This is a genomic window from Opitutaceae bacterium TAV5, from assembly GCA_000242935.3.
Taxonomy (GTDB): Bacteria; Verrucomicrobiota; Verrucomicrobiia; order Opitutales; family Opitutaceae; genus Geminisphaera.
The window spans coordinates 6476680-6534350 of the sequence record CP007053.1 but is presented as its reverse complement, the minus strand read 5'-3'; the positions used below and the strand labels follow the sequence as shown (position 1 = coordinate 6534350).

Annotated in this window: 47 protein-coding genes and 1 pseudogene (2 of these 48 only partly in view); 27 read left to right on the top strand and 21 right to left on the bottom strand. The window is 63.6% G+C overall.

All coding sequences use genetic code 11. The features are described from left to right. Positions 1-1984: the 3' portion of a heparinase gene (locus tag OPIT5_27565; protein ID AHF93408.1), read on the top strand. The gene continues 164 nt to the left of window position 1, outside the view; 1984 of the gene's 2148 nt are visible here — the last part of the coding sequence; its start codon lies beyond the left edge, outside the window; the stop codon is at positions 1982-1984. Positions 1985-2038: 54 nt separating this feature from the next. After that, a complete protein-coding gene (locus OPIT5_27560; GenBank protein ID AHF93407.1) occupies positions 2039-2956 on the top strand; it encodes an AraC family transcriptional regulator in 918 nt (305 codons plus the stop codon). 101 nt (positions 2957-3057) lie between these two features. Here OPIT5_27560 and OPIT5_27555 read toward each other — a convergent pair whose 3' ends face one another. The 6 genes from OPIT5_27555 to OPIT5_27530 form a co-directional block, all read right to left on the bottom strand. Continuing rightward, complete coding sequence (locus tag OPIT5_27555) at positions 3058-3384, bottom strand: thioredoxin (GenBank protein ID AHF93406.1); 327 nt, start codon at positions 3382-3384, stop codon at positions 3058-3060. Positions 3385-3395: 11 nt separating this feature from the next. Next, the gene (locus OPIT5_27550) at positions 3396-3941 is read right to left on the bottom strand and encodes a hypothetical protein (GenBank protein ID AHF93405.1); all 546 of its coding nucleotides are present in this window, start codon (positions 3939-3941) and stop codon (positions 3396-3398) included. 70 nt (positions 3942-4011) lie between these two features. Next, positions 4012-4284 (bottom strand): hypothetical protein, encoded by a 273-nt coding sequence (locus OPIT5_27545; protein AHF93404.1) that lies wholly within the window; start codon positions 4282-4284, stop codon positions 4012-4014. Beyond that, positions 4281-5126, bottom strand: coding sequence for a chromosome segregation and condensation protein ScpA (locus OPIT5_27540; GenBank protein AHF93403.1), 846 nt, complete (start codon positions 5124-5126; stop codon positions 4281-4283). The genes OPIT5_27545 and OPIT5_27540 overlap by 4 nt, the downstream gene beginning before the upstream one ends. Positions 5127-5320: 194 nt before the next feature. After that, the gene (locus OPIT5_27535) at positions 5321-6064 is read right to left on the bottom strand and encodes a ubiquinone biosynthesis protein (GenBank protein ID AHF93402.1); all 744 of its coding nucleotides are present in this window, start codon (positions 6062-6064) and stop codon (positions 5321-5323) included. A 107-nt stretch (positions 6065-6171) separates the two neighbouring features. After that, a complete protein-coding gene (locus OPIT5_27530) occupies positions 6172-7761 on the bottom strand; it encodes an ATPase AAA (protein ID AHF93401.1) in 1590 nt (529 codons plus the stop codon). Between the two features lie 143 nt (positions 7762-7904). Between OPIT5_27530 and OPIT5_27525 the strand changes: the two genes are divergently transcribed. The 5 genes from OPIT5_27525 to OPIT5_27505 all read left to right on the top strand — a co-directional run bounded on the left by OPIT5_27525 (position 7905) and on the right by OPIT5_27505 (position 12754). After that, positions 7905-8213: a DNA-binding protein gene (locus OPIT5_27525; protein AHF93400.1), complete on the top strand. Its 309-nt coding sequence runs from the start codon at positions 7905-7907 to the stop codon at positions 8211-8213. A 221-nt stretch (positions 8214-8434) separates the two neighbouring features. Then, the gene (trpA, locus tag OPIT5_27520; GenBank protein AHF93399.1) at positions 8435-9241 is read left to right on the top strand and encodes a tryptophan synthase subunit alpha; all 807 of its coding nucleotides are present in this window, start codon (positions 8435-8437) and stop codon (positions 9239-9241) included. A 195-nt stretch (positions 9242-9436) separates the two neighbouring features. Further along, the gene (locus tag OPIT5_27515) at positions 9437-10957 is read left to right on the top strand and encodes a D-xylulokinase (GenBank protein AHF93398.1); all 1521 of its coding nucleotides are present in this window, start codon (positions 9437-9439) and stop codon (positions 10955-10957) included. A 164-nt stretch (positions 10958-11121) separates the two neighbouring features. Next, entirely contained in the window at positions 11122-12384 is a 1263-nt protein-coding gene (locus OPIT5_27510; GenBank protein ID AHF93397.1) for a tryptophan synthase subunit alpha, read from the top strand. A gap of 166 nt (positions 12385-12550) precedes the next feature. Beyond that, a complete protein-coding gene (locus OPIT5_27505; protein AHF94814.1) occupies positions 12551-12754 on the top strand; it encodes a hypothetical protein in 204 nt (67 codons plus the stop codon). A 217-nt stretch (positions 12755-12971) separates the two neighbouring features. On the opposite strand, the gene OPIT5_27500 is transcribed toward OPIT5_27505, so the two are convergent. After that, complete coding sequence (locus tag OPIT5_27500) at positions 12972-13331, bottom strand: 7-cyano-7-deazaguanine reductase (protein ID AHF93396.1); 360 nt, start codon at positions 13329-13331, stop codon at positions 12972-12974. 10 nt (positions 13332-13341) lie between these two features. Here OPIT5_27500 and OPIT5_27495 point away from each other — a divergent pair, with 10 nt between their 5' ends. Beyond that, positions 13342-13464 carry a hypothetical protein gene (locus OPIT5_27495; protein ID AHF94813.1) on the top strand — a complete coding sequence of 41 codons (123 nt, stop codon included), beginning with the start codon at positions 13342-13344 and terminating at the stop codon, positions 13462-13464. A 169-nt stretch (positions 13465-13633) separates the two neighbouring features. Here the strand turns inward: OPIT5_27495 and OPIT5_27490 are convergent, their stop codons facing one another. The 7 genes from OPIT5_27490 to OPIT5_27460 form a co-directional block, all read right to left on the bottom strand. Then, positions 13634-14326, bottom strand: a complete 693-nt coding sequence (locus OPIT5_27490; GenBank protein AHF93395.1) for a 7-carboxy-7-deazaguanine synthase — start codon at positions 14324-14326, stop codon at positions 13634-13636. Between the two features lie 36 nt (positions 14327-14362). Then, positions 14363-14836, bottom strand: coding sequence for a 6-pyruvoyl tetrahydropterin synthase (locus tag OPIT5_27485; GenBank protein AHF93394.1), 474 nt, complete (start codon positions 14834-14836; stop codon positions 14363-14365). Continuing rightward, a complete protein-coding gene (locus OPIT5_27480) occupies positions 14833-15552 on the bottom strand; it encodes a 7-cyano-7-deazaguanine synthase (GenBank protein ID AHF93393.1) in 720 nt (239 codons plus the stop codon). Before OPIT5_27480 ends, OPIT5_27485 begins: the two co-directional genes overlap by 4 nt. A gap of 90 nt (positions 15553-15642) precedes the next feature. Beyond that, complete coding sequence (locus OPIT5_27475; GenBank protein AHF94812.1) at positions 15643-15993, bottom strand: hypothetical protein; 351 nt, start codon at positions 15991-15993, stop codon at positions 15643-15645. Positions 15994-16016: 23 nt separating this feature from the next. After that, positions 16017-16475, bottom strand: coding sequence for a hypothetical protein (locus OPIT5_27470; GenBank protein ID AHF93392.1), 459 nt, complete (start codon positions 16473-16475; stop codon positions 16017-16019). Positions 16476-16581: 106 nt separating this feature from the next. Next, positions 16582-16932 (bottom strand): hypothetical protein, encoded by a 351-nt coding sequence (locus OPIT5_27465; protein ID AHF93391.1) that lies wholly within the window; start codon positions 16930-16932, stop codon positions 16582-16584. Between the two features lie 26 nt (positions 16933-16958). After that, positions 16959-17258 carry a hypothetical protein gene (locus OPIT5_27460; protein ID AHF93390.1) on the bottom strand — a complete coding sequence of 100 codons (300 nt, stop codon included), beginning with the start codon at positions 17256-17258 and terminating at the stop codon, positions 16959-16961. A gap of 166 nt (positions 17259-17424) precedes the next feature. On the opposite strand from OPIT5_27460, the gene OPIT5_27455 reads away from it, so the two are divergent. Next, entirely contained in the window at positions 17425-17874 is a 450-nt protein-coding gene (locus OPIT5_27455; GenBank protein AHF93389.1) for an activator of HSP90 ATPase, read from the top strand. Positions 17875-18055: 181 nt separating this feature from the next. Here OPIT5_27455 and OPIT5_27450 read toward each other — a convergent pair whose 3' ends face one another. The 4 genes from OPIT5_27450 to OPIT5_27435 form a co-directional block, all read right to left on the bottom strand. Further along, positions 18056-19180: an anti-FecI sigma factor FecR gene (locus OPIT5_27450; protein ID AHF93388.1), complete on the bottom strand. Its 1125-nt coding sequence runs from the start codon at positions 19178-19180 to the stop codon at positions 18056-18058. 110 nt (positions 19181-19290) lie between these two features. Next, positions 19291-19866 (bottom strand): RNA polymerase subunit sigma-24, encoded by a 576-nt coding sequence (locus tag OPIT5_27445; GenBank protein ID AHF93387.1) that lies wholly within the window; start codon positions 19864-19866, stop codon positions 19291-19293. 55 nt (positions 19867-19921) lie between these two features. Then, positions 19922-20434: a hypothetical protein gene (locus tag OPIT5_27440; GenBank protein ID AHF93386.1), complete on the bottom strand. Its 513-nt coding sequence runs from the start codon at positions 20432-20434 to the stop codon at positions 19922-19924. A 643-nt stretch (positions 20435-21077) separates the two neighbouring features. Further along, positions 21078-21173, bottom strand: a complete 96-nt coding sequence (locus OPIT5_27435; GenBank protein ID AHF94811.1) for a hypothetical protein — start codon at positions 21171-21173, stop codon at positions 21078-21080. A gap of 511 nt (positions 21174-21684) precedes the next feature. Here OPIT5_27435 and OPIT5_27430 point away from each other — a divergent pair. The 17 genes from OPIT5_27430 to OPIT5_27350 all read left to right on the top strand — a co-directional run bounded on the left by OPIT5_27430 (position 21685) and on the right by OPIT5_27350 (position 54363). Next, positions 21685-22353: a hypothetical protein gene (locus tag OPIT5_27430; GenBank protein ID AHF94810.1), complete on the top strand. Its 669-nt coding sequence runs from the start codon at positions 21685-21687 to the stop codon at positions 22351-22353. Between the two features lie 35 nt (positions 22354-22388). Then, complete coding sequence (locus OPIT5_27425) at positions 22389-22481, top strand: hypothetical protein (protein ID AHF94809.1); 93 nt, start codon at positions 22389-22391, stop codon at positions 22479-22481. A 760-nt stretch (positions 22482-23241) separates the two neighbouring features. Further along, the gene (locus OPIT5_27420) at positions 23242-23415 is read left to right on the top strand and encodes a hypothetical protein (protein AHF94808.1); all 174 of its coding nucleotides are present in this window, start codon (positions 23242-23244) and stop codon (positions 23413-23415) included. Positions 23416-23615: 200 nt separating this feature from the next. Continuing rightward, positions 23616-25220 carry a hemin-binding protein gene (locus tag OPIT5_27415; GenBank protein ID AHF93385.1) on the top strand — a complete coding sequence of 535 codons (1605 nt, stop codon included), beginning with the start codon at positions 23616-23618 and terminating at the stop codon, positions 25218-25220. A gap of 227 nt (positions 25221-25447) precedes the next feature. After that, positions 25448-27328 carry a biopolymer transporter ExbB gene (locus OPIT5_27410; protein AHF93384.1) on the top strand — a complete coding sequence of 627 codons (1881 nt, stop codon included), beginning with the start codon at positions 25448-25450 and terminating at the stop codon, positions 27326-27328. A 247-nt stretch (positions 27329-27575) separates the two neighbouring features. After that, on the top strand, positions 27576-27980 hold the full coding sequence (locus OPIT5_27405) for a transporter (protein ID AHF93383.1): 405 nt from the start codon (positions 27576-27578) through the stop codon (positions 27978-27980). Positions 27981-28010: 30 nt separating this feature from the next. Further along, positions 28011-28790, top strand: a complete 780-nt coding sequence (locus OPIT5_27400) for a hypothetical protein (GenBank protein ID AHF93382.1) — start codon at positions 28011-28013, stop codon at positions 28788-28790. Positions 28791-29028: 238 nt separating this feature from the next. After that, positions 29029-30843 (top strand): hypothetical protein, encoded by a 1815-nt coding sequence (locus OPIT5_27395; protein AHF93381.1) that lies wholly within the window; start codon positions 29029-29031, stop codon positions 30841-30843. A gap of 66 nt (positions 30844-30909) precedes the next feature. Further along, positions 30910-31659, top strand: a complete 750-nt coding sequence (locus OPIT5_27390; protein AHF93380.1) for a hypothetical protein — start codon at positions 30910-30912, stop codon at positions 31657-31659. Between the two features lie 301 nt (positions 31660-31960). Next, complete coding sequence (locus tag OPIT5_27385) at positions 31961-32797, top strand: peptidyl-prolyl cis-trans isomerase (protein AHF93379.1); 837 nt, start codon at positions 31961-31963, stop codon at positions 32795-32797. Between the two features lie 420 nt (positions 32798-33217). Continuing rightward, a complete protein-coding gene (locus OPIT5_27380) occupies positions 33218-43729 on the top strand; it encodes a filamentous hemagglutinin (GenBank protein AHF93378.1) in 10512 nt (3503 codons plus the stop codon). Positions 43730-44301: 572 nt separating this feature from the next. After that, entirely contained in the window at positions 44302-50253 is a 5952-nt protein-coding gene (locus OPIT5_27375) for a hypothetical protein (GenBank protein AHF94807.1), read from the top strand. Between the two features lie 161 nt (positions 50254-50414). After that, a complete protein-coding gene (locus OPIT5_27370; GenBank protein ID AHF93377.1) occupies positions 50415-52229 on the top strand; it encodes a peptidase S24 in 1815 nt (604 codons plus the stop codon). 31 nt (positions 52230-52260) lie between these two features. Then, positions 52261-52968, top strand: coding sequence for a hypothetical protein (locus tag OPIT5_27365; GenBank protein AHF94806.1), 708 nt, complete (start codon positions 52261-52263; stop codon positions 52966-52968). Further along, positions 52965-53144, top strand: coding sequence for a hypothetical protein (locus OPIT5_27360; protein ID AHF94805.1), 180 nt, complete (start codon positions 52965-52967; stop codon positions 53142-53144). The genes OPIT5_27365 and OPIT5_27360 overlap by 4 nt, the downstream gene beginning before the upstream one ends. Next, the gene (locus tag OPIT5_27355; GenBank protein ID AHF93376.1) at positions 53141-53626 is read left to right on the top strand and encodes a response regulator receiver; all 486 of its coding nucleotides are present in this window, start codon (positions 53141-53143) and stop codon (positions 53624-53626) included. Before OPIT5_27360 ends, OPIT5_27355 begins: the two co-directional genes overlap by 4 nt. Next, on the top strand, positions 53623-54363 hold the full coding sequence (locus tag OPIT5_27350) for a hypothetical protein (protein ID AHF94804.1): 741 nt from the start codon (positions 53623-53625) through the stop codon (positions 54361-54363). Before OPIT5_27355 ends, OPIT5_27350 begins: the two co-directional genes overlap by 4 nt. 303 nt (positions 54364-54666) lie before the next feature. On the opposite strand, the gene OPIT5_27345 is transcribed toward OPIT5_27350, so the two are convergent. The 3 genes from OPIT5_27345 to OPIT5_27335 all read right to left on the bottom strand — a co-directional run bounded on the left by OPIT5_27345 (position 54667) and on the right by OPIT5_27335 (position 57029). Continuing rightward, a complete protein-coding gene (locus tag OPIT5_27345; protein AHF94803.1) occupies positions 54667-54999 on the bottom strand; it encodes a hypothetical protein in 333 nt (110 codons plus the stop codon). Positions 55000-55110: 111 nt separating this feature from the next. Beyond that, positions 55111-55290, bottom strand: coding sequence for a hypothetical protein (locus tag OPIT5_27340; GenBank protein AHF94802.1), 180 nt, complete (start codon positions 55288-55290; stop codon positions 55111-55113). Beyond that, complete coding sequence (locus OPIT5_27335) at positions 55290-57029, bottom strand: ABC transporter ATP-binding protein (GenBank protein ID AHF93375.1); 1740 nt, start codon at positions 57027-57029, stop codon at positions 55290-55292. The genes OPIT5_27340 and OPIT5_27335 overlap by 1 nt, the downstream gene beginning before the upstream one ends. A gap of 250 nt (positions 57030-57279) precedes the next feature. On the opposite strand from OPIT5_27335, the pseudogene OPIT5_27330 reads away from it, so the two are divergent. Continuing rightward, positions 57280-57671: pseudogene (locus OPIT5_27330) on the top strand (DNA-directed DNA polymerase); it runs 909 nt beyond the window's last position.

Sequence of the window (57671 nt, the reverse complement as noted above, 5' to 3'; positions counted from 1 at the left end):
GGGCGCCCGCCAGCGTGTCGCCGACGATCCGGAATGGGCGAAGTGGATCGCCGAAAAACGCGCAACGGTGGACGCGTGGATGGCGCGTCACCGGGATCGCCGCGAATGGGTGGGCGGCCGGGGTCACGATTTTGTCAGTCCGCGCGACGGATCGTTTCTCGTCTGGACGCCGGACATCCCCGGCGAGGAGGCGCCGAAACTCAGGAGCCGCACCGGCCACGATGTCGAAATCACGCCGAAAATCATGGGAGGGTGGGTGGACAAGTTCCGCAAGCAGCACATGGAAATGATCGCCGAGGCGGCCCGTTTTTACCGGCTCACGGACGATGTCCGCTACGCGGCCTGGGTGGCCTCCCAGCTCGATTTCTATGCGGACGGTTTTGCGGCCGGTGCGTGGCCGGTGGCGAAGGGGCACACCGGCAGGCTGGGCGTAATGCCGTTCAACGACGGCGTGATGCTCACGCGCCTCACGGAAGCGGCGCGGCTGGTTTTCGACTCACCCGAAGCGCCCGCGGCGCGTCGCCAGGCGTGGCTGAAAAAACTCTTCCTCCCCGAGTTCGAATTCCTCGATGAGGCCTCCCGCGGTTTTCACAATCACACCCTCTGGGAGCGCGTCGCCCAGGCGCAGGTTGCGATGTTGTATCGCGACGATTCGCTGCTTTCCCGCGCTCTCGATGGCGAATACGGCCTGCACAGGCTTTTCGAACATGGCGTCACCGGCGAGTGGTTCTGGTTCGAGCAGTCGATGCCCTACCACGATTTTGTCATGATGGGCATGCAGCCGCTGCTGGTGTTCGCCGGGCTCACCGGGCAGGCCGACCGCATCCGCCATGAAGCGGCCATCGTGCAAAACATGATGCTCGCCACGTTGCAGATCCGGTTTCCCGACAACACGGTGCCCAACCCCGCGGATAGCGCCGGCACGCAGCGCGCGCCGTCCGGCCGTCTCGGTTCGAATTACCGCACGTTGCCGACGACCCTCGGCCTGGCGATGGCGATGGCGGGCAAGCCGTCGTGGGACAAGCTGCTCGACCCGCCGGAGGATGTGGCGCGGGTTTTTTCTGATACAAACCGTCCGTCTCCGGAAGCGGGCGATTGGCAGAAAAAGCCTGCGGCACGCGGAGAGGCAACGCTCACGGGCAAGGATGCCCGTGCCACATCGGAAGCGGGCGGGACGCCCGCGCCACTTGAAGACCTGCCTCCGGTGGTCTCTCGTCATTTCGAAACCACCCGGTTCGCCCAGCTCCGGCGCGGTCCTTGGCAGGTTTTTTTCCATTACGGTCAGGCGGGGCGTCCGCATGCCCAGGGCGAGGCGCTCAACTGGTCGGCGTATTTCGGGAAAACGCGCATCACGGCCGATCCCGGCAACGTCGGCTACGGCTCCAGACTCTGGAGCGACTACTACACGCGCGGACTCAACCACAATGTGCCGCTCGCAGACGGCGAGGGGCAAAACCCCTGGCATCCCGGAAAACTGCTCCGGTTCGATGCCGACGCCGGCGTGATGTCCGCCGCGCAACCGGATTATCGCGAAGGCGTGTCCGCAACCCGCACGCTGCGGATCGACGGCGATGCCCTGATCGACGAAGCCACGGTGACGCTGGCCGGTTCCGGCGCGAGGGAAACGCGCCTCGGCCTCGCCTTGCACCTGTACGGTACGCCGCGTCCCGACACCGCGTTTGTCGCGGTGCCGGACAAGGAGTTTTCGCGAAACCGTCCGGCGGCGTTTCGTTACTGGAAACAGGTGCGTTCGGCACCGTTTCGGGATCGCGCCGCGATCGACGTGGAGTTCCCCGGCGGGCCGGTACTGCGTGTGACATTTTCCGTGCAGGGTGGCGGCGACTTCACGCTTTATCAGGGTTCGTCGCCTGATCTGCCTCCCCGGCGTCGCGCCGGTTTTTATCTCGAACTGCCGGCCGGTCGCGCGGAGGCGACGGTGACGACGCGCCTGGAACCGGCGGACACGGGAGCAGGATCACCGTAAAAACCGGCATGCCCGGACTCGCCACCGCCGGAATTTTCCCCCGATAGTCAGCGAATGCCCGACCACCCGGCTTCCCCGTTTCCCGTCGCTCCGTCAGGACAAGCGCTCACGACCCGTTACCAGGACTGGATGGCGCTCAAGACCAACCTGCTCTGGATCTATGAGGGCGACATCCCGCTCGATGGCGGCGGCGGATCGCTGTTTCCCGAGTCGAGCGTCGCGTGGCTGGTGCTCTCCGGTGCGCTGACCGTTTCCTATGCCGGCCAGACGATCCGCGCGGGAGCGGACGAGTGGGTCATCCCGCGCCCGGGCATCCGCCGGCAGGATTTCGCCCCCGGCACGCACCTGCTCTCGATCCGCTTCCAGGCGCAGTGGCCCGACGGGAGGCCGCTGTTCGACGAAGGGCTTGGCGTGAGTTTTCCGCGCCACCGGTTTCCCGATCTGGAAGTCCGCGCCCGGGCGTTGCTGGGGGCTGCCCGCGATCACACGCCGGCGGACGATCCGACGCTGCTCGGCATCCGCCATTTTTCGATGGGAGCGTTCATCGGCATCAAGACGCGGCTCCTGGAATTTATCGGGGCGTTTTCCGGAGCGCTGATCGCATGCGGACTCAAACCAACGCGCCTGGGCACGCGTGACGAACGCGTGTTGCATGCGCTCTCGCGCCTCGACAACCAGCCGCTCTCGCACAAGTTCCGCGAACGCGATCTGGCGGTGGAAGTGGGGCTCGGGCTCAGCCAGTTCGTGCGGCTTTTCAGCGCGGAGATGAGCCTCACTCCGAAAAAATACCTCGACCTGCGCCGTCGCGAGACGTGCAAGCGGATGCTGATCAACAGCCCCATCCCGCTCAAGCAGATCGCGCACGACCTCGGCTTCGCGCACGCGTCGGATTTTTCCGCGTGGTTCAAAAAAAACCACGGCATCGCTCCCAAGGAATTTCGCGACCGGTTTCCGCAGGGGAGCAATCTGTGAAACGCGGACAGGTTTCGTCGCGGCCCCTCCCGAAAAAACATAACCCGGCGCGAAGGCCGGGTTACGGGAGAAACGGGGGGGAGACGTTGTCGGAAAAAAACTCAGGCGGCTTGCGCGAGAATCTTCTGCTTCAGCGTTTCCTTGGATTGCAGGCCGACAATGGTCTCGGCGATCTCGCCATTCTTGAAAAGAAGAAGGGTGGGAATGGCACGGACGCCGTACTTCGCGGCGAGTTCGCCGTTGTCGTCGACGTTGACCTTGCCGATCGTCACCTTGTCGCCGAGCTCGGTGGAGAGCTGGTCGAGGATCGGGGCGATGGCCTTGCAAGGACCGCACCACGGAGCCCAGAAGTCCACAAGGACAAGGCTGGAGCTGCTGATGGTGCTCTGGAATGAATCGTTATTCAGTTGGGTGATGGTGGCGGACATGTTTTTTCAGTTCAGGATGCGTCTTTGAAATAGAGAAGAACGGCGCTGGTGATCGCGCCGGCGGCGGCGATGAAGGCAATGACGGCCTGCCAGGCGGGCGTGCCGGCTTCTTCCTCTTCAAAGTCCTCCTCGGCGGGAGCAGAGGAGAAGGAGGATGCGGCGGCGGCGGTTCCATAACCGGGGGGTTTGGCGAAGCCGGGACCCGGCGGCTTGCTGGCGGCCGGAGGCGGTTTGGGGGCGCCGGCGAGAGGAACACCTCCGAGCCGGACGGGCGGTTTGGGCGCGATGCCGCCGGGAGTGGAGGCGACCGGCGAAGGGGGCGCAAAGGCGGCCGGCGCAGGAGCCGGGGTCGGGGCGGGCGCGGCAAAACCGAGCGGCGCAGGAGAAGGGGCGGGAGTCGGCGTCACGGCAGCCGGAGCGGCGGCAGGCGCGGGCGCGGGAGATGCCGGTCCGGAAGCGGGCGGCGGAGTGGCGGCGGGCTTGTTTTGGGCCGGAAGCTTCAGGGAAAGCTTCGGAGCGGAGGGAGTCGCGGGTTGCTCGGGGGATGTGTCGCTCATGTGGATGACAGAAATGTGAGGGTTCCGGGAATGCAGAAAAGAGAAACGTGGAACGAAAGGAGGCGATTGTCTAGCGCGGGGTGGATTTGTCGATGATCTCGGCCAGTTCGCGCGGTTCGACGGTTTCGAGGTGTTTGTCGCGGCGCTTGAGCTCCTCGAACGTCTTGACGACGGTTTCGGTCATGCGGCCGTGGGTTTCCTCGGAGCCGCCGACGAGCACGAATTTTTCGCCCCGGGTGATGCGTTTGTGCCCGTCGTCATTATCGAGGCCGACTCCAAGGAGCCCGGCTTTGCGGGGAGCTTTTTTCGGGGCGTCGGTCTTTTTTCGAGGGCGTTTGCTCACGGGGTGACGGTGTGAGGTTCCTCCGGTGTTTCAAGAGGGTTTTGCACTTCATTGCTTTCCGGAGCAGCCGTTTCGACCGCGGCGGCGGGGGTGGGCGGCGGGTCCTCGTCCTCGACGGCGGTGCAGAGGATGTCGGTGTACGCTTCGGTCTGGCTGATGCGGAGCTTGCGCAGGCGGGTGAGCTCGAGCACGGCGATGAAGGTGGCAACGAGCACGCGGACGGTGACGGGGCCGGTGAAAAGGTCGGTAAAAATGAATGATTTTTGAGTGCGGGTGAGGGCGAGCAATTCTTCCATCTTGTCGGAGACGGTGACCTGCTCGTCCTGGATTTCGCCGATGACGAGTTTTTCGGCGAGGCGGCGCAGGACGATGTTGAAGACGTTCCAGAGTTCGATCTTGTCGGCGGGCCTGAGCGGGCGTTCGGCTTCGGTGGCGGTTTCCTGGATGACGACGCGGGGGAGCATGTCGCGCTGGAAGATCGAGAGTTCGTCGAGCTTGCCGGCGGCTTCCTTGAACTTGCGGTACTGGAGGAGCTGATGGACGAGTTCCCAGCGGGGATCGAGGGCGTCGTCGTCCTCCGCCGGGCCGGTGGCGGCCTGGCCACGGGGAAGGAGCATGCGGCTCTTGATTTCCATGAGCGAGGCGGCCATGACGAAAAACTCGCCGGCGATTTCCAGGTCCAGTTCCTGCATCGAGTGGAGGACGTCGATGTACTGGCGTGTGACCGACTCGATGGGGATATCGTAGATGTCGATCTCGTTTTTCCGGATGAGGAAGAGGAGAAGATCGAGCGGGCCCTCGAAGACGGGCAGTTTGATGCGATAATCGGCGTCGGGAACCACAGGGAGGAAAAAGCTGAAAAGCTGAAATCTGAAAAGCTGAAATCTGGAATAGCTGGCAGAGGGGGAACCGCTAAAGGACGCTAAGGGACGCTAAACAAAGGCATTCCGGTTTCGTCTCCGACCTGTTTTCATTTAGCGGTTTTTAGCGAATTTTAGCGGTTCCAGCTTCTGGATCAGGGTGAGCCGGCGGTGTTTCAGTTTTCTGCTTTCAGCTTTTTCCCGATGTGGAGGGCGACGATGCCGGCGGTCATGCGGATGACCTCGATCTGGCGGAAGCCGGCGAGGCGGAGTTCGTTGCTCATGGCGCTGTGGGTCGGGTACGTCTCGATCGAGCCGCAGAGGTAGTCGTAGGCGCTTTTGTCGCCGGTGACGATGCCGGCGATGCGCGGGAGGATGCGCCGGAGGTAAAAAAAGTAGAGCAGCCGGAACCAGCGCCAGGGCTGGGAAAACTCCAGCACGTGCACGCGGCCGCCGGGGCGGAGCACGCGGTGCATCTCGCGGAGAGCTTGCAGGCGGCTGGCCATGTTGCGCAGGCCGAAGGAAATGGTGACGGCGTCCATGCACTCGTCGTCGAGCGCCAGGGCCATGCCGTCGCCTTGCCGGAAGACGATGCGGGCGGCGGAGGTGTCGCTGCCGAGGGCGCGCTGTTTGGCGGAGGCCTCGTCGAGCATGGGCTGGCAGAAATCCATGCCGGTGATGCGCGCGGCGGGCGGGAGAGCGCGGGCGAGGGCGAAGGCCACGTCACCGCTGCCGGTGGCGAGGTCGAGCACATCGGCGGGCCGGGCGGCGGGAGCGGAGGCGAGGAGACCGCGACGGACGCGGCGGACGAGACGCCAGCGCCACCACACGTCGGCGCCGCCGCTGAGAAGCCGGTTGGCGAGGTCGTAGCGACGGGCAATGCGGCCAAACATGGTGTTGACGGCGACAGGATCGGGCATGGCAGGAGAGAAAAAGCTGAAATGCTGAAAGGCTGAAAGCTGAAATACCGGTTGCCGCCACGGGCCGGTTGCCGGTTTTCGGGAGGCCGGTATTTCAGCGTTTCCGGTCAGCGGAAGCGGGCGACGACCCACTCGGAGATGGCCTTGTCCGGGTTTTCCACCACGTGGCGGTCGATGGTGGTGACGGACGGTTCGCCGTCGCGGGCGAGGAGCTTGAGGCCGTGGTGAAAGTTGCGGAATTTGTCCTCGCAGAGCGCGCGGATGGTTTTGTCGGTCGCGAGGCTCTGCTCGATGAGGGTGTCGATGGCGTCGTCGGTGAAGATGAGCTGGAAGGTGTGTTCTTCCTGGAAACGTTGCGAGAAGGCGAGGACATCGGCCTTGAGCACATCGTGCTGGCGATGCGCGGATTCGCGCAGGAGGGCGCGGAGCGTCTCGCGCGGCGCGGCCACGGTGGCGGCGTCGATGCGGAAGGCCTTGATCGCGGTCGAGGGAAGCTCGAACTTGAAGTCGCGCAGCACGCGTTCGAGCACGGTCATGAGGCCGCGCGCGCCGGTGCTCTCGCGGTGGGCGAGGCGGGCGACTTCGGTGATGGCCTCGGGCGTGATTTCGAAATCGATGCCGTAGCCGCCGAAGTCGGCGCGGTATTGTTGCAGGATGCTGCCTTCGGAGGTGTTGAGGATTTTTTCGAGATCGGAGGCGGTGAGGTGCTGGCAGGCCACGCGCACAGGGAGGCGGCCGACAAATTCCGGCTCCATGCCGTAGTCGATAAAATCGCGGGATTCGGCGAAGCGCAGGTAATCGGTCGGCACGTCGGGGCGCGGCGGCGCGATGTCCTCGGTGGCGACGCCGGTCGCGCCGGCGCCGGCTGCGGCCGCGGTGCCGTCGGGGAGGGGAAGGGAGGCGGCGAAGCCGATGCGGTTTTTCTCGATGCGGCGGCGGATATTTTCGGCGAGCTTGTCGAAGGCGCCGCTGACGATGAAGAGGATGTGGCGGGTGTTGATGGTGCGTTTGCGGGTTTTTCCCGTGCGCTGCATCTCCATCATGGCCTGCATCTGCGAGGCGAGGTCGGTCTGGCTCTGGAGGTTGACGTCGGTGTCCTCCATGAGCTTGAGGAGGTTGATCTGCACGCCGCGGCCGGAGACGTCGCGCCCGCCGCCGCCCGAAGCGGAGCCGGTGGCGGAGGCGATCTTGTCGATCTCGTCGATGTAGACGATGCCGTACTGGGCGAGCTCGACGTCGCCGTCGGCCGCCTTGACGAGGTCGCGCACGATGTCGTCCACATCGCCGCCGACGTAGCCGGTTTCGGAAAATTTTGTCGCATCGGCCTTCACGAAGGGCACGCCGATGAGGCGCGCGATGTTGCGCATGAGGTAGGTCTTGCCCACGCCGGTGGGGCCGAGTACGAGGATGTTTTGCTTGGCGTAGTCGCGCTCGCGCAGGTCGGGGTTTTCGAGGCACTGCCGGACGTGGTTGTAATGGTCGCAGATGGCGACGGAGAGGACCTTTTTCGCCTCGGCCTGCTGGATGACGAAGCGGTCGAGGTGGTCGCGGATTTCACGCGGCTTGAGGCTGAAGGCGCGGATGCGCGCGAGCGTCTCGTCGCGCGTCTCGGCGGCCGGCGGCGTTTCCGAAGTACCGGCGCTCTGGCTGGTTGGAGAGGGCGCGGAAAATCCGGACATGCCCGCTTTCCGGAGCATTTCCCTGATGTTTGCAGGTAGTTGGTTAAAAGGATCTTGTGTATCCATGTCAGTAAAAAATCAAAAGGTGGTTTGACGTAATCGATGAAGAGCACGTAGGTTACGGAACGACCGATAACCTGATCTAATAAAGGAATCCAACCATGCCTGCTAATCTGACCAAACGCGAGATCGTCCTCGAAATTTACGAAAAGACCGGGTTTCCCCAGAAGGAAATCGTGGCTTCGGTCCAGATGACTCTGGACATTATCATGCGAGCCTTGTCCGAGGGCCGGAACGTAGAGCTTCGCAACTTCGGCGTGCTCGAGGTCCAGCGTCGCAAGTCGCGCATCGGCCGCAACCCGAACAAGCCCGACGCCGAGGTCGTGATCCCCGAGCGCGCCGTGGTGAAGTTCAAGTCCGGCAAAATCCTCAAGCAACTGCTCAAGAAGATCGACATCAAGACACTTTGACCGGACCCGGGCCGCGGGGGGGGAGTTTCTCCGTCCGTGGCCTGCCCGTTGTTTTCGAAACCGGATCGCGCCGCGCAAGGCCGTCCGGTTTTTTTGCGGGCGATTGGGGAAGGGGAGGGGGGCGCGAAGGCCGGAGGAGCCGGGAGGGAGGCTTGCGATGATCGACAAAGTGCATCGCGGATGTTGCCAGACGGGCGGTTTTTTGCGCGCATGACATCTCCATGGACCGCATCGCCGAGACGTTTCAACGCTGCCAGCAGGAAAATCGCGCCGCCTTTGTCGCCTATTTGTGCGCCGGGGACCCGGATTTCGACACATCGCTCGAAGCCTGTCGGGCGGTATTGCGCAACGGGGTGGATATTCTGGAGCTTGGCGTGCCGTTCTCCGATCCGCTCGCCGACGGCTTGACGAACCAGCTCGCCGCCCAGCGCGCGCTGGAAAGCGGCATGACGGCGGCCCGCGTCTTCGAGCTCACCCGGAAACTGCGCGAGGAGTTTCCTCAGGTGCCGCTGGTTTACTACACCTACTACAATCTCGTGTTCTCCAACGGCGTCGACGCCTGGGTGCAGCAGGCGAAGCAGGCCGGTATCGATGCCATTCTCACGCTCGATCTGCCGCCGGAAGAAGCGTCGGACGTCGCCGGCGCCTGTGCGCACCACGGCGTGAAAACGGTTTTTATTGTCGCACCGACCACGCCCGATGAACGCATCGCCGTGATCGCGAAGGCTGCGACGGGTTTTATCTACTACGTGTCGCGCGAGGGCGTGACCGGCGTGCAGGATGCCGTCGCGGCGGGCGTCGGTCCTGCCCTCGCGCGGATCAAGGCCCGGACGACGCTGCCGGTGGTGGTCGGTTTTGGCATCGGCAAGCGGGCGCATGTCACCGAAGTGGCGCGCCATGCCGATGGCGTGGTCGTCGGGAGCGCGCTGGTGAATGTCATCCGCGATCATCTCGACAACCGCAGCGCCATTGCCGGCGCCATCGGCGCAAAGGCCGCGGATCTCTCGGCCGGCACGGCGAGGGAGTGAGCGGCGCAGGCGAGACCGCCCGCACCCGTCGCACGCATTTCCCGTAGCTGCGGGTTCGCCGTCTGCTGTTCCGCGGGCGTCCCGACCGTGCCGGACGGCCTTGGTCCGATGCTCCTCTTTTTTGCTGCGACGACACCGGTTTTTTGTGTCCATCGGACCGCATTTGTGCCCACCTGTTGAGCAAATTTATCCCTCATGAATCTCTACATTGGCATCGATTCCGGTACCCAGTCGACCAAGGCCGTTGTCCTCGATCCCGAAGCGGGCAAGGTCATCGCGGAGGCCCGCGCTCCGCACCAGTTGATCTCCGGCTTGCCGGTCGGTCACATGGAGCAGCATCCGCAGGACTGGACGGCGGCGCTCGACACCGTCATTGGCGGCGTGCTCGCAAAAATCGGTCCGCGTCGCGCCCGCTCCGTGCGCGGCATCGGGGTCTCCGGGCAGCAGCACGGTTTCGTGCCGCTCGATGCCAGGGGCGCGGTCATCCGCCCGGCCAAGCTCTGGTGCGATACCTCGACGGCGAAAGAGTGCGAGTTGCTGACGAAAAAATTCGGCACGGTGAAATCCGTTATCCGCAAGACGGGTGTGCCCTTCCTGCCCGGCTACACCGCGCCGAAAATCCTCTGGCTGAAGCGCAACGAACCCGCCCGGTACAAGCGCCTCCGCCACGTGCTGCTGCCGCACGACTACCTGAATTTTTATCTGACCGGCAACTACTTCATGGAGCACGGCGACGCCTCGGGCACCGCGCTCATGGACGTACGCCGCCGCGTGTGGTCGCGCGATGCGATCGAGGCGATCGACAAAAACCTCGCCGACTGGCTTCCGCCGCCCGGCGAGTCGAGCGCCGTTGCCGGCACGGTGCGTCCCGAACTCGCGCGACGTTACGGGCTCGGCGACGACGTGATCGTCTCGGCCGGCGGCGGCGACAACATGATGGGCGCGATCGGCACGGGCAACGTGAGCGCGGGCGTGGTGACGGCGAGCTTCGGCACGAGCGGCACGATCTACGCGTACTCCGACCGTCCGGTGGTCGATCCCGATGGCGAGATCGCGGCGTTCTGCTCCTCGAGCGGCGGTTGGCTCCCGCTCCTTTGCACGATGAACGTCACCACCGTCACCGAGCAGATGCGCGCGCTTTTCAGTTTCGATTACCGCCAGCTCGATAAAGCCGTGGCCGGCGCCCCCGCCGGTTCCGGCGGCCTCGTGCTGTTGCCTTACCTCGCGGGCGAGCGCACGCCGAATGTGCCGGCCGGCTCCGGCGTGTTTCTCGGGCTCAACAGCAAAACCGGCAACGCCTCGCATATGGCGCGCGCGGCCATGGAAGGAGCGACGATGGGCATGAATTACGGTTTGCTCCGCCTGGCTTCGCTCGGTGTGAAGGCGAAGGAAATCCGCGTCACCGGCGGCGGCGGCAAATCGCCGGTATGGCGTCAGATCATGGCGGACATTTTCGGCGTCCCGGTGGTCGGCATGGTCGAGGACGAAGGCGCGGCCCTGGGCGGCGCGTTGCAGGCCGTGTGGGCGCGCGACCTGCGCGAAGGCGGAAAAACGAAACTCTCCGACTACACGGGCCGGATCGTTGCCGTGAACGAGTCCACCCGCTGCGTTCCCGACCGGAAAAACGTGGGCCGTTACCGGAAACTCCAGGCCTTGCAGGACCGCCTCAGCCTCGCCCTGCGCGAGGTCTTCGTGGAGCAGCGGGCTCTGGCCTGAAGGATTTTCGATTCCCGATTCCCGAGTGGATCCTGCCACTCCGGGGAAACGCTCCGGCCGCGCCAGCGCCTGATTTCTGCAATCGAAAATCGGGAATCGAAAATCCCGAAATCCATCCGGTCTGGCGGAAATCCCGTTTGCCAGACGCGGCGTGTGGCCTTCGCATGGTGTACATGGCCTCTTCTTCCGGCTCCGCCGCCACTTCATCCGCCGCTCCTGTTTCGCCCGATTCGCTGCCCGATGCGCATGGCCGCTTCGGCGCCTACGGCGGCGCCTACGTTCCCGAGACGCTCTTCACTGCGCTCAAGGAGCTGGGCGACGCCTACGAAGTCGCCCGCAACGATCCGGCGTTTGTCGAGGAGCTGCGCTGGCACCTGAAGGAGTTCGCCGGGCGTCCCACCGGGCTTTATTACGCCGGCCGGCTCACGGAACATTGCGGCGGCGCGAAGATTTATTTCAAGCGCGAGGACCTGCTCCACACCGGCGCGCACAAGATCAACAACGCCATCGGCCAGGCCCTTCTCGCCCGTCGCATGGGCAAGAAGCGCATCATCGCGGAAACCGGAGCCGGCCAGCACGGTGTGGCCACGGCGGCGGTCTGCGCGAAATTCGGGCTCGAGTGTGTCGTGTACATGGGCTCGGTCGACATGGAGCGCCAGGCGCTCAATGTTTTTCGTATGCGTCTGATGGGCGCGGAAGTGCGCGGGGTGGAGGCCGGCCAGAAAACGCTCAAGGATGCCGTCAACGAAGCCATGCGCGACTGGGTGACCAACGTCCGCAGCACGCACTACATCCTCGGCTCCGCGCTCGGTTCGCACCCGTATCCGATGATGGTGCGCGACTTTCATCGCGTGATCGGGCAAGAGGCGCGCGAGCAGATCATGGCGCGGGAAGGCCGCCTGCCGGACGAGATCATTGCGTGCGTGGGCGGCGGCTCCAATGCGATCGGCGTGTTTTTCGAATTTTTGCCGTTTGAGGACGTGCGCCTGATCGGCGTCGAGGCGGGTGGCCGCGGCATCCGTCGCGGCGAGCACGCGGCGCGGTTCGAGGGTGGCAAACTCGGCGTGCTGCAGGGTGCAAAAACCTGGATCCTGCAAAACCCGGACGGGCAGATCGAGCTGACGCATTCCGTCAGCGCCGGCCTCGACTACGCGGCGATCGGCCCCGAACACGCCTGGTACCGTGACCGCGGACGGATCGATTACGCCTATGCGTGCGACGACGAGGTGCTGGAAACCTTCCAGCTCGTATCGCGACTCGAGGGCATCATCCCGGCGCTGGAATCGACCCACGCGGTCGTCGAGGGCATCAAGCGCGCCAGGGCGCTCGGCAAGGGCAAGATCGTTCTCGTCAACCTCAGCGGCCGCGGCGACAAGGACGTGAACCAGGTCGCGCGCATTCTGGGCGAGCAGGTCAACGGGGTGTGACGGGGCCGGATTCGTTGCCATCCATGTCCGTCCGGGCGGAGCCGTTTCACCGGATTTGACCCGCATATCGTCGGATTTGCCAACCGCCTGTCGCGATGCTGGCACCGGTCCTGCTGTGCAGTGTGTCTCCGGAGCGGCGCGTTGCCGCGAGGACAAATCCGATCCCATGAAGCAAGACGAGGAAGCGCCGAACCAACAAAGAACCGTCAGCCATCACCTCGTGGCCATAGATTTTGAACAGACGCCGCACCGCGATGAAACCGAAGATCTCCTGGGTGCGATGCTGGATGTTTTTCACCCGGCGGCAGACAACACAGCCGGCGACCCGTGTCATGGCGGACTGGCCGGCGACGGTGCCCTGGCCTGGTGACGGGAGGCTTTCCGGATATTTTTCTTGCCAGGTCGGGCTGCAAGGCCCGGAAGCAGGGATGCCTTGTTGGCCGCGCCGGTGCTTCGTCCGGCGCAATTCTTCGGGTCAGTGTGATGTCCGCCAATGATCCGGTTCCCGGCCGGGGTTTGTTGTTGTTCCCCGGCCGGGAACGAATGGAGGGGCTGAAGCTGGACGTCGGTATTCCGGATTCCGCAGATCAGCCGGCGGCCGATGGCTGCCAGTCGGCGGTGATGACGGACGTGATACCGCCGCGGCCTTTCCAGTTGGCGATGATGGTGAGCGAGCGGGGCCGGAGCGACTGGCCGAGGTCGTCGCAGATCTTGTTGGTGACCGCCTCGAAAAAAATGCCTTCGTTGCGGAAGGCGTGGAAGTAGAGCTTGAGCGACTTGAGCTCCACACACACCTGGTGGGCGACATAACGCACGGTAATCGCGGCGAAATCGGGATGACCGGTGATGGGGCATACCGAGGTAAATTCGTGGTGCGTGTGCTCGATGACGTAATCGCGATGCGGAGCGGGATTGGGAAAGGTTTCGAGAATCTTCGGGTCAGCCATCCGGCGATCCATGCAAAAGGCGGCAGGGACTGAAAGGACGAAGTTGCGAAGCGGCCAAAGCGGCCAAGGGGGGGAAAAGGAACCGCTAATGGATTTCGCCAATGGCGAAATCTTCAGGCACCCCTCCGGCTGATCGCCTCCGGAACACACTGCCGGGGCCTGCTGATCGCAGGCCATTTTGTTTCCATGAATCTGACCGGGCCGCGATCAGCGGCCCCCGACAGTTCCCTGCTGCGACGATCAGTCACAGCTTCACTTTGAAGATTTCGCCTGTTGGCGAAATCCATTAGCGGTTCCTCCCCTCAGTATCCGCGGGCCGGGTCGCCGCCGAGGGGAATGGCGGGGCGGGCGCGGGTGTCGAGGGCGTCCACATTATAGAGACGATGGAGTTGCCAGCCGGCGCGGAAGGGGTCGCCGTGCGTCTTGATCCAGGCGGAAATCGCGCCGAGCACCGCCGGGTCTTCACGGCGCGACCACTCGGGATGCAGCCACACATGCCGCACGGCGCTGACCTCGTCGCCGATGGCGTCCCACCAGCGCCGGATCGAATCGGCATCCTCCACGATGAGCTTGAGTTCGTCGGCCCGGCGAAGGTTTTCCGGCAGCGGCGGCCGGGCCCATTTGGGGCTCACGGTGATCCAGGCGAAGTCTCCGCGAACCGGATACGCGCCGGAGGTTTCCAGGTGCGCGGGCAGGCCGGCGGCCCGGAGCGCGGCCGTCAGCGGACGCAGGTCGTGGATCGCCGGCTCGCCGCCGGTGACCACGGCGAAAACCGCCGCAGTGGCGCGGGCATGCGCGGCCAGTTCGTCCACCGCGATGCGCGGCACGTCGGCGGGCACCCAGTCCGGATGCCACGTGCCGGCGGAGTCGCACCAGGCGCATTTTACGGGGCAGCCGAAGGTGCGGATAAAAAACGCGGCGCGCCCCATGTGGCAGCCCTCGCCCTGCCAGGTGAAGAAGGTTTCGTAAACCGGAAGCGTCGTGCTTGCGCTCATGGGATGATGGTCCCCCCGTCGGGTTGTAGTCGCCGGTCAGACGAGGGCCGGCGGCTCGGGCGGGTGCGGCCGGGGAAGGAAATCGGGGGTGAAGGTGGCGATGTTTTTCGAGTCTTCCGCGACTTCGACCGCGACGAGGAAGGCGCGTCCGCCGGTTTCCTTGTCCACGAGCGCGCCGAGCACCTCGTAAAAATGCCGGGCGAGTCCTTCGCAGGAGCAACTGGGCACGACATGGATTTTCCAGACATCGGGGCAGGCGGCGACGATCTGCTCGCGGAGCGGGTCGTCGGCATTAAAGACGCAGGCATGATCGAGGTGCCGGTCGATCCAGCGCTTGATGAACTGGAGTTTTCCGAAATCGATCACGAATCCGTTTTCGTCCGCGCGGTGGCAGCCGAAAGTCAGCGTGATCGACCAGTTGTGGCCGTGAATCCACGCGCAGTGGCCATCGTGCCTGTGCTGGCGATGCGCGAACGGGATGTCGATCCAGGTTTTCCGGCAGGTGATCATGCGGAAGACGGGAACGGGAGTTTCCAGTGATGGCGAACCAGTTTCTCCACGGACGGCGCGGCCGGGTCGTACTCCGTGGGATCGGGGATGCCGGCGAGCGAAAACGCCTCGCGCCGCTCGATGCACGTCCCGCACACGCCGCAGTGGAGCCGGCCGCCCTTGTAGCAGGACCAGGTTTTTTCGAAGGGCACGCCCAGCGCCGCGCCGCGACGGACGATGTCGGCTTTGGTCAGGCTGACAAACGGACGGTACAGCGAGACGCGGTGCCAGTCGGCGAGCCGGATGGTTTGGTCCACGGCGTCGGCAAACTCGGGGCGGCAGTCGGGATAGATGGCGTGATCGCCGCCGTGCGCGGCATAGGCCACGCGGTCGAATTTTTGCGAGATGGCCCAGCCGGCGGCGATCGAGAGCATGATCATGTTACGATTGGGGACGACGGTGGTCTTCATGACCTCTTCGGAGTAATGCCCGTCGGGCACGGGGATGTCGTCGCTGGTGAGGCTGCTGCCGGAGAGAAGCGGGGCGATGGCGCGCAGGTCGGCGATCCGGTGTTCGACGCCGAGGAGCGCGCAGAGGGAACGGGCGGCCTCCAGCTCGCGGACGTGGCGCTGGCCGTAGTTGATCGAAAGCGCCTTCACCTCGCGGCTTTCGTTCACGAGCTCGTAAAGCAGGACGGTGGAATCGAGTCCGCCCGAGTAGATGACAACAGATTTCATGCAGGTTTTTGTGCGACACGGTAGTCAGCGCGATCCCCGGGCGGAGGCAATGCCGGGGAAAGGGATCGGGGAATTAATGCCGCCTGCGCGTCACCCCGGCAACCTGCGCAAACGTTCTCCGACCTCCCTACTGGAGCGAGTAACCGGGATTTGCTGGCCATTGTCGAGCGCCGCCGTCGTACGGCTGGATGCTCGCTTCAGGGTCGAAAGATGCCGGAAATTCACGATGGCGCTGCGGCTGAGCCGGAGGAACTGCTTGCGAGGCAACACGCTGTTCCAGCCCGTTGGGGTAATCTGAAGGCAAGCCGTAAGGGGTCGCACCTTTATTTTGATATTTTTCCTGTCCTCCCAAGGGGCGTAGACGACGACCTGCGCAAGCCCCTTCTGGGCGGCTGAATGCACTATGTGCTTCGGCTGATAACACGCCTGGTTCTTCTGCAAGCGTCCTTGCGGAGACACTGGCGTTAGCCGGTCACTGCCCGGCGTATCCCGGGCCGGGGATTGCCTGCGAGGACGTGTCCGAATTGCGGATCAGTGGCGGGCGGGCGCAAAAAGATGATTTCACCGGAAGACGTATCGCGGGAAAGGATACGGAGGGTTTCGTTGTGCTCCGCCATCTGGCCGACCAGCTGGCCGATGGTGACGGAGTCGTCCACGCGGTGGATATGGGCGATCCGGGCCAGAAAGCGCCACGGGCCGGCCAGCAGGTCGTAGAGACCGGAAACATGCGGACGGCAGGCGGTCAGGACGAGCGTTCCGGAGGTCGCGGAGAACACGGCCGGATTTTCCGGGAGAACCCTGAAGACGATGGCGGGAGAAGCGGAGGGGTCTTGCGTCCGCTGGCGGGTGTCCGCGAGGCGGTAGATGGAGCTGAGCGGCCAGTCAGCTCTGAGTGGCAGCGGAGAGAGCGCGGTGGCGTTCATGACAGGGCCAGTCTGCCCGGACACCCCGGGCTGCGGGGAGAAAAAACGGCGTGGCGAATGTTAAGTTTGTGTGACGGATGCAGGCGGGTGGCGGAACCGCGGATGCTCAGGCCATCCCGGCCGGTGTTCCGGAACGTGCGGGGAGATGTTTTTCCATTTCGGAAAAGCGGGTGAGATCGAATTCGCTGAAGGCCGGTTCGCTGTCCGGTTGCACAGGGCGGAAGCCGAGTTTTTGCCAGAAGAGGCCCGGGCAGGCCGGATCGGTGGCAGGCGCGCGGAGCCGGACAGTCCGGACATGGGCAGGCAGGTTCTTTTCCCAATTCCGGACGATGGTCGTTCCGAGATGACGCCCGCGCAGATCTTGCGGGACAAAGAAGCGGGTGATCCAGACCGTGTCGCCGGCAGCGACGCTTTGCAGGCAGGGAGGGGGAGGGGAGGACTCGCCTTTTTCGATCATGATGCTGCTACGATAGGACTTCGGTGTTACAGCTTCATGACAACGGCGCGGAATCCGTCCGCTTTTGCGCAAAGGCTGATTTTTCCCGGGGATTGGGTGAAAATCGGGCAACGGAATCGCGACGCGAGTTTGCACGAACCCGGACTGCGCATCGACTCCGCCAAGGCCGTGCGCGGGCTTGGCCACGTCACGTCGGAGTCGGAGAGTGGCTGGCGCGCGCTATCATCCAGTTCAAGACGGACGAAACCCGGAACGGTCCACGCGAGGAAGAAAGGGGGGATATGCGGCCCGGCGTGATCATTCCGGGCGAGGGTTCCCGCATGCATCTGCCAGGACTTCCCCTGAAATCCGGGAGAGCGGTATTGATTGGAGAGGCGGGTGAATCCGGGTTCGCCCCAAAACCGATTGCGATGTCCGCTTCGGCGGGCTTCGTTCGTTGAAGGATTGAAACCAACTGAAAACCGTCACCCTCCGCCAAAAGGAAAAGCAATCATGTCCACCCATACCATCCGCCTGCACCGCGTTCTTCGTTCGACGCCTGAAAAAGTTTATAAAGCCTTCACCGACGCCGATGCGATGTGCCGCTGGCTGCCGCCGTTCGGCTTTACCGGCAAAATGCACCACTTCGAGCCGAAGGCGGGCGGCAGCTTCAGGATGTCGTTCACGAATTTCGGCACCGGCCAGAGCCACAGCTTTGGCGGCAATTTTCTGGAAATGATCCCCGGCGAGCGCCTGCGCTACACCGACAAGTTCGACGACCCCAATCTGCCCGGCGAAATGCAGGTGACGGTCACCCTGAAGAAAGTGTCCTGTGGCACCGAGGTGAACATCGAGCAAGAGGGTGTGCCCGCCGTGATTCCCGCCGAAATGTGCTACCTCGGCTGGCAGGAGTCGCTCATCCAGCTGGCCCGGCTCGTCGAGCCGGAGATTCCGAACGGATGAACCCGATCCGCCCGTCGGGAGGAGGCCAGCGCTCCCCCCGAAGGAGCGGAAAATCCCGGCGAGCCGTCCGCGGCGGCACCTGGCGACCGCTTCTCGGTCGTGCTTGCATTCTCCGGATCGTCCGGCGACCCAAGGCGCAACAGCCGGTATCCGGTGTTGCGCTTTTCACTGCAGTCAGTCGTCAGTCCGGCGACGCCTGGCCGGAGGCCCTGCCGCTTGCTCCGGAGCGGTCGCTCAGCCGGCCGGGCAGGAGGATGACGCGCTCGATCTGGCCATTGTTGCGCACAATGTGCGGATTGAGCGCGCCGGTCAGGCGCAGCACCTCGAAGATTTCCGAAGGCGGGTCCGACTGGAAGCGGGCGGTGATCGTTTCTCCCCCCAGTCGCGGATCCCTGATCTCGACCGGGATCCCGAAGCGTTTTTCCAGGTCCCGCATGGCTGCGGGCACCGGTTCGCGGTCCCAGATGATATCGCCGAGCATCCAGCCGGTGACGGTCTCCGTGACGACAGCCGCCACCTCGCCGCGGCCGGTTTTGGCGGAAAACGAATATTGCTGGCCCGGTGCAATCACCACCGGTTCCGTCTCGCCTTCCCGGCCGGCTCCGGTGACCTGCACCCGCCCCTGCACGAGGGCCACCCGGGCCTCCGTTCCATCGGCAAAGGCCCGGACGTTGAATCGCGTACCGAGAACCGTGATACGCAGGGTTCCGGCCTCGACGACGAACGGACGCGCTTCGTCGTGGGCGACATCGAAGTACGCTTCTCCTGTCAGGCGCACGATTCTCGCGTAGGGGCTGAATGCCGCGGGGTAGGAGAGGGTGCCGTTCGCGTTGAGCGTGATTTTTGTCCCGTCACGCAAGGTCACGGCCAGGCGCTCCCCGCCGCCGGTGGTCCTCTGCACCCAGGCGGCGGAATCGCCCGCGACGACGACGCGCCGCGCGGGCCGGAGGCCGATGAAGAGGATGGCGCCGGCGATGGCCAGGCACATTGCCAGCACGGCGGGGCGCCACGCGAGCCGGCGCCGCCGTATCTTTTTTACCGATACGCGGACGGCGGGCTTTTCCCGCCTGTCCTCCCGCCGGGTGATCTCCTCGAGCCTGCGGGTGGCGCCTTCCAGATCGTAATCGTCCTCCGGCCCGAGCGGGGCGAGCTCCCAGGTGGAGCGCATGCTCTCGAACATCTGCCGCCGGGCAGGATCCTGCAGCAGCGCGACCATCTGCTCGCGTTCCGCGCCAGATGCCTCCCCGACCAGGTAGCGAGTGGCCAGGTTGAAGAAGTATTCGTTGTCGTCAGTGGTGGAATGCATGTGGAGGGGCCTATAATATATGACCCGGAAAATGGGCTGAATCTACTAGTCGGAGCTGAATATTTTTTCCCGGCATGTCCGGTCTGGAGAGATGAATCGGGGGATGTGGTCTAGAAATGACGTTTTATGAGTTCGTAGAGGCGGGGGATCGTCACCTCGATCTGCCGGTTGGCTTCGACCATGTGATTCTGGACCGTGCGGGGCGCGATGTTCAGGGCGGAGGCGATCTGCTTGTAGGACATCTTTTCGAAGCGGTTCATCCGGAAGACCAGTTGCCGCTGCGGCGGCATGCACGCCAGGAGCGCATCCAGTTCTTCCTGGAACTCCCGGAAGAGCAGGCCGCCGTCCGTGCGGTGGCCGTCCACGAGCATGTGCGGGGGCACGTCGTCGATGGCCACCGTGTCGACATCGATCTGTCGCGCCAGCAGCTTCAGGGACTGGTTGTTCACCGAACTGAACAGGTAATTGCGCAGGGTGGTCTTGACGGAGAGGGTCTGCCGGCGGCACCAGATGTTGATGAAGACGTTGGAGGCGGCCTCCTCGGCGTAGTCCTTCCGGCGGAGCAGGTGGAAGGCGAACTTGCACAGGTGCCGGTAGTATTTTTGCTGAAGCAGGATCAGCGCCTTCTCGTCGTGATCGCGGATGCGGAGCATCAGGGTTTCGTCGGTTGTGTCTTCGGTGTGCATGGATCGAGGGTGGTCGCTGTGACGAGGGAGAGTCGGTTGTCCGGTCAGCGGTGGTTCATCTGGATGGACGGGGGGCGGCCAGATCCTGCCGTTCAAATCCGGTTGCGCCGGTCCGGTTGGGCCCGGGGATGGCGATCCTGTCCTCGGGCCACTGGACGCGAACCACGATCTTGCGGTTATGGCGTACGAACACGACGCCCACCATCGAGGACACGTCGGTGAACAGGCGCGCCAGGGTCACCGTCTCGCGGGATTCGAGTTCCATGGTGGTTTTGAGCGGCAACTGGGTGGCGAGGTAGACGAACTTCAGCCCCGTCTGCTGCTCCACGAGGGAGAAAATTTCCGGCAGGGTCGCTGGTTTCATCTTGATCGCGGCCACGCTGACCGGGGTGCGGACCAGGACGGGGTCGGTAAAGTAATCGATCGGGTCGGCCGGGGGAGGGGTGGCGTGCCCGAGGCTTGCGATGGTGAGGAGAAAGAGCCACCGGGCCGTGCGCCGGGAAGGTGCGACCCGGAAGGAGGCAGATATCGGCCACGGCGGGCATCGGAAAAAATGGATAAAGTGCACAATAGTAAGACCCGTTTTTTCGCCCCGATCTACTAGTCACCTTTGTGACATTCAGGTTACATTGTGCCGGCCGGTCCGGAATCGGGCGGTTTGTCCTGTCACCGTTTCTTTATATTAATAGTTGCCGCACGGAAATGAAACCTGTTGGCGAGAATATTGAAGGTGTCTGGCACTTGATATAATCTGACAAAAAAGCCTTCAGGCCGGTTTTACAGACAAATTTTTCCCCTCATTCAAAACGTAACAGGTTTGTAACCTGCGCGACTAGTAGATCGGGGGGTAAAAACGGGTCTTATTATTTGAAGGCAAATTCACCGCTTCAGCCAACGATCCAAACCTGTCCAGCCCGGCCTCCGCCTCCCTCCCATGCCAGCCACCCTTGATATCATCCATGCCTCCGATCCGGAGATTCGTGCCGCGGGCCGCGTCGCGCAAGGGTGGATGCTGATGATTCCTGTTCCGGCATGGGGGAACCGGGCGAGGAGGCAGGTCCGGGTGCTCCGGCTCTCTCCGGTGATTCCGGAGTTCCCGCCGGCACCCCGTCCGGCGGCCTGGACGAATCCCATGACAGCGCGCCAGCGCGTTGCCCTCGCAACTTCCCGACCGGCCACGTTCCCAACCGGTCGGGCAGAAAAACAACAACTCAGGGAACAAGGAAAAATCCTATGAAAGCTAAAAACATACTCATGGCGAGCGCGCTCGCCATTTCGTCCGCCTCCTTGGCGCTCGCTGCTGACATTGAAATCCGCATCACCGGGGCCACGGCGTTTCGTGCGTCAGCGGATAGTGCAATCCAAAATATCCTTGGTAGTCCAACGGTATCTTGGGTTGGAACCAGTACGTCTGCCTCGGCTAACCAAGCGATTTATCGCGGAACGCTGGGTTCAGATACTGTAACCATCAAAACCACTTGGTCCGGTTCTGCCGCAGGCGTTGGTGCGCTGGCACTGCAGACTCAACCGGTTCTTGATTGGCTGGATGATGAAGCCTTGGGCACTCCCGGGCAGATTTCTCCAGAGGATGCGGCAGATCTACAGGTTCCGGGGATAGCCCATGCGGCATTTTCAGACGTATACCAAGGATCTACCATCTATACCCAGTACAGTGACCCAGCCCTGCCGACTGATCCGCATGTAAGGCTGGAGGACAATCCTGTTGGTGTCATTCCGTTCGTGTTCGTCCGGGGATCCAGCAGCAATAGTGCTACTGCCCCTGGCAGCGGAGGAGCGTGGAATGGTCATTTCCATAGTGTGACCAACATCACGACCCAGCAGGCTCGTCTGATCTGGGAAGTGGGAGCTCCGCTTTCCTTCTTCACGAAGAACGAGGATCACTTTGCGTTCAAAGTGCTGCCGCTGGGACGTAATGACAGTTCGGGAACCCGTATCACCACGCTGGCTGAAATCAACTTCCCTACGTACAACCTGACACCAGTCATTAACCAGTACCAAGCCTCGGTCAGCGGTTCCGCCATCACTGCGGTCGTCTCGATCGGTGGCGGCGGCGAGTCCAGTGGCGGAACGCTTGCCGGCATTGTGGGTAACTCGGTGGCTGCCAATGCGACGGTGGATTCGGCAACGATTCCTTTCGGTCTCGTTACCTACCTTGGCATCAGTGATGCCGCCAATGTTGCGGGTATTACCTTCAATGGCACCACGGGGGAGTTTGGTTCGACATCGGACAACCTGGTCTTGAGCTACAACGGCGTGCCTTTCTCCTATGACGCCGTCAAGGAAGGCAAGTACACACTTTGGGGCTACGAGCATGTTTATTATCGTCCGACACTGGGGAGTCCCGAACTCCCGGTGGTGACGGCCCTTATTAATCAAATCGTGGAGACCGATGCGGCAGTCGCCGGCATCTTGTTGGAGGATGTGAATGTCACTCGGCAGACTGAGGGCGGGGTTGTTTATCCGTAATCCTCCGGAATCATATCTGGCATGAGGCTTCCGGTGTGAACCGGAAGCCGATCGGCAACGATCAAGTTCAGGAGGGGAAATACAAATATTTCCCCTCATATATTTTTTTCGCAACCAAAAATAAATAATACTATGAGAAAATCAACACTTCCTTCTGTCATGGCTCTGCTCGGTATTGCCTTGGCGGCCCATTCCCAAGCGGTCACAATCGAATCCGGTGACCTTATCCTTGGGTTTAAGGCGACCAGTGGAACGGGCCAACAGAGCAATCTGGAGATAAACTTGGGCAATATATCCAATTATAAAGACCTTAGCGCAAATACGACCTTTACGATCACATCCGTTAACGCCCTCAATACATCGGAACGTTTTAGTCTCGGTGCCGATCTTGTGGCTACTTATGGCTCTGGTTGGAACACGCGGGCGGATCTTACATTTGGGGTCATTGGTTCTAACACAACAACCGGATTCTCAAACCAAATTGGATTCCTGACCCAAGGGAATCAAGCTGGTGAATTGCCTAAGGGGCTTAGCACATATGCACGACCCAGCATTGATACAAGCACGACAGCTGCCGGGATTTATGCGCCATATACATCTCTCGTGCAGGACACGGCGAACGGACTCTTTAGGGCCAGCGCCACCGAGAACAATTCCTATGCCGGAATTGTTGATGTTCTTGTTAGTGGGGTTAATAATCTGAACAGCTGGACCGTCGCTACATCTAATAACGGTAACGTTGTGACTGCGGTAGTAGGCAGGCGTCCTGCGATCAGCTATGCCTCCTTTTCGGTCAACACCGATTTCTCCGATTCGGATTGGCAGGTTCTGGATTTGTATGAGGTAACTTGGGATTCCACAAGCGGGACTTATCTCGGAACCTTCGGCTTGGATGCCGACGGGAATCTGGCATTCAGCAACAATCCGTCGTTTTTCAGCTTTCCTCCCGACTACTCCCAAGTGCCCGAGTCCGCTACTTACGCGATCCTGATCGGCGCGCTGGCGCTCGGTTTTGTCGGCTACCGCCGCTGGAAACTCAACCGGGAGGTTCTCGCTGCCTGATTCTCCCGCACGGATTCCTTTTTGTCAGAGTCATAAATAACAACGGTCGTGCAGCCGTTCCACCCGGGTGGAACGGCTGCCTTAATCACATCGGGAAAATTGTAACCTTCTTTTAACACAAGACTGCCGGCCATCGTGACGAGTACCCGTCATCGGTCCAGGTCGCCATTAAGGATTTTACCGCCCGCCACCACTCATTGATGCCGCTTTTCCCTCGCCACTCGCCGGTGAACCTCGCGTTCGCCTCCCTTGTTTTTTCCTGCCTGTGCGGGTCCGCCGGACTCTTCGCCCAGGCAACCGGCGCTTCTGCGCCTGCGCCCCGGCGGCTCGATGTGTTCGAGTACCGCATCGCGGGCGTGCAGAGGCTGACGCCGCTCGAAGTCGAAACCGCCCTGTATCCGTTCCTCGGCGAGGCCCGCACGGCCGAGGACGTCGAGGGAGCCCGCGCCGCGCTCGAAAAAGCCTACCAGGCCAAGGGCTACCAGACGGTGGTGGTGCAGGTACCCGCCCAGCAGGTGACCGATGGCGCGGTCTATCTCCAGGTCATCGAGGGCAAGGTGGGCCGGCTGCGCGTCCGGGGTTCCCGCTACTACGATCTCGACGCGATCAAGGAAAAGGCCCCGTCGCTCGCCGAGGGCGAGGTGCCCGATTTCAACGCCGTCACCCGCGACATCGTCGCGCTCAACCAGTCGCCCGACCGGCGGGTCACCCCGGCCCTTCGCGCCGGTGTCGTGCCGGGCACGGTGGATATCGACCTCAATGTCGAGGACACGCTCCCGCTCCACGGCAGCCTCGAACTCAACAACCGCCACAGCGCGGATACGAAGCCGCTGCGTCTCAACGGCTCGCTTACCTACAACAACCTCTGGCAGCTCGAGCACTCCGCCGGCCTCAGTTTCCAGATCGCGCCGCAGCGGCTCGACGACGCGGAGGTGTTTTCCGCCTGGTACCTGGCGCGCCTGCCCGATTCGCCGGTCAGCCTCCTCATCCAGGGAGTGAAGCAGGACAGCAACGTGTCCACCCTCGGCACGTTCGATGTAGCCGGCCGCGGCGACATCGTCGGCATACAGGCCATCATCAGCCTCGGCGGCTCCGAGTCCTTTTCGCACAGCCTGAGCATCGGCATCGATTACAAGCACTACGACCAGACGCTGACCGTGACCGGCGATCCCGACGACATTGCCACGCCCGTCACCTACTGGCCGCTCGGGCTCAATTACTCCCTGACGTCGTTCGGGAAAAAGGCGACCACACAGCTCAACGCCGGACTCAATTTCCATGTGCGCGGCCTCGGCAGCGATCCCGAGGAATTCGACGCACGGCGTTACGGGGCCGATGGCAGCTACATCTATTTCCGCGGCGATCTTTCGCAGACCCGCGAACTCGGCGGGGACTGGCAGCTTTACGGCACGGTCATGGGACAACTCGCCAGCCAGCCGCTGGTCTCCGGCGAACAGTTCGGGGCCGGCGGCCTGGGCACCGTGCGCGGCTACCTCGAAAGCGAGGCGCTCGGCGACAACGGCATCGCGTTTTCCGCCGAATTGCGCGCGCCGCCGCTCACGCTCGGCAAGCGCCTCGACGAATGGCGCTTTTATGTCTTCGCCGAGTGGGCGGGACTCACGCTCAGGGATCCGCTGCCCGACCAGGATTCCCGCTTCCAGCTCGCCAGCATCGGCGCCGGCACGCGGCTGAAGTTCCGCGAGCACTACAACGGCTCGCTCGATTTCGGGCTGCCGCTGCTGAGCGAAGGCCGCACCGACCGCTATGAACCCCGCCTCACCTTCCGCCTGTGGGCCGAATTCTGAAAAACGCCGAAATGAACCACAGGGACATCCATTTTTTTCGAACCGTTTTGGCCGCAAAAGAACGCAAAGGGTCTGTTTGCAGGGAAACCCTCCATGGCGCCTATAGGCGCCACGCAGCACTACATCTGCATGGAGATATTTGCGCTCCTTTCGCGGCTAAAAAATCCGTCACTGGCAGCCTCCCCATCCTTCGCGGCCGCCCCGCTCCGCACCAACGAATGTCATCTATGAAACGACCGACCCGATTCCGGATCAAAAATGCACTACTCGGCCTCGTGGCCCTGCTCGGCCTTCCCGGCATGGCCCATGCCTGGTGGAACGACGAGTGGGCGCTGCGCAAGCAACTCACGATCGATACGACGCCCGCCGGGGCCGATATCGCCGAACCGGTCGGCGGAGCGCCTGTCCTGGTGCGGTTGCACATCGGCAACTTCCAGTTCGATCAGGCCCGGCCCGACGGGGCCGACATCCGTTTCCTCGCCGAGGACGACAAGACGGTGCTTCCCTACCACGTCGCGCAGTTCGATTCGCTCCTCGGCGAGGCGTTTGTCTGGGTGCGCGTTCCCGATATCAAGCCCGGCGCGCAAACCGTGATCCGGCTCTATTACGGCAACCAGGCCGCGCCCTCAGTCGAAAACGCGAAAGGCACTTTCGATGCCGACACGGTTCTCGCCTGGCACTTCGGCGAACGCGGCCAGCCGGCCCGGGATTTTTCGGGCAACGACAACAATGCGGCCAACCCCGGTATTCCGGCCGAGGGCACACTTATCGGCACGGGCCTGCGTTTCGACGGCACCTCCGCCATCACCGTTCCCGCCACACCCTCGCTCGTCTGGTCCGCCAACGCTCCGCTGACCTGGTCGGCCTGGGTGAAACCCGCCACGCTTGCCGGACGCGCCATTATCTACAGCCGCCGTAGCGGCTCGCAAGCCGCCTTCCTCGTCGGCGCCGACCAGGGCGTCCCTTTTGTCGAGATCACCGCTTCCGGCACCACCCTCCGCACACCGGCCGGGGCGCCGCTCGCCGTCAATGCCTGGCATCACCTTGCCGTCGTCGCCGACGGCTCCCGGATCATCCTCTACGTCGACGGAAGCGCTTATGCCACGCTTGACGGCGGTATCCCCGCGTTCGATACGCCGGCCGCGCTCGGCGGTGATCGCGCCGCGCCCGATGCCGCCATCACGGCCGGTTTCACCGGAGAACTCGTCGAATTCCAGCTTTCCCGCACCGCTCGCCCGTCCGGCTTCATCCGATTCCTCGCCACTTCGCAGGGGGGAGACTCGGGCCCCCGCGTCGCTCTGGTTGGAGAGGAAGAATACTCGGGCGGCGGTGGCGGGAATCATTCCGGTTATTTCACGGTCATCATCCAGAACCTCACCTTCGATGGCTGGATCGTCATCGTCATCCTCGGGGTGATGAGCGCGATCAGCATCGCCGTCATGGTGGCCAAAAACAGTTACATCGACGCGGTCCGCAAGGGGAACGAGCGGTTCCTGAAGCTGTTCAACGAGCACGTCGCCACCGACCTCACCACACTCGACAACGCCAACCATCAGGTTTCTTCGCTCGGCGGCCAGCTCACCGATGCCGAGCGCAAGCTGATTGCCCGCGCGCCGCTCTACCGGCTTTACCACATCGGCGCCGAGGAAATCCGCAAGCGCCTCTCGGAGGTGAAAAACGGCGATGAAAAGTCCCTTTCCTCGCATGCCATCAAGGCGATTACCGCGAGCATGGACGGCGGCCGTGTCCGCGAACAGCAGCGCCTCAACAAGCAGATGGTGCTTTTGACGATTGCCATTTCCGGTGGTCCGTTCCTCGGGCTGCTCGGCACGGTGGTCGGTGTGATGATCACCTTTGCCGCGGTGGCGATGGCCGGCGACGTCAACGTCAACGCGATCGCGCCCGGCATCGCCGCCGCGCTGCTGGCGACCGTGGCCGGCCTGGCCGTGGCGATCCCCGCGCTGTTCGGCTACAACTACCTGCTCACTCGCGTGAAGGACGTGACCGCCGACATGCAGGTCTTCGTGGACGAGTTCGTCACCAAGGTCGCCGAATTTTACCCAAAGCGCGCCTCCGAAAAAGCCCGCCTCGCCGGTACCGAAAACTGAAGCCGCCAAAAAACATCGATCCGGATGAACCACCCGAACCTCCATTTTTCCCAAACCGTTTTGGCCGCGAAAGAGCGCAAAGGGTCTGTTTGCAGGGAAACCCTCCATGGCGCCTATAGGCGCCACGCCGCGCTTCATCCGCAGGGGGATATTTGCGCCCTTTCGCGGCCAATAAATTCCGCTCCTTGCGGTCAACTCTGAACACCAAACCCGAAACTCTGAACCCGAAACCGGAGCGAAGCTCACCATGACCGTCCAGGACGAAAGCAAACCTTACGACGACATCAACATCACGCCCATGCTGGATCTGGCGTACGTGCTGCTCGTCATTTTTATCCTCATGTGCACGGCCTCGGTCGCCGGGACGAAAGTCAACCTGCCGAAATCGAGCAACACACCGGCCAGCCTCGCCAAGCCGAAGACGAAGGCGATTACGGTGAACAACGAGGGACGTGTCTTTCTGGATACGGTGCCGGTGACGCTCACCGAACTCGAACAGCGGCTCAACTCGCAGAAATCGATCACGCCGGATTTCCCGGTGGTGGTGCGCGGCGACAGCCTCACGCAATACCAGGGCATCATGGATGTGCTCGATGTGCTCGGCCGCGTCGGCATCGCGCAAGTCGGCCTCGCCACCAAGGCCGGCAAATAACCCAACAACCCGCCGACCCGAACTGTTTTCATGACATCATCTTCTGACAACAACCATCAAAACGATGACGCCCCTCTCGAAGAAGAGGAGGAGATGGGCTTTTTCCAGCGCCATGCGATCCTGCTCGGCGTGGGAGCCATCGCTCTGGCCGGCATCATCGTGGCGGTGTTCCAGTCATGCTCGGGGGATAAACCCGCGCCGCGTCGCGCAGCCCCCGAGTTGTCGATGATCCGGGTGGACGTGCCGCCGCCACCGCCGCCTCCTCCGGTGCCGCGCCCGGAACCGGAACCGGAAAACTCGCCGACCGATCCGCAGGAGATGATCGCGCAGGAGCCGATCGCACCGGATGAGGAAAAACCGTCCGCCACTCCGGAGGCACCGGCGGACGAGCAACCGGCGGGCGAGACCATGGGCACCAGTATCCAGGGCAACGGTCCTCCCGACGGGTTCGGGCTGGTCGGCAGCGGGGGCGGCGGGATTGTCGGTCTCGGCGGCGCCGGTACCGGAGGCGGCGGACAACGCGCGGTCAGCCGCTGGGGCTGGTACGGCAGCCAGGTGCAGAAGCAGATTCACGATGCGCTGCTCGAAAACAAAACCACGCGCAGCGCCCCCGATGTGCGCATCGTGGTGCGGCTCTGGCCCGATGCCGCGGGCCGCATCACGCATGCCGAACTGGCGCGAACGACAGGAGATCCCGCTCTCGACGAGGCGATCCGGAAAGAAGTGCTCACCGGCCTGACCCTGCGTGAACCGCCTCCCTCCGACATGCCCCTGCCCATTGTCCTGCGCATCACCGGAAAACGTCCGTAGCGCCAAAACGCTGAAGCTACCGATCTGCATGAATCACAAAACCGCCAATTTTTCTCACACCGTTTTAGCCGCGAAAGAGCGCAAAGGGTCTGTTTGCAGGGAAACTCTCCATGGCGCCTATAGGCGCCACGCAGCACTTCATCTGCATGGAGATCTTTGCGCTCTTTCGCGGCCAAAAATCCGTTCCCGGAAGCCGGCTAGATCCAGACCCGATTCCGAACGCTCAACCCATTTTCATATGACGATCACCCGTAAACTGCTGACATTTCTTTCGGCCTTCAGCTTCGCTGTCTCGGCTGCCCTCCCGGCGGCTGCCGCTGAGACCGGCGCCATGAACCGTCTGGTGCAGATGCTGGTCGAGCAAAAGACGCTTACGCCCGAGCAGGGACAGTTGCTGGTGCAGATCGCCGAAGAGGAAAAGGCCGCCGTGGCGAAAGAAGTCAGGGAGGCCGTGCAGCAGGCGATGCAGACTGCGCCGGCGGCGCCTGCTTCCTCCGCTCCGGCATCGGGGGTCGCCGCCGCCTCCCCGCCGCCTGCCGGCTCCACCGTCGTCACCACGACCGGCAGCGACGGGCTGCTGCGCGTCACCTACGTGCCCGAAGTCGTCAAGCGGCAACTCCGCGAGGACATCAAACAGGAGGTCATGAAACAGGCCCGCGAGGAAAACTGGGCGGCCCCCCGCTCGTTTCCCGAATGGACTTCGCGCCTGCGCCTTTCCGGCGATTTCCGGTTCCGCTACGAAGGGGACTATTTCCCCTCCGGCAACGACACCACGGGGGTATTTCCCAATTTCAATGCTATCAACAACGGCAGCCCTTACGATGTCTCGCTCGCCAATTCCGAGGAATTCGCTCCGCAACAGAACGTGGACCAGGACCGCGAGCGCCTCCGGCTCCGCGCCCGCCTCGGTCTCGAGGCCGATCTCGGCGAAAATTTCACCGCCGGTTTCCGCCTCGTCACGGGCAACGACGACTCGCCCGTTTCCACCAACCAGAGCATGGGAGCGGACGGCCTCGGTTCCAAATATGCCATCTGGCTCGACCGCGCCTTTCTCCGCTACGACGTGCCCGGCCTGACGTCCGACAAGGCCGTCACCCTCACGGTTGGCCGGTTCGAGAATCCGTTCTTTTCCACCGATCTGGTCTGGGACGACGACCTCGGTTTCGACGGCATTCTCGCCCAGGCCCGTTACGGCATCGGCCGGCCGGTCACGCCGTTTTTCACCATCGGCGCATTCCCGGTTTACAACACCGATTTCAACTTCTCCAGCAACCGGCCGGACAAATTCAAAAGCGACGACAAGTGGCTTTACGGCGGCCAGCTCGGGTTCGACTGGAAACTGAGCGACGACCTTTCGCTGAAGGTCGGCGTGGCCTACTACGATTTCGTCAACGTGGAGGGCAAGCTGTCCACGCCCTACACGCCGCTCACCTCGGCCGATGGCGGCGACACCGATTCCCGCCGCCCTTCCTTTGCCCAGAAGGGCAACACCTATATGGCCCTGCGCAACATCCTGCCTGCCGACTCCAATCAGCTCGGGCTGGCGGATCAGTGGCAGTATTTCGGGCTGGCCACGCCATTCCGCGAACTGGCGCTGACGGCCAGGCTCGACTTCAAGCGGTTCGATCCGGTGCATCTCTCGCTGGAAGCGGAGTTCGTCAAAAACCTCGCCTACGAGGAATCCGCCGTCGCTGCCAAGGCGATCAACAACCGGATTTTCCTGACGGACGACGATGACGATCCCGGCATCTTCGAGGGCGGCGACATGGGCTGGCTGGTCCGGCTCAATGTCGGCAATCCCGTGCTGGAAAAGCGGTGGGACTGGCAGGCCAGTATCGCCTACAAATACGTCGAGTCCGATGCCGTGGTGGACGGTTTTACGGATTCCGACTTCGGCCTGGGGGGCACCAACCTCAAGGGCTACATCCTCGGAGTGAGCGTGGGGCTTTCCAAGCGCGTCAACGGTCGTATCCGCTGGCTCAGCGCCGACTCCGTCTCAGGTCCCGCCTACTCCGCGGACGTCTTCCAGTTCGACATCAACGCAAGGTTCTGAGGGCACGCTTTGATGCAACCCAAATCCCATTTTCCAGACAGACGAACCAACCGCGAATGAACACGAATGAACGCGAATATTTTTATCACGATAATGACCAACATGAAGAAAATAAGGATTAGTTCTTTATTCGCGTCCATTCGCGTCCATTCGCGGTTAAAACGGCTTTTGGAAAAAGCGGCCGTTCTTGCGCTGCTCGTGCTTGCGGTTGCCGGCCCGGCCGCCTTCGCCCAAACCCAGCCTGACAACACCATGGAGCTTCGTTTGCGTGAGGCCCTGCGCAATACCACGCTTCAGCTCCGCGCCGCCCAGAGCGAGAACGCCGCGCTCCAGGTGGCGCAGGCCGAGCTCGAAAAGGAACGCGATGCCCTGAAAAAGCAGATCGCCGCCCTGGCGAAGCAGGGCGAGAAGGACCGCGCCGCTGCCGCGAAAGAAATCGCCGACCTGAAGGCCGTTGTGGTTTCGCAGGAGGAGAAGGCCGCGCAGCTCTCCGCCGACCTGGCAAAGTGGAAAGAATCCTCGCAGCAGGCGACCACGCTGGCGGATTCGCGGGAGCAGGCCCGCGCTGCTCTCGAAACCCGCGCGGCCGGGCTCGATCGGGCGCTGGCCGATTGCGAAGCGCGCAACATCGCACTGGTCAAGGTCGGCAATGAAATCCTCGACCGTCTGGAAAAGTTCGGCCTCGGCGATGCGATCCGGGCACGCGAGCCGTTCATCGGCACCAAGCGCGTGGAAATCCAGAACCTGGTTCAGGATTACGCCGACAGGATCATGGACCAGAAATACACGCCTGCGGCAGGAGAAACACAGAAGTGAACCACAAAGACATCCATTTTTCTCAAACCGTTTTGGCCGCGAAAGGGCGCAAAAATCTCCACGTAGATGAAACGTTGCGTGGCGCCTATAGGCGCCGTGGAGAGTTTCCCTGCATAAAGACCCTTTGCGCTCTTTCGCGGCCAAAAAATTCCGCTCCTTGCGGTCAACTGGATCCGAACCCCGAACCTGAACTCTCCACCTGAACTTTTTTATGAAAACGACACACACACTGCTGTCTCTCCTTGCGGCCGTCAGCTTTATTTCCTCGTCCGTTTCGGCGGCCACTACCGATGCCGCTGGCATCCTCGCCCGCGTCAGCGACACCGATGTCAGGACCGACGAAATCCGCGCCGCGCTCGAAACGCTCGATCCCCGCGAACAGGCCGCGCTCGCCCGCGATCCCAACCTGCTCGCCCAGGCGGTGCGCTCGCTGCTCGCCCGGCAGATCGTGCTGAAGGAGGCGCTGGCGAAAAAATGGGACCAGCAACCCGAAGCCGCCGCGCTGCTGCAACGCGCCCGGGAAAACGCCATTGTCGAAGGCTATCTCCAGTCCGTTTCGACGCCGCCGGAGGGTTATCCATCCGACGCGGAACTGCAGACCTTTTACGAGGCGAACAAGGCACGGCTCCAGGTGCCCCGCCAGTATCGCATCGCGCAGATCTTCATCGCGCTGCCGAAAGATGCGGACAAGGCCGCGACCGAAAGCGCCGAGGCAAAGCTGGCCGCCGTGCGTCGTCAACTCGGGCAGCCGGAGGCGGATTTTGCCGGCGTGGCCCGCGCACACAGCGATGAAAAGGTCAGCGCGGAAAACGGAGGCGAGGCCGGCTGGGTATTGGAAACACAATTACGCCCGGAAATCCTAGAAGCGGTGGCCGCGCTCGCTCCCGGCAGTCTCTCCGCGCCGGTCCGGCTCGACGACGGCTGGCACATCGTCAAGGCGCTGGAAACGAAGGAACCCTACACGCTCGGCCTGACGGAAGTGCGCGGGCAACTCGCGCAGCAACTGCGCGCCGAACGGGCTCGCGCCAACCGGCAGGCCTGGATGGCCCGGCTGCTGGAGCAGAATCCGATGGCGATCAACGAACTCGCCCTCTCGCAGGTGCTCGCGCCTGGAGGGACTGCAAAAGCTGGAAACTGAACACCAACCGGACCAACCGCTGATGGACGCAATGACCAGGCATGGAAATGGATCTGAAAATAACCGTAGCGCGGAGCTTCAGCCCGCGCGACGACGCGCAAGCGTCGCCCTCTGCGCCTCCTCCCATCCTCTGCGGTGTAATGATTTTATCACCACAGAGAGGGGAAGAAGGCACAGAGAAAACCAAACCATTGAACAGAAGTTAAGAAGATCACGAAGGCACTCCCGTTCACACCACACCACCCGCACCCGACACCTTTCTTTTTCAAAGAAGAAAATGCTGCATTCGCCCAACCCCCCTTCAACCACCAGCGAATCTTCGTCCCCTTCTTATCTTCTGTTCAATTTTTTCCCACCACAGAGAAGGGGAGCGGGCGCAGAGTCCAATCCCCTGGTAACGGGTCCCCGGCCACTTTCGACATGAAAAAACCACTCCTTTTGCATCTGTTTTATCTCTCCGTGGCGTTTACGGTATCGGTTGCGTTGTGGATGCCGTTGCCGGTCGAGGCGCGAAATATCCTGCGCGGCGGCGGAGCGCGGACCTCCCCGGGATCGGAGAACGGGCCGGCGGCGCAGACCCTGGCTCAGGAACAGCAGGCCGCGGCGGCGCAACGGAGCCGCGATGCCCTCGCCCGCACGACGCAGGCCATCCAGGCGATGCAGGCTGCCCAAGCGGCGGCGCGCTCGGCCGCGCAGGCCGCGGTCAGCACTGTCCCCAACGGCATGAAACCGGGCGGGCTCGTGGTGATGCCCGGCGCCACACCCGGCTCCGGCCTCTGGCTGGGAGCGGCCGCGCCGGTAGAAACGGTCGAGGGGAACCGCGCGCTGGTCACGGTGAAACAGGAGCAGCAAAAGGCGATCCTCACCTGGGAGAGTCTGAATGTGGGCAAGGAAACCACGCTTTACTTTGACCAGACGGCGGGCGGGGCCGATGCCGGCGAGTGGATCGCCCTCAACCGGGTGACCGGAGCCTCGGCCTCGCCGAGCCGGATTCTCGGTCAGATCAAGGCCGAGGGGCAGGTTTACATCGTCAACCGGAACGGCGTCATCTTCGGTGGATCGTCGCAGGTCAACGTGCACACCCTGCTCGCCTCCAGCCTCGATTTCCGGGGGGCGACGGTAGAAGCCCGCAACGAGGCATTCCGGCTGGGCATCGCGTTCGACGATCAGCGCCTCTACACCTTCGGCACCGACGGCGGCACGGGGGTCCATGCGCCCGACGACGGCGTGTTCGTGCAGGCGGGCGCGAAGATTGTCAGCAACGGCGAGGGAGCGGTATATCTCATCGGCCACAATGTGGCCAATGCCGGCGAGATTTCCGCCCCGGACGGGCAGGTGGTGATGGCGGCAGGCGAGCGCGTCTGGATCAGCCGGAACTGGCTAAATGGTCATGACGAAGACCGGACCGATCCGGATCTGCGCGGCGTGCGCGCTGCGGTGCAACTCGGCGGCATGGCAACCAACACCGGCCTCGTTTCCTCCGACCGGGGCAACATTACGATCACCGGAAAATCGATCCGCAATGACGGCGTGCTGGCCGCCACGACTTCCTCCAAGGCCAACGGCTCAATCACGCTCCTCGCCGGCGACGGCGCGGCCAACAATACGCTCTGGTGGGTATGGCCGACCGTCTTTGGCGACATCACCCTGGCCGAGGGCAGCCTCCTCGCCGTCACACCTGACGACAGCGCGGGCACGGCCATGGCCAGCCAGTACCGGCCCTCGAGGATCGATCTCATCGGCCAGACGATCCTCATGGAGGAGGACGCCCGGATCTACGCGCCTGGAGCGACCGTCAACCTCTTTGCCCGGACCAACGACGCCAACGCCACGGCGGCGAACGACCCGTCGTTCATCTGGCTGGCCGACGGTGCGGAGATCTGGCTGGCCGGCCTGCAGGAGGTCGAGGTGGCGATGGAGCGCAACACGATCACCGGCGAACTTCGGCTCGACGAGTTGAAGGACGCGCCGCTGCTGCGCGAGGGGCCGCTGCGCGGCAAGAAGGTGAAGGTCGATCTCCGCCGGGGCACCACCCTCGCCGACCTCTCCGGTTATTACGGGCTGATCGAATACGGTGTGGAGGAACTGATGACGGGCGGAGGCACACTCCGGCTCGATGGCGGCACCCTCGTCACCCGCCCCGGGTCGCTCATCGACCTTTCCGGCGGCAGCCTGCGCTATCTCGACGGCTACGTGACCAGCACTCGCCTGCTCGGCGCCGATGGCCACGTTTACGACATCGCCACGGCCAGCCCGAACATCGTGTATGCGGGAATCTACGACACCTACCGGCGTTTCGAGCAGGGCTACCTCGAAGGAAAAAACGCCGGCTCGCTCATCATCGGGCCGCGGGTGGGGCCAAACAACACCAGCGAGATCGCTAACCAATATGGTCCCGGAATGCGCCCGTATTTTGTGGCGCTCGAAGGAGCGCTGGTCGCCGAGACCACGACCGGCCGTTATCAGCGCGAGCGCTACACGACTTCAAGGACACCGCAACAGGCCTGGAAGCAGCTTCCGCAAGCGGCGACCTTGGCTGTCGGCTACACAGACACCCTGGGGCGGGCACGCGGGCGGAATATCACCATCAGCGACGAAACGGCGGTCCTGCCCGCCGGTTTCGAACCCGGCATGTTGCCGGATGCCGACCTTGCCGGCAGTCTCCTGCTGCCTGCCCGATGGTTCGACGGCCACACATTCGGCATCGTCAACCTTGTCAGCGGCATTGGTGGTGGCGATCTGTTCATCGAACCGGGCGTCACGGTCAACTTGGGCGCTTTCGGATCCTTCAGCTTTACCGGAAGCCATGCGCAGATCGATGGCTTGATCGTGTCTCCCGGCGGCTCGGTCTCCCTTCTCGCCAATCTTCCAAAAGGTTATTATGAAGTCACCTCCGCCTCGATCGACTGGAGGGCGCTGACCGAGGAGGAGCGCCCTTGGATCCGGCTGGGCGAGGGCGCGGTGATCGATGTAAGCGGCCTGTGGATCAACGAACGGCTGGGCGGGATGTCCGTGACGACCCCGCTGGCCATTCACGGCGGTTCGGTGAGTCTCAAGACCGTGAACGACCTGATCCTGGGTGCCGATAGCGTCATCGACGTAAGCGGTGGCGGGCGGCTGACGACCGCCGGCAAGGTAACGTCGGGGAATGCCGGCAGTATCCTGCTGCAGAACGATATCCTGCCCGATCAGGGGCGGGGTTTTTCATGGGTGCCATCCACCCTGCAAGGTGTGTTCGATGTCATGCAGGCGGAGTTGCGCGGCTACGCCCTCGGCGCGGGCGGCAGCCTGAGTCTGGGGGCCTCGCGGGCGATCACGATCACCGACGATCCGCCGGAGGAAACCGGCGTGTCGGCCACCGACATGCTCTACCTGTCGCCGGACTTTTTCCGGCAAAACGGCTTTGCCTCCTACGCGATCGGCGCAGCCGGCGACCTCATTGTGACGGCAGGCACGGTGATCGAGCCCTTGACCCTAAGCTATATCCTGGGTGCGGCGGCCTGGTCCCTGCCGACGGGCGGTGATCTCGGGTCGGTGCTGACAGTCGATTACCTCCCGGAGATCCTGCGATCACCGATGAACATCAATCTCGCTAACGGTCTGCGCGATACCAGCGGCAGGCTGGTTACAACAGATTCCGAGATCAATGCTACAAGTGCACTAACCGGTAATCTGATCGTGGAGAGCGGAGCGCAGATACTCATGGACTCCGAATCATCAATTTCCCTTTATACAGCACGCAACCTGTTTGTGAATGGCATCCTCTCGACTCCAGGTGGATCTATCAAGCTTGGCATCAGAGATGGAAGTAGTGGCGTTGCTCTAAAGTTGGGAGCGGACGCCCGTTTGCTGGCACCCGGTTACGTAAAAACAACGCTGGATGGCAACAGTGTACCGGTTCGCAGCGTCGAGGCAGCCGGCAGCGTATCGCTGACGGTCGCGGCACCTTTGCTAGGCCAGAGGGTTTACCTTTTCACCGACCTCGGCTCTGTCATCGACGTGTCGGGCGTCGTCGGCACGGCCGATCTCAACCGCACCAAGGGCGGCCTGCTCGGTTCGCGCAGCGCGTATGTGGCGCAAACCGTGGGGAGCGACGCCGGTTCGCTCTCGGTCTCGAATTTTTCGGGGGGCTATCTCGCCGGGCGGATTGATGCCGCTCCGGGGTCGGCCTCGGCGGCCGGCGGTCTGGTCTCTGTCAGCGCGGGGCATTATGCCTCCTCCCTGACTAGTGTCGCCGGCCTCCTGCTGACGGACCGGTTAACCAACCGTGCAACGGGCGAGGCCCTGTTTCCCACGGTCGAGGCGTCCACTCCCATCCCCGAAGCTTGGGCGGGCACGCTCGCAGTGTATACCGGAGCGTTGCAGGCAAGCGGAGCCGACCGGCTGGTATTCTCGTCTCCCCGGCAGGTGGCCTTCGATGGCAGCCTCGTTCTGGAGGCCGGTCGCTCGCTCACGTTCAACACGCCGGTGCTGGGTATTGCGGCCGCCGCTCCGGCAGAGGCCGAAATCCTGATCGCGGCGCCTTATGTCCGTTTCGGCGCCTTTCCTGGCGAAGGCAATTACGATACCCCGTCGCCCGATATCCCGTCTGCCTCGCCGTCGCTGCTCGGTCAACTGACGGTCAACGCCGGGCTGATCGACTTTTACCAGACACTCGATCTCGGCGGCAACGGCTTGGGCGCCTTTGCCGAAGCCCGGTTTGTTTCGACCGGTGACATCCGGCTGACGATGGGGACAAGTAGCTGGATGGCAGGCCGCCTGCAATCGCCGGGCGCACTGGTTCTGGAGAGCGCCCAGACCTATGTGACGACAGCCAGTCAGCTGCGGGCGGACAACCACGAAGGCTTTCTCCTCCAGTCAGGACAGTCGGTCACCTTTCTCGGCAATGGCAGTGCTGCACCGGTGCCATATTCGTTCGGCGAAACCCTGACCGTGCGTGCGCCCGACATCGTGCAGGCCGGCGTGCTGCGCGCCCCGCAGGGGAAAATCAACCTGGAGGCCACCCGTTCTCTCGCGCTCGCGCCGGGCAGCCTGACCTCGGTCTCGCTGGAGGGCCGGGTCGTGCCGCTGGGAACGGCCACGGCCGGGCTTGTCACCGGATATAGCGAGGCCGGATATGCGCCGGCCAAGGCCATCACCTTGGGCGGGCCGGAGGTTGACGTGCAGGCGGGCGCGGTGGTCGATCTCTCCGGCGGCGGCGACCTGTATGCTTACGAGTTCATTCCCGGCAACGGCGGTTCGAGCGACATTCTGAACACGGCCGGCATGTTCGCCCTCCTGCCCGGCTACACCAGCCACACGGCTCCGGTTTACGGAAGCGGCGGTTTTTCATCCTCGGGCTTCGGTGTGGGCGACAGCGTTTACCTCTCGGGGGTCTCGGGGTTGGCCGATGGCGTCTATACCCTGCTGCCGGCGCACTACGCGCTGCTGGAGGGCGGGGTGGCCATCCGGATGCTCTCGACGGGTTACGATGCCTCGGCCTCGGTCACCGCGACCCGCCTGGACGGGGCGCAGCTCGCGACCGGCTACCGGCTGGTGGCAGGCACCTCCGTCCAGGACAGCGCGAAGTCGCTCTTCCTCGTCATGCCGCAAGCGGTGGTGCGCCAGTATAGCGACTACACCGATATCCGTTTTAACGACTATGCGGCCGATCTCGCCTCGGCGGCGGGCATCGTCACCCCCCGCCTGCCGGCGGATGCGGGCACGCTCACGCTCGCGGCCACCGGCACGCTCGCACTCAACGGCACGGGCCGCTTTGGCGCGGAGGAGGGCGGGCTGCTCGGCAACGTGGATATCGCCGCGCTCAGGATCGCCCTGCTCGGCAGCGGCCAGGAAGCGCCCGACGCTTCGTACTTGGTGCTCGATTCCACCCAGTTTTCCAACTTCGGCGTCGGCAGCCTGCTGCTCGGAGGCACCCGCTCGCAGGCCGCCGCCGGCACGCAGGTCAACGTCTCGGCCACCGACATTTATATCGCCAACGATGCCGCCTCGGCGCTCGTCCTGCCCGAACTCATCCTCGCGGCTAAGGGTACGATCGACATCGCCGCCGGCAGCGTGATCCGGGCGGAGGGTGCCGTCTCCGCCGACACCACCCCGCTGCTCTTCGCCGCTACCGGTATCCAGGCGGATGCCGACAACGGCGCGCTGCTGCGCCTCTCCACCGGCGACCGCATCGCCACCAGTCGCACCCGCACCACGACCGGCAGCGGCCGGCTCGTCATCGGCGACGACGTCGTGCTCTTCGCCACCGGCTCCATGATCCTCGACGGCACGCGCTCGGTCGAGACGGGCGCCACGACCCTCCTCGACACTCCGCAACTCGACCTGTCCAGTTCGCAGGTGAGCATCGGCGACGCGCCGGACGGGACCGGAGGGCTGGTGCTGAGCGAGGCCACGCTGGAGGCCTTGGGCGCCTCGCGCAGCCTGCTGCTGCGCAGCTACGGCAGTATCGACTTTTATGGCACGGTGACCCTGGGCGGCCGGGATGAAAACGGGCAGCCCGGTCTGGAATCGCTCATCTTCGATGCTGCCGGCCTGCAAGGCTTCGGCGGCGAGGGTGACACGGTGACGATCACCGCCCGCGAACTCGACCTGCGCAACACCTTCGATGTGGCGGCGGGCTCCGGCGCCTCCGGCACGGGCGCGCTCGCGCTGCACGCGGAATCCCTCGTGCTGGGCCCTGGTGCGAGCCGGATCGACGGTTTTGCGACCGTGACCGGCGTCGGCGACCGGGTGACGGCGACCGGCGTTGGCTCGCTTACGGTCGAGGCTCCGCTGACCCTCGCCACCGACCTGCTCACCGCCGGCAAGGCGTCGGATTACCGGATCGCCTCCTCCGGCGCGGTCATCGTCTCCGGCGGACGCGGCACGGACCAGGAGCCCGCGGAGGCGGGCGGGCGGCTGCTCGTCACCGGCACGGAGGTGACGCTCGACACCCTCGTCAGCCTGCCTGCCGGCATTTTCGAGGCGCAGGCGACCACGGGCGATCTTGTCCTGGGCGATCACGCCCGCCTTCTGGCCCGGGGCACGGCCACGACCTTTTATGATATCGTCAAGGTGGCGCCGGGCGGCACGCTCCGCCTCACCGCCGACGCGGGCGACGTGACCGTGGCCGGCGGCGCGGTACTCGATGTCTCCGGCAGCGCGCAGGGAGGCGACGCCGGTCGTATCGAAATCACCGCTACGCAGGGCCGCGCCACGCTGGCCGGAACTTTTTTTGGGGGCGCGGCGGAGGGCTACGCGGGCGGCAGCCTCGTGCTCGATGCCGCCACCCTGGCGGACTGGACCGGCCTCAACGCCGCGCTCAACGACGGTGGCTTCGATGCGGAGCGCAGCATCCGGTTGCGCAACCAGGCGATCACCCTCGGCGCGGGTGAGGCGATCACCGCGCACGACGTGCTCCTGCAATCCGACGCCGGCCGGGTGACGGTCAACGGCGCGATCCTCGCCAACGGTACCACCGCCGATTCCGACGGCGGCACGGTGCGGCTGACCGGTGGCGACGGCGTGACGATCGGGGGCACAGCGCGCATCGAAGCCTCGGCGCTCGACAACATCGGCGAGGATTTCCCGGCGCAAAGCGGCCGGGTCGAAATCACCGCCGCGGGCGGCAGCGTGGGCATCGCCTCCGGAGCGGTCATCGCTGCGACTGGCGGCGCGAGTGGCGGCGGTTCGGTTGTCGTCACCGCGCCCCGCACGGGCGACGACCTTGCGGTCACGCAGCTCGGCGCAACCATCACCGCCCGCGAACTGATCGTGCGGGGCGAGCAGGCCTATGACTACAGCGCCGCCGGCACGGTCGGCACGGCGGACTACGCCGCCATGCTCGCCGAAGCCGCAACCTGGATGGACAACGCAGGCGCCATTCACGCCCGCCTGGGCAACGCGCAGGCGGAAATCCAGGCGGGTATCCGTGCCGCCAGCACCGGAGATCTTACGATTACCAACGACCTCGACCTGCACGACCATCGCTACGGAGCGGAGGCGGCTCCCGGCGCGCTCACGTTTTCGGCAGGCGGGAACCTCTTCGTCAACGGCAGCATCAGCGACGGGTTCTCCACAGCCATTGCTTCGACTGGCGCGCTTCTCGCCGGCCGCTCGTGGGACCTCGCCTTCGAGAGCGGTGGAGACATTACGCTGGCCGCTGGCAAACTCATCCGCACCGGCACGGGCGATATCGCCGTGCGAGCGAGGCGAGACCTGATCCTCACCGATACCAAATCCGTCATCTACACGGCCGGCCAGCGGATCGCGGATGAAGCCGGCTTCATCCGGGGAAGCCGCGTCGGCGACTACCCGGTCAATGGCGGCAATGTCACAATCACCGCGGGCCGCGACATCACCGCGCCGCTCACCCAGGATTTCGTCACCGGCTGGCTCTGGCGCTACGGATATGCCGATACTTCGAACGGATCGAGCACGTCGCAAATGACGGTGGCAGAGCAGACGAGCTGGTCGGTGGTTTTCGCCAACTTCGAACAAGGCATCGGCGCCCTCGGCGGCGGCAACGTGGCCATCACCGCCGGGCGCCATATTCACGATCTGGCCGTGGCCCTGCCCACCACCGGCCAGCAGACTGCGGCGGTCGGCTCCCCGGTACTCTCCGGCGAAGTGGTGGTGCGCGGAGGTGGCGACCTCTCGATCCATGCCGGTGACGACATCTACGGCGGCGTCTACATGTTGGGTCGCGGCGAGGCCGCCATCGTGGCTGGCGGCGCCATCACCTCGGATCGCCAGAGCTATCAGCGCCGGACAGGGACTGCAGTCACTTCCGGCGCAGCTTCCGACTATGTGCTCAAGGACATCCATGCGCTCTTCGCACTCATGGATGCCTCGTTGTCATTGCAGGCCCGAGGAGACGTGGAGATCGAGGCCATCGTCGATCCGATGATTATCCCGGTCATTACGCCCAATATTGTCGGCGGACTCCTCGGTAGAAGTTCGTTCTTCTTCAGCTATACGGATCGCACGGCAGTGGACGCCGTTTCCATCAGCGGCGATCTGCTCTATTATAACAACCCCTATGCCGGCGCAGATCTGGCGTGGAACAATACTGCCCGTCCCATCTATCAGCGGATGTCCCTCACGGCCACCCCGATCACGACTGCACATGTCGCCCGCGATTATCTGTTCCTGCCCGGCACGGTGAAGTTTGCCTCGTTGCAAGGTGACATCGACCTGCTGGCCTATTATACGAGCAACACCAACCACGCCTTCCGGCTTGCCCCCAGCCCGGTTGGCACGCTCGACCTGCTGGCAGCGGGCTCCTTTTCCTCTGACACGCCCATCCTGATGATGGATGTGGCTCCGGAATACCTGAGGACGACCATTGCCCCATTCAGGACCGGAAGCAACAATCTGATAGTTCAGTCGTCGGATTTTCACGGCGCGTCTACCAACTACGGGCGCGGGACCGTTCCTTTGCATCGCGGCGATGCCGTTCCCGTCCACATTTACACCTTGGAGGGCTCGCTCGACGGTCGTTATCCGCTGAGCTTGCGAATCGACCTCCCCAAGTCTGCCTGGATTCGATCGGGAGACGATATCCATTACCTCACCCTGACCGTGCAGCACAACCAGGGATCCGATCTCTCCTTGGTGGAAGCGGTGGGAGACATCGTGGCTCCCACCGTGACGATCCTGGGCGAAGGCAGCCTCTGGGTGGAGGCCGGGGAAAACCTGGTTGTCAAGCCGATCGGCAGCATCACCAGCGCCGGCAACATCACTACCTTGGCCACGACGCTCGGCGGAGGCAGTTCCTCCACCGTCAATATCTCCAATCTCGCCCTCAAGAACCTTGGCGCTTCACTGACGTTGGTAGCCGGGGTTGGTGGCGGGACGGAATATGAAGCGTTTGCAGCCACTTATCTGGATCCGAACAACACGCAGGGCGTGGTCCGTACCTACCTGCCGGAGCTGCGCGCCTGGATGGCGGAGCAAGGGTCGGACTACGGTGAGCCTCTCTCCGACGCTGACATGGTTGCCGCCTTCGAGGCGCTGCCGGTTGAACGCCGCCGCCCGTTTTTGCTCGATGTCTATTTCACGGAACTGAAGGAAACGGGCATCGACGTGAACGATCCGGACAATCCCCGTTATGGCAGCTATCGTCGGGGATACGAGGCAATTGCCTCGCTGTTTCCTGAAGAACGAGGACGAGAAGGGATCGTCAATTTTTACGGTAACCCGATCACCACAAGGGCAGGCGGAGACATCACTGTGTTGGCACCCTACGGGCAGATCCTCATCGATGAACTCGGTCACTCCGGCGGGCAAAACGGGGTGGTCACACAAAAAGGCGGGGCCGTACGCATGATGTCGCATGGCGACATTGCCTTGGCCAACTCGCGGGTTTTTACCCTGCAAGGCGGCGACCTGGTCATGTGGACCTCCTACGGCGACATCACTGCCGGCGCCGGGTCCAAGACCCGCGCGGTGGCCCCGGCCCTGCGCTTCGTCCTCGACAACGACGCCAACGTACTGCTCAACGCCAGCGCGCTCCAAACCGGCTCCGGTATCGGAGTTCTGGATGCGGCGCGATCCGGTGCGGTGACGAGCCGGCTCGACCTGATCGCGCCCGAGGGCACGGTGGATGCGGGCGACGCCGGCATCCGCTCCGTGGGCGACCTCAACATCGCGGCGCTCCACGTCATCGGCGCGGACAACATCTCGGCGGGCGGCACCGCCACCGGCGTGCCCCAGGCGGCCACACCCAATCTGGCCGCCATTGCCGCGGCCAGCGACACCACCGGAGCCATGGCCAGCGCGGCCGACGAGACGGTGCAGCGGCAGCGCGGCGCCCCGGCGGCCCAGCCACTGCCCACCTTCTACTCCATCGAGGTGATCGGCTACGGAGGCGATGCCGACGATGCCCTGGAGGCTGCGGCCCCCTCCGATGGTCACCTCACCGCGCAGGCCATTTTTTCGAAATACTGAGATGATCGACCACAGAGACACAAAGACACGGAGGCACCCTCAAACCTCCCTTCATGCAGAGAGATCGGCCTCTGCGCCCACTCCTCGTCTCTGTGGTGCAAATTCATTACACCCCGTCGGCGGCGGCTCCCTCTGTCACGCGGTCGTCCGTGCTGCTTTCATTGTGACCACGGATTACCTGGAGCAACTGCGCCGCAACCGAGGGGTAGCCCACGAAACACACGAAAGAACACGAAAAACAAACCATCGGATTTCTGTCTTTCTTTTCGTGTCCTTTCGTGTGTTTCGTGGGCAAAATTCATGGGCTGAGGGGGAAATCTCTACCGAGAGAAATCCCCAAACCGTTTTAGCCGCAAAAGAGCGCAAAGGGTCTTGTCGCAGGGAAACCCTCCATGGCGCCTATAGGCGCCACGCCACGTTTCATTTTCATGGAGATATTTGCGCTCTTGTCAGACTGTCGCTTCGCTCGGTACGCGGCCAAAAAATCCGTCCTTGGCGGCCTTTGCATCCTTCGCGGTCACCCCGTTCCGCACCACCAACCCTGAACCCTGAACACTAACTTTTCCTCCACTATGAACACCATCCGAAAGCACAAAAAACTCACCGGGTTGACGACCACCGTCGCCTATGCGGCGCTGGCGTTGAGCACGTTCCCGGGCAGTCTGGTCGCCGCACCGGCGCTGCCCTCGGGCGGCCAGGTCACCGCCGGCCAGGCGACGATCCACCCAACCGGCGCGTCCTCGTTGCAGGTCAGCCAGTCCTCCCGCGCCGCTATCATTCAATGGGGCGACTTCTCCATCGGGCAAGGCGGCGCCGTCCACTTCGCCAACGGCTCCGGCGCCACGCTCAACCGCGTGACCGGCAGCCTGCCATCGCGGATCGACGGTTCGCTTACTGCCACCGGCAGCGTGTACCTCGTCAACCGGGCCGGCATCGTTGTCGGCAGCGAGGGCCGCATCGACACCGGCGGCAGTTTTGTGGCTTCCACGCACGATGTGGCCGACGCCGCTTTCCTCGCCGGCGGCGACCTGACCTTCGCCGGCACGGGCGATGCCCTCGTGGTCAACGCCGGCAGGATCGGCTCGCTCGGCGGCGACGTGGCGCTCATCGCCCGGCGGGTCGAGAACACCGGCGCGATCACCGCGCCGCAAGGCACGGTGGCGCTCGCCGCCGGCTACGAGGTGCTGGCCCGCGACCATGCGCTCTCCGACGGCAAGTTTCTCGTGCGTATCGGTGGATCGGATACGGTTGCGCTCAATGCCGGCGCGATCGAGGCTGCCGCCGCCGAACTGAAGGCCAACGGCGGCAACGTCTATGCCCTCGCCGGCAACACGACCGGCATTGTCCGGGCCACCGGCATCGACCTGTCCGGCGGTCGCATCATTTTCGACGCCGGCAACACCGGCTCCGTCGAACTCGCGGGCCAGATTGCAGCCGTAGGGGCGTCGCTTGCGACGCCCGCGAATGCAGAACCGGGCGACGAACCACAGGCGGCAGGCTTCGCAAGCAAAGCCCCTACACCCGGCGGCACGATCACTGCCACCGGCGCCACCATCACCGTCCGCTCCGGCGCCACGCTCGATGCTTCCGGCACGACCGGCGGCACGATCCTGCTCGGCGGCGACTACCAGGGCGGGAAAAACTCCGCCAGCAACTTCGCCGATCAGGCGCTCGCCACCGCCGCGACGACCACCGTCGAGGCCGACGCCAGGCTTCTCGCCGACGGCTCGGTCGGCGACGGCGGCCGCATCGTCGTGTGGGCCGACGACCTCACCACCTATGCCGGCCACCTCAGCGCGCAGGCTCTCGGCGCGACGGGGGACGGCGGCTTCGCCGAGGTCTCGGGCAAGCGTCTTCTCGCCTTCAACGGTACCGCCGACCTGAATGCCGCGCACGGCGCGACCGGCACGCTCCTGCTCGATCCTTACGACATCACCATCAGCAATGACCCCGGTAACCACGGCACGATCGGCGGCGACGGCACCTATACGGCAACCGATACATCGGTTCTCAACGTCAACACGCTGCTTACGGCGCTGGCCAACGCCAACGTCACCGTCACCACCAGCGGCGCCGGTTCCGATGCCGGCAACATCACGGTGGCGGATGCGCTCACCTGGACGAGCACCCGCACGCTCAGCCTCATGGCCGACAACAATATCTATATCAACGCTCCGATCACTGCGGTCAACGGCGGGCTGACATTGAGCGCGCGGGGTACGGCGGTCACCACAGGCAGTGGCAACAGCATCAGGACGACGATCCCGGAAGGGAGCATCCTGACGTCGGACAACGGCCACATTGATGTCGGTACGTTCATCCTGAACAAGGGCACCTGGCTGCAGAATAGCGCCAACCTGACGTTGTTCATGGCGCGCGACTTCCGTATCCTCGGCGCAGGTGCTACCGAGGCAGATGCGGCGTTCTTCCTGCGCTATGCCGGAGGCACGGGTGCCAATGCGGCCAATGCCTACCAGATCGTGGACATCTATGGCCTTCAGGGCGTCGGGGGCGGGCTGAATAACGGCGCCATCAACCGCGCGATGTTAGGCACAAACAGACACAGCAACACGCAGATTGTCTACTATTCGCTCGCTGCCAATATCGACGCAGCTATTACGGCAAGCTGGAATCCCAGTGGAGAGGAGGCCTTCTCCGGCTTCATCCCGATCGGATGGGATACCACATTTTACGGAAATTTCGATGGTCGAGGCCACGCTGTCAGCAACCTCTATATTGATAGAGTGGGAACAGGGACTCAGCATGTCGGACTGTTCGGCAGTGCTGGAGCAGGGGCGGTCGGGTCCGGCAACAGTCTCGGCCTGATCAACAACCTCGGCCTGATCAATGCCTATGTACGAAACAGCGGCGGAGGCCTTTCATTCACAGGCGGAATCGTCGGGTCGTACGGCAGCAGCACCAGCCGCACGCTCACCAATCTGTGGTCGATCAACAGCACGGTCATTGGGTCCGGTAACGCCACCGGCGGGCTATTCGGATCGCTCGGTGTCGGTTTGCAGTATTCGTCCGCGGACGGCGGGTCGGTGCAGGGTGCGAACATTGTCGGAGGAATCGCAGGCCAGCTCGCCGGAACAACCACTGGTTCTATCAGGATATCGTTCTCGTCCGCTTCGGTGACCGGGTCGGGGGACTATGTTGGCGGTCTCGTCGGAAGCAATGCGGGACAGATTTCAAACAGCTACGCCACCGGAGCGGTGACGGGGAACGATTTTGTCGGCGGCCTCGTCGGCGACAATACCAACGCGACGGGCGTTACATCCAGCTATTCGACAGGGCTGGTCACCGCAGTGCAGGGATCATTCCATGTCGGCGGTTTTATGGGTGGAACGCCCAATACCACCAGCACCACTGCGGGCAACGGCAATTACTGGGACATCGAGACCTCGGGACGGACGAATGGCACCACCAATAGAGCAACTGCGTCCACCACCGACGTGCCGACAGCCGCTACCGGCATCTCCAGCGATCAGCTGAAAGATCCCGAGAACTTCGCTACCTGGGGATGGAGAGCTGACCTCTGGGCGGCGCCCGACGGCACCCACGCGCCGGAGCTGTGGGGCGTCAACGTGGTGCGCGTCACGCCGGATGATGTCATCTCGATTTACGGCGACGATCCGAACGCCGCGCTGACCGCTGCCTATGACTTCGGCACCAACACCGCACTCACGTCGGCGTCGGTCAACACGCCCGCAACGCTGGTTACCCCGGCGACGTCGAGTTCGGACGTCGGCACCTATGACATCACCGTCAACACCGCCAACCCGGTGGTCGCTAACGGCCGCACGATGCGCGTAATCTCCGGCGGCAACGGAACCCTCACCATCACCCCCGGTTCGATTGTCAAGGACGTGATCTACGACTTCACCGGCAACACGGTGACGGGCTGGATTTACGGCTCCGACAACAAGGGTGGCATCACTTGGACGCTCAAGGACGGCGACACCCTGCTGACCGAAGGCGAGCACAAGGTAAAGGGCGTGCTTGGCCTCAAGAATGCCTCCGATGAGGTCATCACCTGGGCCTCCTTGCTCAACGCCGGCGACTACAAGCTGTTCATCAGCGGACTCGAAGGAGACAATGCGGGCGACTACCGCATCGCCGACACCGGCCACATGCCCGGCTCGCTGACGGTGAGCCAGGCGCCGCTTACGCTCAAGGCGAACGACGGCCTGACCAAGGTCTATGGGAATGCCTTCACGTCCGAAGGACTCTTGGGCGAGCACTTCAGCATCACCGGCGGCCAGCTCTACGGCACCGACACCGTCACCGGCGTGACCCTGACCAGCGACGGCGCGGCGGTCACGGCCGGCGTCAACGGCGGCACACCTTACACCATCACCGCCGCCAACGCACAAGGTATGGGCCTGTCCAACTACGAGATCACCTACACGCCCGGCGCCCTCACCGTCACCCCTGCCACGCTCACGATTACGGCCAACAACCTGACCAAGGACTTCGGGCAGACGTTCACCTTCAACGGCACGGAGTTCACCGTCACCGGACTGAAAAACGACGACGAGGTGACCTTGACCACGCTGGCCAGCGACGGCGCGGCCGCCGGTGCGGCGATCGACACCTGGGACATAGTCATCAGCAATGCCATCGGCACCGGCCTGGACAACTACACGATCGATTATGTGCCCGGCACCCTGACCGTGAGCCCCGCGTTGATCGACGTCACCTACGCCTTCGGCTCTCCCTACACCTGGAGCTACGGCGACACGCCCGGCACGATCGACTGGACGCTCGACGGCCTGCTCGGCGGCGACGCCGACACCGTCACCGGCGTGCTCGCGGTGAAGAACAGCGGTGGCGCGACCGTCACGCTCGACGCCCTGCTCAACGCCGGCGCCTACACGCTGACCATCGGCAGCCTCACCGGCGAAAACCACGAGAACTACCGCATCGCGGCCACGGGCAACACGCCTGGCTCGCTGGTCATCACGCCCCGCGTGCTGACCATCGCCACGCAGGGCACGATTGTCGACACGAGGGTTTACGACGGCACCACCGCCATCGCAGTCCTCTCCCACGGTCTCCTCGCCAACGTCGTCAACGGCGACAGCGTGGCCCTCGCGCTCACTGCCGCCTACGGCGACAGGAACGTCGGTGAAGGCAAGGCTGTCACCGGGTCCTATGCCCTGGCCAACAACGACGCCGGCAACTACGTGCTCGCGGAAGGCATCGCCTTCAGCGGCACGGCCGCGATCACGCCCGCCACGCTGACCGTCGGCACCCAAGGCACCGTGGCCGGCAAGGTTTACGACGGTACCACTGCCGCCACGGTCGCCACCCACGGCGTGCTCGCCGGCCTGTTCGGCGACGACGAGGTGACCCTCACTCTCGGCGGTCTCGCCTTTGCCGACAAAAACGCCGGCACCGGAAAAACTGTCACCGGCGCCTACACGATCAGCGGCGACGACGCGGGCAACTACACCTTTACGGGCAATGCCTTCACCGGCACCGCCACGATCACGCCGAAGCAACTGACCGTCGGCGCGGCCGGCACCGTCGCGGCCGACAAGGTCTACGACGGCCTGCTCGCCATTGGCGTCCTGACCCACGGCGAACTCTCCGGCGTTGTCACCGGCGACACCGTGACCCTCTCGCTCGGCAACACACAGTTCGCCGACAAGAACGTGGGCAACGGGAAAACCGTGACCGGCCTGTACGCGCTCGGCGGAACCGATGTCGGCAACTACACGCTGGCGAGCACGGCCTTCACCGGCACGTCCTCGATCACGCCGGCGTCGCTGACCATCGGCACGCAGGGCACCCTCGCCGGCACGAAGATCTACGACGGCACCACCGCCATCGAAATCCTTACCCACGGCGCCGTCGCCGGCCTGATCGGCAACGACAGCGTGAGCCTCGCGCTGGCCGCCGCCTATGCCGACAAGAACGTCGGCGCAGCGAAGGACGTGACCGGCACCTACACGCTCGGCGGTGCGGATGCGGGCAACTACACCCTTGCCGACGCGACCTTCGCGGCCACCGCGGCCATCGAGAAGGCCGTCCTCACCTACATCGCCAATCCGGCCACCCGTGCCGAGGGCACCGCCAATCCGGCCTTCACCGGCATGGTGACCGGCTTCGTTGCCGACGAAACACTCGCCTCCGCCACGACCGGTTCCCTGGTGTTCACGAGCCCGGCCGGCGAATTGTCCGCTCCCGGCAGCTACGCGATCATCGGCTCCGGTCTGGAGGCGCAGAACTACGTCTTCGTCCAGGCCACCGGCAACGCCACCGCGCTGACGGTCACACCCGAAACGACTGCCGACGAGATCCTGGCGGAGTTTCTCCGCGACAATCCCGTCCACTACGAAACACCGGCCGGCACCGATACCCAGCCTGCCCTTGAAAAACTCCTCGAACAGTTCTCCGGAGAGGAAAAGCAGGAGCCGGCCCCCGGCAGCCTGACCGGCGGACAGGAAGACGAACAAGACATCCATCCCGACAACCGCGACCTCGGCCCCTGGCTCAGGATCGCCTCGCTCAAATAACATCAAGTGGCGCGGGCGTCCCGCCCGCAACGTGGCATGGGCATCCTGCCCATGAAGTGGCACGGGCTTCCAGCCCGTGACCCCCGCCCGGCAGGGTCGGGAACAGACCAGACACCCTGCCACATCTTTTTTCAGGAAACCGACAAACCGCTCACCACATCATGACCTCCGAAACACGCATTTCCGCGAAGACGCTCGCGCTCTTCGCCGCCGCCCTGGCCGCGCTCGGCGCTGGCGCCGCGCCGGTCCACGCCCAGCCTGCGCCGGCACGCACACCCATCGAGCGTAACGAGCCGCCGGCTCCGTCGCGCAGCACACAGCCGGCCATCCAGCTCGACCAGCAGGACCAGCTTGCCAGCTCGAACGATGCCACGCCGCTCGGAGCCAACGTCACCGGCATCCGGCTGCTCGGCCCGGACGAGAGCCCCGATCCGCAACCGCCCGCCGGCATCACGGTTGGCGCCATCGCCGGTGCTTCCGTTGCCAATCTGCAATCCGCACTCACGCCTTTTCTCGGAAAACCGCTCTCGCGCAAACTCATCAGCGACGCGCAGGCCGCCGTCGCCAAGGTGTACCGGGATTCGGGATACCCGTTCGTATCGATCACGCTCCCGCCACACGACGCCACCGGCGGCACGTTCCAGCTTCGCGTGGTCGAGTTCCGTCTCGGCAAGGTCGCCGTTGGCGGCGCCGATGACAGCACCGATGAAAAACTCGCCCGCGACCTGCGCGTGAGCGGCGGCGACCGGATCGACGCCCGCCGCCTCGAAGAGGACCTCGACTGGCTCAACCGCAACCCGTACCGGCAGGTGCAGGGCGTCTTCGCCGCCGGCGACGAACTCGGCACGAGCAATCTCCAGCTCACTGTCAGCGAACAAAAACCCTGGCAAATTTTTGGCGGTTACTCGAACACCGGCACCTCCTCGACCGGCAAGGACCGCTACTACGTCGGCGCGGCCGGCGTGCTCCGCCCGCTCAACAACACGCTGGTCTCGTACCAGTTCACCGGCAGCAACGATTTCTGGAAGCATCCGTCGGGCATCTCGCTCGGCGACGACCGCCCGCGCTACCTGAGCCATTCGGGACGGATCACGATCCCGACGCTCCCGCGCCAGGCGATCGAGATCGCCCCCAACTTCGTCGCCCAGACCACCGAAAGTTCGCAGCTTGGCGGCCTCTTCCAGACGCACACCGAGAGCGACACCTGGGAAATCCCCGTGCTCTACCGCACGGCGCTCTCGAACCTTTTCCCCGGCCACTACCTCGGCGATCTGACCGTGGGTGTCGAATACAAGCACAGCACGCGCGACTCGCACATCGAGTTTGCCGGGCTGCCCATCGATGGAAAATCCGACGTGGATGTATTCCAGATCGTGCTCGGCTGGGCTCACGAACTGCGCGACCGGCACGGGGCGACCAGTTTTGACCTGCGGCTGAAGGGCAGCCCCGGCGGCGTGCCCGGCAACAACGACGACGAGGATTTTGCCACCTACACCGGCGGCCGGGTGGACAACGCGACTTACCTGTATGCGGCGCTCGACGCCTCCCGGGTGACGACCCTGCCCGGCGGGGTCAACTGGGTGATCCAGTTCAGCGGCGTGCTCGCGGGTGATCCGTTGCCGGATACCGAGCAGATCGCGCTCGGCGGTTATTACGCCGTGCGCGGCTACACGCTCGACGACGGTGCGGTGGACACGGGCTTCTCGCTGCGCAACGAACTGCGCCTGCCCTCCGTCAGCCTCGTCTCCTCCTGGCGCGACAGTCTTTCTCCGTATCTGTTCGTCGACTACGGCTGGGGCGAACAGAAGGATACCGGGCAGGACGACGTCAAGCTGTTCAGTGTCGGCGGCGGCGCGGACTACCGGGCAGGAAAGCACCTCTCGATGGGCGCGGCGGTCGGCTTTGCGATGAAGGACGCCGCCATCACCGACAAGGGCGACGCCACCTTCCACTTCCGGGTGTCGCTCAGTTATTGAGCAATCCCGGGTAACGCATTTTCCGATACTCATGACCACACGACCCGACCACCTCCCGCAAACGCTGCTCTGGGGAGCCGTGGACATGATCCTGCGGCACCGCAGATACGGGCTTGTCATGAGGCGGCTGGGGCAGGGGCCGCGAGAGAGGGCGGAGCTCTCCCGGCGCATTCCCGGGATGACCGCCTTCGGCCTGCTGCAACTGCTCCGGGTTCTCGAGCAGACGGGGCTGGTGGATTCCGTCGAACCTGTGCCCGGATGCTCCGGGAAGCGACATGGGCTCACGCCGCGGGGGCACGGACTGAACACCCTGCTCGACGTTGTCCGGGGAATCGATGCGGTCATCGCTTCGTCGCCACGGGCGACGGTGCGGGTGATGGCGCGGCAGCGCGGCCCCGGCAACCGGAAGCCGGTGGCGACCGCGGGAGCGTCCCTGTTGCGGAAGGTCATCCGCCACCGGGGCGCGCGGGAGATTCTTTTGTGGATCACTCTGGACCCCTTCACGTGGGAGACGCTTCGCGCTGATCTGCGGAGAAGGCATCCGGCCTGCCTCAGGGACGCATTGCGCTTCCTGGTCAGGTGCCGGCTCCTGTCGCAGACGCGTGTGCGGCCGGGTCATCCGTGCCGGTACAGGATAACGGAGCTGGGCATGCACATTCAGGGATTTATCGAGCAGACCACCGATCTGGCCCGTGCGCCGGTCGGGGAAACATTTCCGGAGGAGACGACATTTTTATGAAAGCAGGCATCATGACAGAACGGGCTTTGGAAAACATCACATTCCGGCGGGTGGCGATCATCGCCTTTGTGGCGGGGATGATCGCGTTGGGGATTTTCCATGAGTATGAAAACACGGGCGCCGGGCTCCGGCAGAGCGTCGGAGTTCGCGCGACGGAAGGACCGGTGCTGCCATGAAAACCGGCCAGGGTGACAAACCTGTTGCGGGCCGGGCATGCGTTCCGGCGGCGCCGCTGCGGCTGCTCCATGTGGAATCACACTGGTTGTCGCGCAAGGTGCTGTGGTGGCTGATGAAAGACGTGCCCTGCGGGTGGACGCATGCGGGCAGCGCGGGCGAGGCGGTGGCGCTGGCCGTGCCGCAGGACGGGGCGGCGGCGCCTTTCGATGTCATCATTGTCGATCACGAGCAGACGGAAGACGATTCCGGGCTGCGCGTCGTGCGGGCGTTGCGCGAGGCCGGCCATGACGGACCGGTGATTGCGGTCACGGTGGATGAAATCACGGACATCGAAAAAAAACGTTACGCCGACCTGGCCGCATTGCTCCTGTTCCTGTCACCCGGAAACGTGGACGCGCTGAAAACCGCGGTCGCCGGAGTCGTGGCGGACAGGACGGATCCCCGGCAGGAGGGGAGGGGAGATAGCGGAGAAAACCAATGAGCACCGACACGCCGTCTCCGTTAGCGCCGGCCGGAAGTTTGCGGCGGATCCTCGATCTGATGCTTCGCAAGCAGGCTTACCTTTCGCAGTTCCGGCAACTGGGCGATGGGCCGGCCAGCCCGGCCGATCTGGGGTACGTACGCGGGGAATTGCGAAACACGATGACAGGCAAGCTGGTGATCGCGCTTCTGCAGGAGGGGTTTGCCGAAACCTCCGGGTCCGACCGGAACCCGCTGCTGACCCGCTACCGGCTGACGAAGCGGGGACGACGTCTGCTGACCCTGCTTGGCGATCTCGAATGGCTCGACATCATTGCGGGCGCTCCCGTCCCCTCCGATCCGAAGCGGCGGTTGGTGCGGGCAGCTTTCGGCGGGCGGGTGAGCGCGAGTGCGCGGATGATTCGCCGGCTGCTCCGGGTGCGCGGCGCGCCGGTGTTTCTGGCCAGAATGCCGGTGAGCGCGTCATTCACGACGGAGGACATGAGGCGCCTGATCCCCGGAATGTCGCCGGCCGGGGTGAACGCCATGCTGCGTCTTTTTGTCAAACAGGGGCTGCTGTCGAGGTCGCGTTTCACGCAGTTTTCCCGGAGCCGTTACGAACTGACCGAGCCGGGTCTGGAGATGCAGGCGTTTTTTACACGCCTCGGGCAACTGGATGGCCGGGAGAATGTGGAGGAGATGCCGGATACGGATGAGAGCGACTGGCAGGGAGCCGGAGCGGAGGGTTTTGCCTCGTGAGGCGTCGCGGAATGATCGGGGGGGCGACTCCGGATGCAATGGTTTCGGGAAGGCCGGGCATGGGCCGTGCCGGTTGCCACACCGGTTGTATCTGTTATCTGGATATGCGCGACACATCCGGCGCTCATGCGCGGGGGGGGAGAGGGCAGACCGGGCCCATGACCGCGTTTCGGTATTCCTTTCTCGCGGAGAATGCCGGACAGGAGCGATCCCCGGTCTGCCCGCTTTACTGCTCGTCCGGGTCCGGAGCTTGCGCGAGCCGGCCGGGCAGAATTAACACGAATGACACATTGCCCGACGCGATCAGGCCTTGGGGGATTTTGCGCGCTCTTTGGTCGGTGTTTTCTTCTTCGGCGCAACAGCCTTGCCACCCTTCGCGGCCTTTTTGCCGGTCGGGGAACTCGCCCTGATCACCTTGTCTGCTTCTTTTTTGAGATGCTTGAGCACCTTGCGGGCCTGTTTGGCTGCCGCCTTCGCATCCGACAGGGTCTTGCGGACCTTTTTGAGAGCGGCCTTGGCGGCATGGACCTGCGCCTTGGCAGCCTCGTAGTCCCGCAATGCCTTTATCGCTTCCCGTTCGAGTTCAGCAGCCTTGTCGGCGGTTTTGGTCGATTTGTTTTTTTTGGTTTTGCTCATGGTATCTGGTTTCCCGGGTTGAGTGAGCGTCGCCGGGCAACTGCCTGGAAACAGCTCGGATTGTTACCTGTCCGTAACACATCAGTCCCCCTGCCAGCAAACCTTGTAATGTTACATTTTCGGGGGGTAGTCGCCGGCAGGCTTCTGTTTCTCGCGCCGTTCGGCAATGCGCTCCGTGCCGGATTTCGCAGCATTCTTTGAAGACAGCCCTTGGGGTTTCTGCTGAAACTTTTCCGGCCCGGCCGGCGACTCCGCCCGAAAGAGAGACCGAAGAGGCTCCGGCGCATTCATCACCGTTCGCCAATCTGCTGCCGCCACATCGCGTAATAGAGGCCTTTGTTCGCCACCAGCGTCTCATGGTCGCCCGCTTCCACGATCCGGCCTTTTTCCAGCACAAAGATGGTGTTGGCGTGCAGGATCGTCGAAAGGCGGTGGGCGATCAGGATCGTGATGCGTTCGCTGGAGCGGGAGACTTCCTTCACGGTGTCGGTGATTTCGTCTTCGGTGAGGGAATCCAGGGCCGAGGTGGCTTCGTCAAAGATGAGCAGGCGCGGGTTGCGGATCAGGGCGCGGGCGATGGCAATCCTCTGTCGTTCGCCGCCCGAGAGCTTCATGCCGCTTTCGCCGATGGTCATGTCCAGACCTTTCTCCGTCCGGTGCACGATCCCCATCGCAGCGGCCCTGTCCAGGGCGTCCAGCATTTCCGCCTCCGTGGCGTCGGGCTTCACGAAGGACAGGTTGTCCCGCAACGTGCCGGAGAAAAGCTGGGTCTCCTGCGTCACGAGACCGAACTGCCGCCGCACCGGGTTGAAACGGATGTCCTGGGTGGAAATGCCGTTGTAATAGATCTGCCCCTCCACCGGCTTGTACAAGCCCACCAGCAGTTTCACCAGGGTTGATTTTCCGGACCCCGAGGGGCCGACAAACGCAATGGTGTCGCCCGCCTTGGCTTCGAGGGAGATGTTGTCGATGGCGTTGGTGCCGGAGCCCTGATGACGGAAAATCACCTGCTCGAAACGAAGATGCTGGATGGGGCCCGTCTCGATGGGCGTTTCCGGATTGGTCTCAACGGGCCGATGCATGAGCGCATCATAGGTTTGCAGGGAGGCGTCGGCTTCCCGGTAAAAGAGGATGATGTTACCCAGATCCTGAAGCGGCATGAAGATCTGGGCGGTGATGGCCTGCATGGCAATGAGCTCTCCGGGCGCCAGCAGTTTCCTGAAGATAAGCCATAGCAGAATGAACAGAATGGACTGCTTGAGCAGGCTCAGCGTCGCGCCTTGCATGAACGACAGCGTCCGCACCCGGCGAACTTTTGTCATTTCCAGGCTGAAGATCTGCCGGGTATGCTCGCGCAGCCGGCGAATTTCCTGAAAGGTTAGCCCCAGGCTCTTCACCAGCTCGATGTTTCGCAGCGACTCGGTAATCACGCCTGACATTTTGTTGGTCTCCCGGTTGATGCTGCGCTGGAGCGCCTTGATCTTGCTGCTCAGCAGTCCCGTGAGTCCGCCCAGCACGAGAATACCGATGACGAAGACCGGCACCAGCGCCCAGTGCCGGGTGATCGAATACCAGACAAGGAATCCGACGCCCACCAGCGAGGAGAACAGGATGTTGATGAACGCGTTGATGAATCGCTCCGTATCCGTCCGCACTTTTTGCAGAATCGACAGCGTTTCGCCGCTGCGCTGACTCATGAATTCCCGGTAGGAAAGACGGAGTGTCTGCCGCAGCCCGTCGTTGAAGATCTGCATGCCGAATTTCTGCACCACCAGCCGCACGACGTATTCCTGGATCGCTTTCGCCAGTCTCGCCCCCAACGCCACCGCGACGGCCAGCGCCAGCAGGGTCAGCGCCCCGGAGATCAGTTCTTCCTGGGTTCTGGTGTCCTGCTGCAGCGCATACTCATCGATGATCTTTCCGAAAATGATCGGGTCCACCAGGCTCAGCACCTGCGCCAATCCGGCCAGGAGCAGGGAGAGAAAAATGAGCCATCGGTAAGGTTTTAAATACGTCCAAAGAATTTCCATGTGCGAACGAAGCGAGGAGAGGGCCGTCTCTCTGTAAAAGAAAAGAATCCCGCCGATCAACGCGCTGCCAATGGAAAAACTCCGGCCGCCGCGTGTCCGCCGCCGCCTCGCTGTCCTGGCCGGGCTGCATGGCGTAGACCTTGGCTTGCGCGGGACGCAATCCAAGGGGGAGCCTTTATCGAAATCGCGGCAAGCCGGGCCTCCCGAACGCGGCGTTGAAGCTTTCAGATTTGGTGGCAAGGTAGGAGTCATGGCGCTGCGCTACCTGACCATCGACTTCAACTCGTTCTACGCCTCGGTGGAACAGCAGGAGCGGCCGGAGTTGCGCGGCAAGCCGGTCGGGGTCGTGCCCGTGATGGCGGAGACGACCGGTCTGGTGGCCGTGAGCCTCGAGGCCAGGGCTGCCGGTCTGAAACGCGGCGGACGGGTGGCCGATGCGCGCCGGCTTTGTCCGGGCATCGAGATCGTCGAGGCCCGGCCGGAGGTTTACATCGACTATCACCGGAAATTGAAAGACCTCATCGCCTCGCTCGTGCCGGAGATCGAGGTGCAGTCGATCGACGAGGTGACGGTTTGTCTGGATTCGATGCTGTCGCGCGACGAAGCGGAAAAACTGGCCTTGAAGATCAAGGCCGCCATCAG

Bases quoted from the DNA above. Each gene is read 5' to 3' on its own strand.
- OPIT5_27345 (AHF94803.1), bottom strand. From the start codon at position 54,999: ATGAGCAAAACCAAAAAAAACAAATCGACCAAAACCGCCGACAAGGCT.
- OPIT5_27470 (AHF93392.1), bottom strand. From the start codon at position 16,475: ATGAACGCCACCGCGCTCTCTCCGCTGCCACTCAGAGCTGACTGGCCG.
- OPIT5_27405 (AHF93383.1), top strand. From the start codon at position 27,576: ATGACCGTCCAGGACGAAAGCAAACCTTACGACGACATCAACATCACG.
- OPIT5_27460 (AHF93390.1), bottom strand. From the start codon at position 17,258: ATGCATGCGGGAACCCTCGCCCGGAATGATCACGCCGGGCCGCATATC.
- OPIT5_27370 (AHF93377.1), top strand. From the start codon at position 50,415: ATGACCTCCGAAACACGCATTTCCGCGAAGACGCTCGCGCTCTTCGCC.
- OPIT5_27400 (AHF93382.1), top strand. From the start codon at position 28,011: ATGACATCATCTTCTGACAACAACCATCAAAACGATGACGCCCCTCTC.
- OPIT5_27335 (AHF93375.1), bottom strand. From the start codon at position 57,029: ATGGAAATTCTTTGGACGTATTTAAAACCTTACCGATGGCTCATTTTT.
- OPIT5_27495 (AHF94813.1), top strand. From the start codon at position 13,342: ATGCAAAAGGCGGCAGGGACTGAAAGGACGAAGTTGCGAAGCGGCCAA.
- OPIT5_27480 (AHF93393.1), bottom strand. From the start codon at position 15,552: ATGAAATCTGTTGTCATCTACTCGGGCGGACTCGATTCCACCGTCCTG.
- OPIT5_27415 (AHF93385.1), top strand. From the start codon at position 23,616: ATGCCGCTTTTCCCTCGCCACTCGCCGGTGAACCTCGCGTTCGCCTCC.
- OPIT5_27535 (AHF93402.1), bottom strand. From the start codon at position 6,064: ATGCCCGATCCTGTCGCCGTCAACACCATGTTTGGCCGCATTGCCCGT.
- OPIT5_27395 (AHF93381.1), top strand. From the start codon at position 29,029: ATGACGATCACCCGTAAACTGCTGACATTTCTTTCGGCCTTCAGCTTC.
- OPIT5_27435 (AHF94811.1), bottom strand. From the start codon at position 21,173: ATGTCAGCAGCGAGCGCCAAGGAGGCGGACGAAATGGCGAGCGCGCTC.
- OPIT5_27515 (AHF93398.1), top strand. From the start codon at position 9,437: ATGAATCTCTACATTGGCATCGATTCCGGTACCCAGTCGACCAAGGCC.
- OPIT5_27530 (AHF93401.1), bottom strand. From the start codon at position 7,761: ATGCTCCGGAAAGCGGGCATGTCCGGATTTTCCGCGCCCTCTCCAACC.
- OPIT5_27505 (AHF94814.1), top strand. From the start codon at position 12,551: ATGAAGCAAGACGAGGAAGCGCCGAACCAACAAAGAACCGTCAGCCAT.
- OPIT5_27555 (AHF93406.1), bottom strand. From the start codon at position 3,384: ATGTCCGCCACCATCACCCAACTGAATAACGATTCATTCCAGAGCACC.
- OPIT5_27360 (AHF94805.1), top strand. From the start codon at position 52,965: ATGAAAGCAGGCATCATGACAGAACGGGCTTTGGAAAACATCACATTC.
- OPIT5_27350 (AHF94804.1), top strand. From the start codon at position 53,623: ATGAGCACCGACACGCCGTCTCCGTTAGCGCCGGCCGGAAGTTTGCGG.
- OPIT5_27365 (AHF94806.1), top strand. From the start codon at position 52,261: ATGACCACACGACCCGACCACCTCCCGCAAACGCTGCTCTGGGGAGCC.
- OPIT5_27500 (AHF93396.1), bottom strand. From the start codon at position 13,331: ATGGCTGACCCGAAGATTCTCGAAACCTTTCCCAATCCCGCTCCGCAT.
- OPIT5_27410 (AHF93384.1), top strand. From the start codon at position 25,448: ATGAAACGACCGACCCGATTCCGGATCAAAAATGCACTACTCGGCCTC.
- OPIT5_27450 (AHF93388.1), bottom strand. From the start codon at position 19,180: ATGCATTCCACCACTGACGACAACGAATACTTCTTCAACCTGGCCACT.
- OPIT5_27490 (AHF93395.1), bottom strand. From the start codon at position 14,326: ATGAGCGCAAGCACGACGCTTCCGGTTTACGAAACCTTCTTCACCTGG.
- OPIT5_27445 (AHF93387.1), bottom strand. From the start codon at position 19,866: ATGCACACCGAAGACACAACCGACGAAACCCTGATGCTCCGCATCCGC.
- OPIT5_27390 (AHF93380.1), top strand. From the start codon at position 30,910: ATGAACGCGAATATTTTTATCACGATAATGACCAACATGAAGAAAATA.
- OPIT5_27465 (AHF93391.1), bottom strand. From the start codon at position 16,932: ATGATCGAAAAAGGCGAGTCCTCCCCTCCCCCTCCCTGCCTGCAAAGC.
- OPIT5_27455 (AHF93389.1), top strand. From the start codon at position 17,425: ATGTCCACCCATACCATCCGCCTGCACCGCGTTCTTCGTTCGACGCCT.
- OPIT5_27510 (AHF93397.1), top strand. From the start codon at position 11,122: ATGGTGTACATGGCCTCTTCTTCCGGCTCCGCCGCCACTTCATCCGCC.
- OPIT5_27340 (AHF94802.1), bottom strand. From the start codon at position 55,290: ATGAATGCGCCGGAGCCTCTTCGGTCTCTCTTTCGGGCGGAGTCGCCG.
- OPIT5_27550 (AHF93405.1), bottom strand. From the start codon at position 3,941: ATGAGCGACACATCCCCCGAGCAACCCGCGACTCCCTCCGCTCCGAAG.
- OPIT5_27355 (AHF93376.1), top strand. From the start codon at position 53,141: ATGAAAACCGGCCAGGGTGACAAACCTGTTGCGGGCCGGGCATGCGTT.
- OPIT5_27375 (AHF94807.1), top strand. From the start codon at position 44,302: ATGAACACCATCCGAAAGCACAAAAAACTCACCGGGTTGACGACCACC.
- OPIT5_27380 (AHF93378.1), top strand. From the start codon at position 33,218: ATGAAAAAACCACTCCTTTTGCATCTGTTTTATCTCTCCGTGGCGTTT.
- OPIT5_27560 (AHF93407.1), top strand. From the start codon at position 2,039: ATGCCCGACCACCCGGCTTCCCCGTTTCCCGTCGCTCCGTCAGGACAA.
- OPIT5_27485 (AHF93394.1), bottom strand. From the start codon at position 14,836: ATGATCACCTGCCGGAAAACCTGGATCGACATCCCGTTCGCGCATCGC.
- trpA (AHF93399.1), top strand. From the start codon at position 8,435: ATGGACCGCATCGCCGAGACGTTTCAACGCTGCCAGCAGGAAAATCGC.
- OPIT5_27525 (AHF93400.1), top strand. From the start codon at position 7,905: ATGCCTGCTAATCTGACCAAACGCGAGATCGTCCTCGAAATTTACGAA.